This window comes from Nocardioides sp. Root151 (assembly GCF_001427925.1).
In the GTDB taxonomy this organism is placed as follows: domain Bacteria; phylum Actinomycetota; class Actinomycetes; order Propionibacteriales; family Nocardioidaceae; genus Nocardioides.
On sequence record NZ_LMGG01000004.1, the window covers coordinates 1,281,290 to 1,338,960 of the forward strand.

General features: G+C 69.5%; 49 protein-coding genes, 2 tRNA genes and 1 pseudogene (2 of these 52 running past the window's edge). 30 read left to right on the forward strand and 22 right to left on the reverse strand.

The window, feature by feature from the left end; translation table 11 throughout:
- Window positions 1-1,366 carry the 5' portion of an RNB domain-containing ribonuclease gene (locus ASD66_RS14760; RefSeq protein ID WP_056891360.1) on the reverse strand. It extends 83 nt beyond the left edge of the window, so only the first 1,366 of its 1,449 coding nucleotides appear in the window; its start codon is at window positions 1,364-1,366; its stop codon lies beyond the left edge, outside the window.
- 109 nt (window positions 1,367-1,475) lie between these two features.
- On the opposite strand from ASD66_RS14760, the gene yaaA reads away from it, so the two are divergent.
- Window positions 1,476-2,291, forward strand: coding sequence for a peroxide stress protein YaaA (gene yaaA, locus ASD66_RS14765; protein ID WP_056891487.1), 816 nt, complete (start codon window positions 1,476-1,478; stop codon window positions 2,289-2,291).
- Between the two features lie 20 nt (window positions 2,292-2,311).
- Here yaaA and ASD66_RS14770 read toward each other — a convergent pair whose 3' ends face one another.
- The 5 genes from ASD66_RS14770 to ASD66_RS14790 all read right to left on the reverse strand — a co-directional run bounded on the left by ASD66_RS14770 (window position 2,312) and on the right by ASD66_RS14790 (window position 7,572).
- A complete protein-coding gene (locus ASD66_RS14770) occupies window positions 2,312-3,097 on the reverse strand; it encodes a histidine phosphatase family protein (protein ID WP_056891361.1) in 786 nt (261 codons plus the stop codon).
- Window positions 3,098-3,122: 25 nt separating this feature from the next.
- A complete protein-coding gene (locus tag ASD66_RS14775) occupies window positions 3,123-3,773 on the reverse strand; it encodes a zinc ribbon domain-containing protein (protein ID WP_082564118.1) in 651 nt (216 codons plus the stop codon).
- A 168-nt stretch (window positions 3,774-3,941) separates the two neighbouring features.
- Window positions 3,942-5,060 (reverse strand): Nif3-like dinuclear metal center hexameric protein, encoded by a 1,119-nt coding sequence (locus ASD66_RS14780; protein WP_056891363.1) that lies wholly within the window; start codon window positions 5,058-5,060, stop codon window positions 3,942-3,944.
- A 23-nt stretch (window positions 5,061-5,083) separates the two neighbouring features.
- Window positions 5,084-6,664: an ABC transporter permease gene (locus ASD66_RS14785; RefSeq protein ID WP_056687677.1), complete on the reverse strand. Its 1,581-nt coding sequence runs from the start codon at window positions 6,662-6,664 to the stop codon at window positions 5,084-5,086.
- Window positions 6,661-7,572, reverse strand: coding sequence for an ATP-binding cassette domain-containing protein (locus tag ASD66_RS14790; RefSeq protein ID WP_056687679.1), 912 nt, complete (start codon window positions 7,570-7,572; stop codon window positions 6,661-6,663). The genes ASD66_RS14785 and ASD66_RS14790 overlap by 4 nt, the downstream gene beginning before the upstream one ends.
- Before the next feature lie 73 nt (window positions 7,573-7,645).
- Between ASD66_RS14790 and ASD66_RS14795 the strand changes: the two genes are divergently transcribed.
- From ASD66_RS14795 to ASD66_RS14810, 4 genes are read left to right on the forward strand one after another with little or no spacing between them, the layout of a single operon-like run.
- The gene (locus tag ASD66_RS14795) at window positions 7,646-8,128 is read left to right on the forward strand and encodes a GbsR/MarR family transcriptional regulator (protein ID WP_056891364.1); all 483 of its coding nucleotides are present in this window, start codon (window positions 7,646-7,648) and stop codon (window positions 8,126-8,128) included.
- Between the two features lie 57 nt (window positions 8,129-8,185).
- The gene (locus ASD66_RS14800) at window positions 8,186-8,509 is read left to right on the forward strand and encodes a hypothetical protein (RefSeq protein ID WP_056687683.1); all 324 of its coding nucleotides are present in this window, start codon (window positions 8,186-8,188) and stop codon (window positions 8,507-8,509) included.
- Window positions 8,510-8,527: 18 nt separating this feature from the next.
- The gene (locus ASD66_RS14805) at window positions 8,528-10,075 is read left to right on the forward strand and encodes a sensor histidine kinase (protein ID WP_082599509.1); all 1,548 of its coding nucleotides are present in this window, start codon (window positions 8,528-8,530) and stop codon (window positions 10,073-10,075) included.
- The gene (locus ASD66_RS14810; protein WP_056687685.1) at window positions 10,060-10,728 is read left to right on the forward strand and encodes a response regulator transcription factor; all 669 of its coding nucleotides are present in this window, start codon (window positions 10,060-10,062) and stop codon (window positions 10,726-10,728) included. Before ASD66_RS14805 ends, ASD66_RS14810 begins: the two co-directional genes overlap by 16 nt.
- A 249-nt stretch (window positions 10,729-10,977) precedes the next feature.
- On the opposite strand, the gene ASD66_RS14815 is transcribed toward ASD66_RS14810, so the two are convergent.
- The 3 genes from ASD66_RS14815 to ASD66_RS14825 all read right to left on the reverse strand — a co-directional run bounded on the left by ASD66_RS14815 (window position 10,978) and on the right by ASD66_RS14825 (window position 13,444).
- A complete protein-coding gene (locus tag ASD66_RS14815) occupies window positions 10,978-12,510 on the reverse strand; it encodes an AMP-binding protein (RefSeq protein WP_056891365.1) in 1,533 nt (510 codons plus the stop codon).
- Between the two features lie 168 nt (window positions 12,511-12,678).
- A tRNA-Val gene (locus ASD66_RS14820) sits at window positions 12,679-12,750 on the reverse strand.
- A 229-nt stretch (window positions 12,751-12,979) separates the two neighbouring features.
- On the reverse strand, window positions 12,980-13,444 hold the full coding sequence (locus ASD66_RS14825) for a peroxiredoxin (RefSeq protein ID WP_056687696.1): 465 nt from the start codon (window positions 13,442-13,444) through the stop codon (window positions 12,980-12,982).
- Between the two features lie 48 nt (window positions 13,445-13,492).
- On the opposite strand from ASD66_RS14825, the gene ASD66_RS14830 reads away from it, so the two are divergent.
- A complete protein-coding gene (locus ASD66_RS14830) occupies window positions 13,493-14,323 on the forward strand; it encodes a septum formation family protein (RefSeq protein WP_056687699.1) in 831 nt (276 codons plus the stop codon).
- 15 nt (window positions 14,324-14,338) lie between these two features.
- Here ASD66_RS14830 and ASD66_RS14835 read toward each other — a convergent pair whose 3' ends face one another.
- Both ASD66_RS14835 and ASD66_RS14840 read right to left on the reverse strand, forming a co-directional pair.
- Complete coding sequence (locus tag ASD66_RS14835) at window positions 14,339-15,943, reverse strand: AMP-binding protein (protein WP_056891366.1); 1,605 nt, start codon at window positions 15,941-15,943, stop codon at window positions 14,339-14,341.
- Window positions 15,944-16,027: 84 nt separating this feature from the next.
- Window positions 16,028-16,459, reverse strand: a complete 432-nt coding sequence (locus ASD66_RS14840; protein WP_056687704.1) for a DUF3052 domain-containing protein — start codon at window positions 16,457-16,459, stop codon at window positions 16,028-16,030.
- A gap of 127 nt (window positions 16,460-16,586) precedes the next feature.
- On the opposite strand from ASD66_RS14840, the gene aceE reads away from it, so the two are divergent.
- Window positions 16,587-19,382 (forward strand): pyruvate dehydrogenase (acetyl-transferring), homodimeric type, encoded by a 2,796-nt coding sequence (aceE, locus tag ASD66_RS14845; RefSeq protein ID WP_414858576.1) that lies wholly within the window; start codon window positions 16,587-16,589, stop codon window positions 19,380-19,382.
- Window positions 19,383-19,406: 24 nt separating this feature from the next.
- Here the strand turns inward: aceE and ASD66_RS14850 are convergent, their stop codons facing one another.
- The gene (locus tag ASD66_RS14850) at window positions 19,407-20,405 is read right to left on the reverse strand and encodes an alpha/beta fold hydrolase (RefSeq protein ID WP_056687710.1); all 999 of its coding nucleotides are present in this window, start codon (window positions 20,403-20,405) and stop codon (window positions 19,407-19,409) included.
- Between the two features lie 269 nt (window positions 20,406-20,674).
- On the opposite strand from ASD66_RS14850, the gene ASD66_RS14855 reads away from it, so the two are divergent.
- The 7 genes from ASD66_RS14855 (at window position 20,675) to ASD66_RS14885 (ending at window position 28,213) form a co-directional block, all read left to right on the forward strand.
- Window positions 20,675-21,859 carry a PucR family transcriptional regulator gene (locus ASD66_RS14855; RefSeq protein ID WP_056687713.1) on the forward strand — a complete coding sequence of 395 codons (1,185 nt, stop codon included), beginning with the start codon at window positions 20,675-20,677 and terminating at the stop codon, window positions 21,857-21,859.
- A gap of 127 nt (window positions 21,860-21,986) precedes the next feature.
- Window positions 21,987-23,174: an acyltransferase domain-containing protein gene (locus tag ASD66_RS14860; protein WP_056687716.1), complete on the forward strand. Its 1,188-nt coding sequence runs from the start codon at window positions 21,987-21,989 to the stop codon at window positions 23,172-23,174.
- Window positions 23,171-24,172, forward strand: coding sequence for a beta-ketoacyl-ACP synthase III (locus ASD66_RS14865; protein WP_056687719.1), 1,002 nt, complete (start codon window positions 23,171-23,173; stop codon window positions 24,170-24,172). Before ASD66_RS14860 ends, ASD66_RS14865 begins: the two co-directional genes overlap by 4 nt.
- 66 nt (window positions 24,173-24,238) lie before the next feature.
- Window positions 24,239-24,484 (forward strand): acyl carrier protein, encoded by a 246-nt coding sequence (locus tag ASD66_RS14870; RefSeq protein ID WP_056687722.1) that lies wholly within the window; start codon window positions 24,239-24,241, stop codon window positions 24,482-24,484.
- A 75-nt stretch (window positions 24,485-24,559) separates the two neighbouring features.
- Window positions 24,560-25,810 carry a beta-ketoacyl-[acyl-carrier-protein] synthase family protein gene (locus ASD66_RS14875; protein ID WP_056687724.1) on the forward strand — a complete coding sequence of 417 codons (1,251 nt, stop codon included), beginning with the start codon at window positions 24,560-24,562 and terminating at the stop codon, window positions 25,808-25,810.
- Window positions 25,810-27,228: a carboxyl transferase domain-containing protein gene (locus ASD66_RS14880; RefSeq protein WP_056891368.1), complete on the forward strand. Its 1,419-nt coding sequence runs from the start codon at window positions 25,810-25,812 to the stop codon at window positions 27,226-27,228. The genes ASD66_RS14875 and ASD66_RS14880 overlap by 1 nt, the downstream gene beginning before the upstream one ends.
- Window positions 27,229-27,343: 115 nt before the next feature.
- Window positions 27,344-28,213 carry a crotonase/enoyl-CoA hydratase family protein gene (locus ASD66_RS14885; RefSeq protein ID WP_056891369.1) on the forward strand — a complete coding sequence of 290 codons (870 nt, stop codon included), beginning with the start codon at window positions 27,344-27,346 and terminating at the stop codon, window positions 28,211-28,213.
- 33 nt (window positions 28,214-28,246) lie between these two features.
- Here the strand turns inward: ASD66_RS14885 and ASD66_RS14890 are convergent, their stop codons facing one another.
- The 3 genes from ASD66_RS14890 to ASD66_RS14900 form a co-directional block, all read right to left on the reverse strand.
- The gene (locus ASD66_RS14890) at window positions 28,247-29,317 is read right to left on the reverse strand and encodes an alpha/beta hydrolase family protein (protein ID WP_235530105.1); all 1,071 of its coding nucleotides are present in this window, start codon (window positions 29,315-29,317) and stop codon (window positions 28,247-28,249) included.
- A gap of 14 nt (window positions 29,318-29,331) precedes the next feature.
- Entirely contained in the window at window positions 29,332-29,871 is a 540-nt protein-coding gene (locus ASD66_RS14895; protein WP_056680868.1) for a DUF3145 domain-containing protein, read from the reverse strand.
- A 143-nt stretch (window positions 29,872-30,014) separates the two neighbouring features.
- The gene (locus ASD66_RS14900) at window positions 30,015-30,824 is read right to left on the reverse strand and encodes a PP2C family protein-serine/threonine phosphatase (protein ID WP_056680872.1); all 810 of its coding nucleotides are present in this window, start codon (window positions 30,822-30,824) and stop codon (window positions 30,015-30,017) included.
- 140 nt (window positions 30,825-30,964) lie between these two features.
- Here ASD66_RS14900 and ASD66_RS14905 point away from each other — a divergent pair, with 140 nt between their 5' ends.
- The 9 genes from ASD66_RS14905 to ASD66_RS14945 all read left to right on the forward strand — a co-directional run bounded on the left by ASD66_RS14905 (window position 30,965) and on the right by ASD66_RS14945 (window position 40,346).
- Window positions 30,965-31,507 (forward strand): hypothetical protein, encoded by a 543-nt coding sequence (locus ASD66_RS14905; protein ID WP_056680875.1) that lies wholly within the window; start codon window positions 30,965-30,967, stop codon window positions 31,505-31,507.
- Window positions 31,508-31,562: 55 nt separating this feature from the next.
- Complete coding sequence (locus ASD66_RS14910; protein ID WP_156388692.1) at window positions 31,563-32,969, forward strand: serine/threonine-protein kinase; 1,407 nt, start codon at window positions 31,563-31,565, stop codon at window positions 32,967-32,969.
- Window positions 32,970-33,079: 110 nt separating this feature from the next.
- Window positions 33,080-34,162 (forward strand): glycosyltransferase family 2 protein, encoded by a 1,083-nt coding sequence (locus tag ASD66_RS14915; protein ID WP_200950047.1) that lies wholly within the window; start codon window positions 33,080-33,082, stop codon window positions 34,160-34,162.
- A 21-nt stretch (window positions 34,163-34,183) separates the two neighbouring features.
- Window positions 34,184-34,591, forward strand: a complete 408-nt coding sequence (locus ASD66_RS14920) for an LPXTG cell wall anchor domain-containing protein (protein ID WP_056680882.1) — start codon at window positions 34,184-34,186, stop codon at window positions 34,589-34,591.
- The gene (locus tag ASD66_RS14925; RefSeq protein WP_056680885.1) at window positions 34,588-35,280 is read left to right on the forward strand and encodes a hypothetical protein; all 693 of its coding nucleotides are present in this window, start codon (window positions 34,588-34,590) and stop codon (window positions 35,278-35,280) included. Before ASD66_RS14920 ends, ASD66_RS14925 begins: the two co-directional genes overlap by 4 nt.
- A 4-nt stretch (window positions 35,281-35,284) precedes the next feature.
- Complete coding sequence (locus ASD66_RS14930; protein WP_056891372.1) at window positions 35,285-36,943, forward strand: sigma-70 family RNA polymerase sigma factor; 1,659 nt, start codon at window positions 35,285-35,287, stop codon at window positions 36,941-36,943.
- 164 nt (window positions 36,944-37,107) lie between these two features.
- Window positions 37,108-37,803, forward strand: coding sequence for a thermonuclease family protein (locus tag ASD66_RS14935; protein ID WP_156388693.1), 696 nt, complete (start codon window positions 37,108-37,110; stop codon window positions 37,801-37,803).
- Window positions 37,804-37,847: 44 nt separating this feature from the next.
- Window positions 37,848-39,215: an FAD-binding oxidoreductase gene (locus ASD66_RS14940; RefSeq protein ID WP_056680895.1), complete on the forward strand. Its 1,368-nt coding sequence runs from the start codon at window positions 37,848-37,850 to the stop codon at window positions 39,213-39,215.
- A 24-nt stretch (window positions 39,216-39,239) separates the two neighbouring features.
- On the forward strand, window positions 39,240-40,346 hold the full coding sequence (locus ASD66_RS14945; RefSeq protein ID WP_056891373.1) for a pyridoxal-phosphate-dependent aminotransferase family protein: 1,107 nt from the start codon (window positions 39,240-39,242) through the stop codon (window positions 40,344-40,346).
- Window positions 40,347-40,436: 90 nt separating this feature from the next.
- Here ASD66_RS14945 and ASD66_RS14950 read toward each other — a convergent pair.
- The 6 genes from ASD66_RS14950 to ASD66_RS14975 form a co-directional block, all read right to left on the reverse strand.
- A tRNA-Ile gene (locus ASD66_RS14950) sits at window positions 40,437-40,510 on the reverse strand.
- Window positions 40,511-40,810: 300 nt separating this feature from the next.
- Window positions 40,811-43,348, reverse strand: a complete 2,538-nt coding sequence (gene hrpB, locus ASD66_RS14955) for an ATP-dependent helicase HrpB (protein WP_235530107.1) — start codon at window positions 43,346-43,348, stop codon at window positions 40,811-40,813.
- An 88-nt stretch (window positions 43,349-43,436) separates the two neighbouring features.
- Window positions 43,437-48,071, reverse strand: coding sequence for a family 78 glycoside hydrolase catalytic domain (locus ASD66_RS14960; protein WP_162254281.1), 4,635 nt, complete (start codon window positions 48,069-48,071; stop codon window positions 43,437-43,439).
- A 292-nt stretch (window positions 48,072-48,363) separates the two neighbouring features.
- The gene (locus ASD66_RS14965; protein WP_056891375.1) at window positions 48,364-49,038 is read right to left on the reverse strand and encodes a M15 family metallopeptidase; all 675 of its coding nucleotides are present in this window, start codon (window positions 49,036-49,038) and stop codon (window positions 48,364-48,366) included.
- A gap of 187 nt (window positions 49,039-49,225) precedes the next feature.
- Complete coding sequence (locus ASD66_RS14970) at window positions 49,226-50,302, reverse strand: FUSC family protein (RefSeq protein WP_056891376.1); 1,077 nt, start codon at window positions 50,300-50,302, stop codon at window positions 49,226-49,228.
- Window positions 50,303-50,362: 60 nt separating this feature from the next.
- Complete coding sequence (locus ASD66_RS14975; protein WP_056680919.1) at window positions 50,363-50,833, reverse strand: hypothetical protein; 471 nt, start codon at window positions 50,831-50,833, stop codon at window positions 50,363-50,365.
- A 150-nt stretch (window positions 50,834-50,983) separates the two neighbouring features.
- Between ASD66_RS14975 and ASD66_RS25550 the strand changes: the two are divergent.
- Window positions 50,984-51,604: pseudogene (locus ASD66_RS25550) on the forward strand (DUF1345 domain-containing protein); the annotation flags it as partial.
- Window positions 51,605-51,940: 336 nt separating this feature from the next.
- On the forward strand, window positions 51,941-52,252 hold the full coding sequence (locus tag ASD66_RS14985; RefSeq protein WP_056891377.1) for a PepSY domain-containing protein: 312 nt from the start codon (window positions 51,941-51,943) through the stop codon (window positions 52,250-52,252).
- Window positions 52,253-52,267: 15 nt separating this feature from the next.
- Here ASD66_RS14985 and ASD66_RS14990 read toward each other — a convergent pair whose 3' ends face one another.
- Window positions 52,268-53,209, reverse strand: a complete 942-nt coding sequence (locus ASD66_RS14990) for an alkaline phosphatase family protein (protein ID WP_235530108.1) — start codon at window positions 53,207-53,209, stop codon at window positions 52,268-52,270.
- A 153-nt stretch (window positions 53,210-53,362) separates the two neighbouring features.
- Here ASD66_RS14990 and ASD66_RS14995 point away from each other — a divergent pair, with 153 nt between their 5' ends.
- The 5 genes from ASD66_RS14995 to ASD66_RS15015 all read left to right on the forward strand — a co-directional run.
- Window positions 53,363-54,058: a response regulator transcription factor gene (locus ASD66_RS14995; protein ID WP_056891379.1), complete on the forward strand. Its 696-nt coding sequence runs from the start codon at window positions 53,363-53,365 to the stop codon at window positions 54,056-54,058.
- On the forward strand, window positions 54,055-55,377 hold the full coding sequence (locus ASD66_RS15000) for a sensor histidine kinase (protein WP_056891380.1): 1,323 nt from the start codon (window positions 54,055-54,057) through the stop codon (window positions 55,375-55,377). Before ASD66_RS14995 ends, ASD66_RS15000 begins: the two co-directional genes overlap by 4 nt.
- 67 nt (window positions 55,378-55,444) lie before the next feature.
- On the forward strand, window positions 55,445-56,728 hold the full coding sequence (locus ASD66_RS15005; protein ID WP_056891381.1) for a hypothetical protein: 1,284 nt from the start codon (window positions 55,445-55,447) through the stop codon (window positions 56,726-56,728).
- A 120-nt stretch (window positions 56,729-56,848) separates the two neighbouring features.
- On the forward strand, window positions 56,849-57,535 hold the full coding sequence (locus ASD66_RS15010) for a response regulator transcription factor (protein ID WP_056891382.1): 687 nt from the start codon (window positions 56,849-56,851) through the stop codon (window positions 57,533-57,535).
- Window positions 57,532-57,671, forward strand: the beginning of a protein-coding gene (locus ASD66_RS15015) for a sensor histidine kinase (RefSeq protein ID WP_056891383.1). 1,258 nt of this gene lie beyond the right edge of the window; the window shows 140 of its 1,398 coding nt (coding positions 1-140); it begins with the start codon at window positions 57,532-57,534; its stop codon lies beyond the right edge, outside the window. The genes ASD66_RS15010 and ASD66_RS15015 overlap by 4 nt, the downstream gene beginning before the upstream one ends.

Below are 57,671 nucleotides of genomic sequence, written 5' to 3' on the forward strand. Positions count from 1 at the left end.
CGCCGGACGCCGAGGTGACGCTCGCCTCGATCGCCGGATCCTGCACGGTGATGTCGCCCTTGTGGTCGTCCTTGTCGTCGATCTCGACCACCACGGCGTCGAAGGACTCCCCCACGCGTGGCTGGAGTACGGCGGCCTCCACGAGGTTCAACACGGCATTCTCGTACTGGTTGGCGATCCGGCCCGAGTCACGCATCGTCTCGGGCACCTCGGTCAGCTTCTCGATCACCCAGGCCGGCACCTCCTCGTCGGCGCACAGCGCGACACAGATCTCGCCGGCGTACCGGTCGACGAGCCGGCGCAGCGGCGCGGTGACGTGGGCGTACTCCGACGCGATCGCCGAGTGCCGCGGCTGGGCGGGCAGCTCGCCGTTGAAGCCGACGTACCCGCTGCCGCGCAGCAGGGAGGTGCAGGCCACCACCATGGCCGCGTGGTTGGGCTTGGTCGGGTCGAGGCTGCGGATGAACTCGGGGTACTCGAGCTCGGCGGGCCACTCGATCTTGAGGGCCTTGGCGGTGCGGTGCAGCCGCTTGACGTCGCGCGGGTCAGCGGGAGGCAGCGTGCGCAGCAGGCCGACCCGGGCGTAGACCATCAACGACGCGGCGGCCATGCCGGTGAGCAGCGAGATCTGCGCGTTCCACTGCTCGACCGGGTGCTGGGCGCGGAACTCGAGCCGCCACTGGTCGCCGTCGATGTCGATCTCCTGCTCAGGCAGGGGAAGGGACACGCCGCCACGCGCGGCTTCACGCTCGAGCCGGAGCTCGCCCACCTCCTTGAGCAGGCCGAAGACCTCGTCGGCGCTCCCGTCGTCGATCGACTTCTGGACGTCGGCGTAGTTGAGCTTCGCGCGCGACTTCACCGTGGCCCGGACCACCTCGACCTTGGTGCCCTCGCCGGTCTTGTCGACGTCGATCCTCCAGAGCAGGGCGGGCCGCACCTGGTCGGGCAGCAGGGACCCGGCGTCCTCGGAGATCACCTTCGGGTGCAACGGGATCTTGGAGTCCGCGCCGTACAACGTCTCGCCGCGTCGGTTGGCCTCGACGTCGACCGGGTCGCCGGGCGTGATGAACGCGGCCAGGTCGGCGATCGCGTAGAACACGCGGTAGCCGTCGCCGTCACGCTCGATGTGGAGGGCCTGGTCGAGGTCCATCGCGCTCTCGGGGTCGATGGTGATGAACGGGATCGCCGTCTTGTCCAGCTCGGGCAGGCGCGGGTTGGCCGCGGCCTCGGCCGCCGCCTTCTCGACCTCGGGCGGGAACTCCGCAGAGACATGCATCTCCGCCTGGATCGCCGCGATGCCCTCACGGAGGCTCTGGGCGGCGACGCCGTCGTGGGTGGACCGGACTCTCACAACTCTGCTCGGCATGTGGCCACCCTAGCCATCCGAAGAGTCTGGAAAGGGACGTGACGCGGTCGCGAGAGCCCCGGTGACCGGCGTTACGGCGCAATCGGGCGTGATTCCCTACGCTGTGCGGGTGCTGATCCTGCTTCCGCCCAGTGAGGGCAAGACCGCGCCGCGACGCGGCAAGGCCCTCGACCTCGCCTCCCTCGGCTCCCCGTCGCTCACCTCCGCACGCGAGCAGGTCCTCGACGCCCTGGTCTCCCTGTGTGCCGACGGACAGGATCCGGCCACCCCGGTGCAGAACGGCCTGCTCGTCGAGCGGGCCGCCGCCACCCTCGGCCTCGGCGCCACGCAGCTCGACCTGGTCGCGCTCAACGCCGGCCTGCGTACGGCGCACACTGCCCGCGCCGACCGCATCTACACCGGCGTGCTCTACGACGCCCTCGACTTCGCCAGCCTCTCGACCGCGGCCAGGCGTCGCGCAACGTCACGGGTGGGCATCATGTCGTCCCTCTTCGGACTGGTCCGGCCGGGCGACACGATCCCGGCGTACCGCCTCTCGGGCGACGCCGTACTCCCCCAACTTGGCTCTGTGGCAGGGTTCTGGCGCGAGAACCTCGAGCCGACGGTGCTCGACGCCCTCGGGTCAGGCCTGCTGGTCGACCTGCGGTCCGGCATGTACGCCGCGTTCTGGAGGCCGTCCCGCGACCTCGCGAAGCGCGTGGCGACCGTCCGCGTGCTCCACGAGCACAACGGCACCCGCAAGGTGGTCAGCCACTTCAACAAGGCGACCAAGGGCCGCATCGTCCGCGCGGTGCTGGAGGACGGCGGCAACCCGCGGACTCCGGGGGCCTTCGCCGATCTGCTGCGTGACCTCGGCTGGAAGGTCGAGGAGTCCGCACCCGGCGCCAAGGGTGTGCAGCTCGACGTGGTCGTCGACGAGATCTGACGCGCTCGTCCGAGCGCCGGTCAGAGGCGTGAGGGCGGGAGCACCTCGGCGCCGGGACGCGCGTTGTAGAGCCGCATGGATGCCATCCGCTCGGCGCCGTCGGGGCCGCCGTCGAAGAACGACAGCACCGTCACCGAGGCCGGGGTCAGCTCCATGCGGTAGACCGCCTCGAGAGGCGCGCCGACCACGTGGGCGACCAGGGTCTTGATCGGCGTCACGTGGCTGACCACGACGACGGTCTTGCCTCCGTGGTTCGCGATCAGCCGGTCGAGGGCGGCGAGCACCCGCTCCTCCACCTGGCGGAACGACTCCCCGCCACCGGGGGCGACGTCGAGCGAACCCAGCCAGGCGTCCATCTCGTCCTTGTGCCTCTCGGCCACCTCGGCGAAGGTCAGGCCGTCCCAGGTGCCGAACTCCATCTCGGCAAAACCGTGCTCCTCCTCGATGTCACGCCCCAGCACCTCGGCGACGATCTCCGCCGACTCACGCGTGCGTCGTACCGGCGAGGCGACCACGGCGGCGATGTCACCGGCCAGCGGTTCCAGCCACTCGGCCGTCGCCCGGACCTGCTCGCGGCCCAGGTCGCTGAGGCCCGGGTTGGAGCTGGCCAGGCCGCCGGAGAAGCGCTTGTCGACCGTGTGCGGGGTGACGCCGTGGCGCACCAGGATCACCGTCGTCGGCGGACCACCCGGGTGCGACCAGCCGCGGTGTCCGGCATCGTCGGAGGCGGGCGCATCGGAGGCCGGGTCCTCGATCTCCTCGATCAGGGAGTCGGCAGGCCCGGTCCCCGGAAGCTGGTCACTCACCGGCCAGACCCCACGGACCGGCGCCTCACAGACCGGACTCGGCGGTGCGCACCAGGATCCGCGAGCACTCCTCGCAGCGCACGACCTCGTCGGCGGGGGCCTTGGCGATCACGCCGAGGTCCGCGGCATTGAGCTTCATGTTGCAGCCGCCGCACTGGCGGGCACGGAGCTCAGCGGCACCGACGCCCTGCTTCTCGCGGATCCGCTCGTAGAGGGCGAGCAGGTCGTCGGGGAGCCCGTCGATGGCTGCGGCACGGTCGGCCACGAGCACCTCGAGCGATGCGTTGACCTCGGTGGACTTGGTGTCGCGAGCCTCGGACAGGGTGACCAGCTTGGCCACCACGTCGGTCTCCTCGCGCTCGGCCCGGACCAGCTCGGCCTGCGCCTCCTCGAGCTTCTCCATCACCTCGAGCTCTTCGTCCTCCAGGGTGGAGATGCGGCGTTCGAGGGACTCGAGCTCGTGGTTCATCCGCTGCAGGTCCTTGGGGTTGGTGATCAACCCCTGCTCCACACGGGAGCGGTCGCGCTCGCGCCGGGTCTTGACCTGCTCGACGTCGAGGTCGGCCTTCTTCTGCTCACGGGTGAGGTCGTCGACCAGGATGCGGGCGTCGCGGACCCGGTTGTTGAGCGCACGCTGGGTGGACTCGATGGCCGCGATCTCCTTGATCTCCGGCATGGAGGACACCTGGTGGCGCAGCTGGGCCACCCGCGCATCGAGTGCGGCTACGTCGAGCAGCTTCAGTTGGGAGGACGGATCGGCTTTCAGCGGAGGCTCCTAGGTGCGGGCGGTACGACGTCGTCGGCGCCTGGCGTGTGAAATGCGTGCGTATCAGAGGGCGTTGGTTCAGATGCGGAAGGTCCAGGGGTCCGTGCGGACCTCGCTCACCCGGGAGTCCACCGTATCCCCCAGCGCCTCGGCCAGCCGCGCCCGGACCACCGGCAGCCACGTGGACTCCGCGGCCCAGTGCGCCACGTCGATCAGCGCCGGCCCGTCCTTCTCGAGGAACTCGGCGGCGGGGTGGTGCCTCAGGTCGCTTGTCACGTAGACGTCGACGTCGCTCCCGGCCAGTCGATCGAGCAGGAAGTCGCCGGCCCCGCCGCACACCGCCACCCGTCGTACGACGCGCTCGGGGTCACCGCCGACGCGCACGCCCTGCTCGGTCTCGGGGAGGGCCTCGGCGACCACCTGGGCGAAGTCGCGCAGCGTGGTCTCCTCGATGACGCCGACCCGCCCGGTGCCGGTCGTGGCCAGGCCGGGGTCGGCGAGCTCGGTGACGTCGTACGCCGGTGACTCGTAGGGGTGGTTGGCCAGCATCGCGTTGACGACCTCACCGCGTCGGCGGCGTGGCAGCACTGCCTCGATGCGGTGCTCGTCGACGACCGCGATGTCCCCGATGGTGCCGACGGTCGGGTCGGAGCCCTCGAGCGGGCGGAACCTGCCCTGGCCCTCGGTGGTGAAGGAGCAGTGGTCGTAGTTGCCGATGAACCCGGCACCGGCGTCGGCGATCGCGGCCCGCACCGGTGCTGCGGCGTCGTGCGGCACATAGACCACGAGCTTGTCGAGCGACTCCCCCTCGGCGCCGAGGATCGGGGCGAGTTCCTTCAGGCCCAGTGCGGTGGCCAGCGCCTCCGAGACTCCCGAGTCGGCCTGGTCTGCGTTCGTGTGGGCGGTCAGCAGCGCGCAGCCGCCGGCCGCCAGCGTGGCCAGGGTGCGGCCCTTCGCGGTGGTCGCCGCGAAGCCGTGCACCGGCTTGAGGAACAGAGGGTGGTGTACGACGAGCAGGTCGGCGCCCCACGCCACGGCCTCCTTCGCGACCTCGGGCGTCGGGTCGACCGCGAACATGACCTTCTTGACGGTCGCCGCCGGATCGCCGTACACGAGACCGACGGCGTCCCAGTCCTCGGCGGTCCCGGGTGGGTACCAACCGTGCAGGAGCTCAACCACGTCACCAAGGGTCGTCATGGCGACAGGTTAATGGGCAGGTCTCAGTGCATGTCACGCCGCCGCAGGCCGAGTACGCCGACCGCCCCGAGCGCGACACTGACCGCGAGCACCACGAGGTAGGGGCCGGCGGCGAAGGACTCGGCCGGCACCAGGGCGAGATGGCTGAACGGTGAGACGTCGATCAGCCAGTCGGGGAACTTCAGCAGTGGCCCGAACATCATCACGACCACGCAGAACGCGAGTCCGAGCCAGGCCGCGGAAGCGAGACGCGGCACGAAGCCGGTGAGCAGCACGGCGAGTCCGACCAGCACCATCACCCCGGCACCGGCCGAGACGGGAGCCATCATCAACCGACCGAAGGAGTCCCACTCCCCGGTGGTCATGGCGTAGCCGGTGCCGAGCCCGACCGCGGAGGCGAGCAGCACGGCGACGGAGCCGAGCACGGCGATCAGCGTGTGGCCCAGGAACCAACGCACCCGGGGCAGGGCGGTCGAGAGCAACGGCTCGACACGGCCGGAGTCCTCCTCGCCGCGGGCGCGGAGCGAGGCGGAGACGGCGTACCCTCCGGCGAGCAGGGCCAGCATCAGCCCGGCGGCGCCGTAGAACCCGTCGACGAGGTCGGCGCTGCCCGCCGCCAACACCTCACGGGTGGCCTCGGAGTCGCCGATCAGGTCACCGATGTCGTTGCCCATGGTGCCGTAGGCCAGGCCGGTCACGAACAGGCCGAGGGTCCAGCCGATGAGGCTGCCGCGGTGCAGCCGCCAGGCCAGGCCGAGGTCACTGTGCAGTCCGGCGCCGGCCCGCGCCGGACCCGGCCGAGCTGCCCAGACACCGGACCCGATGTCACGCCGACCGAAGACGGCGTAGGCCGCGGCCAGGGTCACCAGTGCGACACCGAGGAGGAGGACGAGGGGCCACCAGCGTTCGTCGGCGTACGCCCGCAGGCCCTGGTACCACCCGATCGGCGAGAGCCACGACAGTCCGTTGTCGCCGACGTCACCGATCGCGCGCAGGCCGTAGGCGGCACCGAGCGCGGCTCCGACGATGCCGTACATGGCGCGGGCGCCCTGGGTCAGCTGCGCGGCGACCAGGGAGATGCCGGTGAAGCAGAGACCGGTGAGGATCAGCCCGATCCCGAGCGCCCAAGACCCGGCCGCGGGCAGTCCGTAGGCCAGCAGGCTGGCCGAGACCGCCAGGCCGACCACGGCGTTGGCCAGGGCGGTGACCATGAGGGCAGCGGTCATCGGAGCATGTCGGCCGATCGCCCCCGAGCGGACGAGCTCGTCGCGCCCGGTCTCCTCCTCGACGCGGGTGTGCCGGCCGACGAGGAACATGCTCATCAGCCCGACCATGACCGCGCCGAAGGCGGTGGCCTGCCAGGCGACCTGGCCACCGACGGTGTTCAGGGCCCGCGCCGGTCCGGCCATCGCGATGAACGCGGCATTGTTCTCCATGCTGGCCGCGGCCTTGTCGAACTCGGCCTGGGTGGAGTAGAGCCCGTCGACGCTGACCGCCTGCGACCAGTAGAGGATCGTGATGCCGATCGTCCACCAGAAGATCGCGAGCAGGTCGCGTCGTACGAAGGTGCGGAACAGGATGCCGGCTCCGGTGACGGCCCTCATCGTTCGGCCTCCGGCTGGGGCTCGACCTCGTCGCCGTAGTGGCGCAGGAACAGCTCTTCGAGGGTGGGCGGCTGGCTGGTCAGGGTGAGGATCCCGAAGTCTCCGAGCCTGGCCACCGCGGCGCCGAGCTGCGCCGTGTCGATCTCGAACTCCACGCGCTTGCCCTCGACGACCAGGCCGTGCAGGCCGGTGAGCTGGTCGAGTCCGATCGGGTCGGAGGCCAGCTGGGCGGAGACCGCCGTGCGCGTGAGGTGGCGAAGGTCGGCGAGGGTTCCAGTCTCGACGGTGCGGCCGGAGCGGATGATGCTGACCCGGTCGCACAGCCGCTCGACCTCCGCCAGGATGTGGCTGGAGAGCAGGACGCTGCGCCCGTCGGTGCGGAACTCGTCGATGCACGACTGGAAGACCGACTCCATGATCGGGTCTAGGCCCGACGTCGGCTCGTCGAGCACCAGCAGCTCCACGTCGGAGGACAGTGCGGCGACCAGGGCCACCTTCTGCCGGTTGCCCTTGGAGTAGGTGCGGCCCTTCTTGGTCGGGTCGAGCTCGAACCGGTCGAGCAGGTCGGCGCGACGCTTCTCGTCGAGGCCGCCGCGCAGCCGGCCGAGCAGGTCGATGACCTCACCGCCGGACAGGTTCGGCCACAGGTTCACGTCGCCCGGCACGTAGGCCAGGCGGCGGTGCAGCTGGGCCGCGTCGCGCCACGGGTCGCCGCCCAGGAGCCGGGTGGTGCCCTCGTCGGGCCGCAGCAGGCCGAGCAGCACGCGGATGGTCGTGGACTTGCCGGCGCCGTTGGGACCCAGGAAGCCGTGGACCTCGCCGGTCGCGACGGACAGGTCGAGGTGGTCGAGAGCCGTGGTGGCGCCGAACTTCTTGACCAGCCCCGAGATCTCGATGACATCACTCATGCCCGTCACGCTACTCCTAATTCACGAATTTGTGAAACTTCCGAACTACTTGAATTTCGGATAGTCTGAGGCCATGGCCGACGCCCCTGATCCCGCGAGTGATACGCATCCGCGACAGTTCGTGGAGGACCTCGCCTCCATGCTCAGCGGCATGGGCTTCCCCCGCATGCCTTCACGCGTCTTCGCTGCCCTCCTCGGTGCGCCGGGCGCGGGCATGACCTCGCGTGAGCTCGCCGAGTCCCTTCAGGTCAGCCCCGCCGCGATCAGCGGCGCGGTCAACTACCTGCTGCGCGTCCATCTCGTGCGCCGGCGCCGCGATCCCGGCGAGCGCGCCGACCGGTTCTCCACCGAGGCGGACCTCTGGGCCGACGCCATGATGCTCGAGATCAAGGCGTACGACGCCCTGGTCAAGCTGATGGACACCGCCCTGTCCTCGGGCGACCTCTCCCCCGACGCCGAGACCCGCATCACCGACACCCGTGACTTCTTCGTCTTCATCGGCAACGAGCTGCCGAGTCTCTACGCGCGCTGGCAGGACGAGCAGAAGTCTCGATGAGGGTCTTCTCATCCGGGTCTCACGAGGACCCCACGATGAGGCAGGATCATCCAGGTCATGGGCAAGTGGAAACTGATCCTCGCGGCAGCGCTGGTGCTGCCGATGCTGGCCTACGTCGCCGGCTCTCTCGCTGCCGCCGGTGACGCGCCCGGCGACCGCAGCCCGATCCGGATCGACGAGCCGACCGGAACGAGCGGTACGCCGACCGACCTGCCCAGCCGCACGCCGAAGCCGCCGAAGAAGTCCGACGGCCCGCGGACCGTGACCGCCGTGCCCGATGACCTTGACGACGCCACCGACGACGACGGTCGTGACGACGACCGGCACGACGGTCGCGACGACGACGGGCCGGATGACGACGACGGTGGCGATGACGACTGACTCCCGTGGCGGACGTCGATGACTGCCGCCGACCCCACCACCCGAGATGCCCGGCGACGCCCGGGCATCTCCGTGCGCGTGCGGATCACCGCCACGGTCGCCGTACTCGTCGCCCTCGCCCTGGCCGGCGCCGGTGCGATCATCTACGCCCTGGAGTCGGCCCGGCTCGAGAACGCAGCGTCGGCCCAGGCCGACCAGGAGATCGCCGAGTTCCGCCAGCTCCAGGAGAAGGGCAAGGACCCCAACACCGCGAGGCCCTTCGCCAGCGTCGAAGACCTCCTGGTCGTGTTCCTGCAGCGCAACGTGCCCAGCGACAACGAGCTGTTCTCCGCGTGGATCGACGACGAGTCCAAGTTCGAGTCGACCTCCGACCACTCCGGGTTCAGCAGGTCCCCCGAGTTCGAGTCGGTCGTCCGCCAGCACCTGCGCAAGGGCGGGGAGGAGCTCTTCGACTCCGAGGTCGGTGAGGTGCTGGTGACCGTGCAGCCGGTGCAGGGAACCCGCACCGGGGGCGCCCTGGTGGTGATCACCTTCCTCGACGACTCCCGGGGCGAGCTCAAGGAGCTCATCGAGACCTACACGATCGTCTCCCTGCTCTCGCTCGGCCTGATCACCGCACTGGCCGCGTGGCAGGCCGGCCGGCTCCTCTCTCCCCTGCGCGAGATGAGCGAGACCGCCCGCGAGATCAGCGAGACCGACCTCTCGTTGCGGCTCACCGAGACCGGCAACGACGACATCACCTCACTGACCCGCACGGTCAACGACATGCTGGCCCGGCTCGAGGCGTCGTTCACCAACCAGCGCGAGTTCCTCGACGCGGCCGGCCACGAGCTCAGGACTCCGCTGACTGTGCTGCGCGGACACCTCGAGCTGCTGGACGCTCACAATCCTGAGGAGGTCGGCGAGACCCGGGCGCTGCTGCTCGACGAGATCGACCGCATGTCGCGACTGGTCAACGACCTGATCCTCCTCACCAAGAGCGCCCGGCCCGACTTCGTCACGACAGGACCGGTCGACCTCGGCGCGCTCACCGACCTGGTGCTGACCAAGGCCCGCGCACTGGGCGATCGCGCGTGGGTCGACGACGGTACGGCGACCCGCACCGTGCACCTCGACGAGCAACGCATCACGCAGGTGCTGCTGCAGCTGGCCGACAACGCGGTCAAGCACACCGTGCCCGGCGACACGATCGCCATCGGTTCGGCCGACAAGGGCGAGCGGGTGCTGCTGTGGGTGCGCGACACCGGGCACGGCGTACGACCCGAGGACCGGGAGCGGATCTTCGAGCGGTTCACCCGCAGCACCGTGCTCCGGGGCGACGACGGCTTCGGACTCGGACTGTCCATCGTGCGTGCGTTGGTCGAAGCGCACGGTGGCACGGTCCACGTCGAGGACGCCGATCCGCCGGGCGCCCGGTTCGTCGTCGCGCTGCCCGCGGCGACGACGGGCCCGGCGTCCGGCAGCGGCTCCTCGACGGACCTGCCTCCCGACACCGGCCATGCCGACACGATCAGGTTCGAAGCAGTCCGACCCGACGTCGAGGAGCGCCCATGGCCAGCATCCTGATCATCGAGGACGAGGCCCGCATCGCCTCGTTCGTCGCCAAGGGGCTCACCGCGGAGGGCCACCAGACCACCATCGCCGACGACGGGCCGACCGGCCTCGACCTGGCACTGGGCAACGGCTTCGACCTCGTCGTCCTCGACATCGGCCTGCCCGGTATCGACGGCTTCGAGGTGCTCGACCAGCTGCGCTCGCAGGGCTCCCGTGTCCCGGTCATCGTGCTGACCGCGCGCGACTCGGTGACCGACACGGTCAACGCCCTCGAGGGCGGTGCCGACGACTACATGCCCAAGCCGTTCCGGTTCGCCGAGCTGCTGGCCCGGGTCCGGCTCCGCCTGCGGCAGTACGACGACCAGGGCGCGGCGCGTGACGACGTACTCCGGGCCGGCGCGGTCAGCCTCGACGTCCGCACCCGGCGGGCCACCGTCGACGGGACCGAGGTGGACCTCTCCGCGCGCGAGTTCACCCTGCTCGAGATCTTCCTGCTCAACCCCGGACAGGTGCTGTCGCGGGAGCAGCTGCTCGACCACGTGTGGGGCTTCGACTTCGACCCGGGATCCAACGTGGTGGACGTCTACGTCGGCTACCTGCGCAGGAAGCTCGGCGCCGACCGGATCGCCACCGTGCGCGGTATGGGCTACCGCCTCGTCCCCTGATCGTCCCACCATCGACCTGTCGCCAGTTCCTGCCGACCCGTCGCGAATACCGGTTGACCCGTCGCCAGTTCTCGAACTCACGACGGGTCGATCCGAACTAGCGACGGGTCGATCCGAACTAGCGACGGGTCAGCGGCGGACCTTGAAGCCGGCAAGGTGACCGCGGGGCTGCCGCTCGAGGACGGGCTGCAGCGCCTCGGCGATCTCGGGCGGCACCCGCTCGGGCAACGCGCCGGGATCCGTCACCAGCTAGTTGACCTGTTTGGCCTGGTCTGCCCAGTAGGGCTCACGCAGCTTGAACTTCTGCAGCTTGCCGGTCGCCGTACGCGCCAGCTCCTCGCGGAACTCGATCGAGGTCGGCGCCTTGTAACCGGCCGCCTTGTCCTTGCACCACGCGATCAGCTCGGCCTCGGTGACCTCGGCGTCCGGCGCCAGCACCACCAACGCCTTGATCGTCTCGCCCCACTTCTCACTCGGCACGCCGATCACCGCAACCTCAGCCACCGCCGGATGCGAGAACAACACGTCCTCCACCTCGATGCTCGAGACGTTCTCACCACCAGTGATGATGACGTCCTTCTTGCGGTCACTGATCGTGAGATACCCGTCCTCACCGATCACCCCACCGTCACCGGTGTGGAACCACCCACCAGCCAGGCACCGCTGCGTCTCCTCCGGGTTCTGCCAGTACCCCTCCAACACCACGTTCGACCGGGCCAACACCTCACCCTCCGCATCAGTGGACAGGCGTACGCCGATCGCCGGCGCCCCCGCACGCACCAGGTTCGACGCCCGCTCCAACGGGTCCAGGTCATCCCACTCCGCACGCGACCGGTTGATGGTCAGCAGCGGCGACGTCTCGGTCAACCCGTAGATCTGGATGAACTCCCACCCCAGCTCGGCCTCCACCCGCGCCACCGTCTTGGTCGGCGGCGGCGCACCAGCCACGATGATCCGCACCCGGTCACGACCCGGGATCTCCCCCTCCCACTCGGCCGCAGCCTCCAGCACCGCGGCCACCACCGCCGGCGCCGCACACATCACCGTCACCCCATGCTGCTCGACACGGCGCAGGATCTCCGCACCATCGATCTTGCGGATCACCACCTGCGGCACCCCCATCCCCGCCATCGCGAACGGCATCCCCCATCCATTCGCATGGAACATCGGCAACGTGTGCAAGTACACGTCCCGATCCGAGACCCCGGCATGCAACCCGAACGTCACCGCATTCACCCAGATGTTGCGGTGCGTGATCTGCACACCCTTCGGACGCGCCGTCGTACCCGAGGTGTAGTTGATGCACGCCGTGGCAGCCTCATCCGGCTCCCACACCACCGGCTCCACACCCTCAGCTGCATAGATCTCGTCATCGTCGCCGATCACGAACTTGAACTCCGCCTCCACCCCGGCCAGCGACTCCTCCAGCTCCGGGTCGACCAACAACACCCGGGCCCCCGAATGCTCCACGATGTAGGACACCTCATCAGGGCGCAGCCGGAAGTTCACCGGCACCAACACCCGCCCGAACCCCGCCACCCCGAAGAACGACGTCAACAACCGCGCACTGTTGTGCGAGACCACCGCCACCCGGTCACCGAAGCCGACACCCAGCTCATCGAGCTTCGCCGCCTGACGACGCGCGTTCGCCGCGATCTGCGCATAGGTCAACGAACCCAGCGACGGCGCCGGCTGATCAGGCTCATCGACCACCCCCACCCGATCGCCGTACACGACAGCGGCACGATCGATGAAGTCTGCAACCTGGAAATTGACGTGCATGAATGCTCCCTCACTGGTGACGGTGATCTCACCCTAGCCAGCAACGGTTGGCCCGCGGGAGTGCCCGACCCTCGACTTGAGACGGACGGCAGCGGTGCTGCGACGAAAGGCGATCGCACGCCGACGGGCGGCCAAAGCGGCCGCCGGGGAGCAGGCGGACAGGCTGGGTGCGTCGGGACGGTTTCGAACCGCCGACCGCTCGGGTGTAAACCGAGTGCTCTACCGCTGAGCTACCGACGCATTGAGGCGCGGGAAAGACTACGCGATCGCGCAGTCGGCCCCTAACTCGCGGACACCAGGAGGACTCCCCGAAATGAGCTGCGACCGCCGGCGTCTCGGGTCACCAGCGGTCGCAACAAGGACAATTCTGCGGCGTCTCCGGACTGAGCGTCAGCGGTTTGAGAAATATCCACAAAATTGGAGACGGCGGTCCAGACCAGCCCCTGCGGAACAGGTCCGGGCAGTGCGTTCAGACCAGCGCGTGCAGCTCGCGCAGGTGTTCGTCGAGGTCGCGCCCCTCGGGCATGGCGTTGTGCACCGCCCACGAGATGCGGCCCTCCTTGTCGATGATGTACGACGACCGCCGGGGGCATCCCTTCACGTCGTCGAACACGTCGTACCGGCGCGTCACCTCGCCGTGCGGCCAGAAGTCGGCCAGCAGCGGGAAGTTGAGCCCGTCGCGATCGGCGAAGGCCCGGATCGAGTAGATCGGGTCGCACGAGACCGCCAGCACCTCGGTGTCGAAGGTCAGGAACTCGTCGAGCCGGTCCCGGATGCCGGTCAGTTCTCCGGTGCAGATTCCCGAGAACGCAAATGGGTAGAAGAAGAGCGCAACTGCCTTGCGGCCACGGAAGTCGGAGAGGGACACGTCCTGACCGAACTGGTCCCGAAGGGTGAAGTCAGGTGCCGTGTCGCCGAGCTGGAGGGGTGTCACCGAGTGCCTGTCCTAGGATTCATCGTGTTAGCGACCAAGGGGTGTTTCATGTCTGACCGTCATCTTCGCACCAGCGCCCTGGCGCTGGCAGCCGGCCTGCTGCTGCTTGCCCAGGCATGCGGCACCAACACGGGGACGACCGAGCTGAATGCGGCGATGGGAGAGCCCGCCGAGTCCCCCGAACCCGAGCTCGACCCGATGGCCGGAGCCCCCGTGGTCGGCTCCTGCTACAGCATGAGCCGCACCCAGTCCGTGTCGACCACCAACACCAAGAAGCCGGTCTCCGACTGCTACGAGAAGCACAACACGCTGACCTACCACGTCGGCCTCTTCAAGGCCGGCACCACGAGCTCGGACTACGCCGTGGTCACCAAGCAGTGCAAGAAGCACCTCCCGGAGGCGACCGGTCTGAGCAAGGGCAGGCTGCTCGGCTCGGTGCTGGACTGGATCTGGTTCGAGCCGACCACCGCCCAGTGGTCGGCCGGCGCCCGCTGGTTCCGCTGCGACCTGGTCGCCGAGTCGGGAGACAAGCTCAAGCTGCTCCCGGAGACCTCGAGGACGACCGACCTCTTCGCCGACGGGCTCGAGGACCCCTACGCCCGCTGCATCCGGCGCGGCTCCGACACCAACGACGACGGGGAGGACGACGCGATCTACGTGACCTGCGACAAGCCGCACGGCTACCGCTGGGCCGGGTGGTTCGAGGCACCGGTCGGCAAGAGCGCGAAGTACCCCACCGACGCACAGTTCGAGAAGTTCGCGAACGCCAACTGCGGCCGCATCGCCGGCACCGACAGCTGGTGGGTGACCTGGCCCCTCGAGGCCTGGTGGCGCGACGGCGAGCGCCGGCTGTCCTGCTACAAGTTCACGTCGTCCTGACGGGGGCGCCCGCGCTCAGGGCTGCCAGTCGAACAGCTCGCGCTTGAGCACCTTGCCGGTGGCGTTGCGTGGCAGCTCGTCGAGGACGTGGATCTCGCGAGGCACCTTGAAGCGCGCGAGGTTCGCCTTGACCCAGTCCTTGAGCTGGTCCTCGTCGACGTCACCCGTGATCACGACGAACGCGCGCAGCCGCTTGCCGAAGTCGGGGTCGTCGATGCCGATCGCGGCGGCCTCGACGACGGCCTCGTGGCGACAGAGGCAGTCCTCGACCTCCTTCGGGAAGACGTTCTCGCCTCCCGACACGATCATCTCGTCGTCGCGGCCCTCGACGTACAGGCGGCCGTTGGCGTCGTACCGCCCGACGTCACCGCTCGACATCAGCCCGTCGATGACCTCCTTGCCGCCACCGCCGGTGTAGCCCTCGAAGAGCAGCCCGTTGCCGACGAAGATGCGGCCGGACTGCCCCTGCGGGACCTCCTTGCCCTCCGGGTCGAGGATGCGTACGACGGTCGCGTGCGGCGGCTTGCCGGCACTGTCGGGAGCAGCGCGCAGGTCTTCGGGTGTGGCGATCGAGGCATAGGCGATCTCGGTCGAGCCGTAGATGTTGTAGAGGGTGTCGCCGAAGGTGTCCATCCAGTTGAGGGCCAGGTCGCCCGGCAGTGCGGAGCCGGAGGCGGCGACCACCTTGACGGTGGAGAAGTCGTAGCGCGACCGGGTCTCCTCGGGCAGCTGGAGGATGCGCTGCAGCATCACCGGGATCACCACGAACGAGTCGCACTTGTTCTCGGAGACCACCTTGAGCGCGGTCTCCGGGTCGAAGCGCCGGGTGAGTACGGCGGTCGAGCCCAGCAGCATGCCGAGCGCCAGGTGTGCGAAGCCCCACGTGTGGAACAGGGGTGCGGCGATGTGCGAGCGCCACTGGGCCCGCAACGGCATCCGCGAGAGCAGGGAGACCGCCGCGTCGATACCGGCCTCGTTGCGGGGGGCGCCCTTCGGCGTACCGGTGGTGCCGGAGGTCAGGATGATCGTGCGCGAGTGGCGGTCCGGCGGCTGGAGGTCTGCGGAGGAACCCGCGGCGATCAGCTTCTCGACGGTGTCGAGGTCGGTGTCGGCGTCTGTCCACGCCAGGATGCGGTTCTCGACGTGGGCGCCGTCGAGGAGCCCGGTGAACTCCTCGTCGTGGATCACCGCGATCGGCTTCTCACGGGCCAGGACGTCCACCAGCTGGGGGCCGGCGAAGGCGGTGTTGAGGTAGAGCACGTCGGCACCGAGCTTGGCCACGGCCAGGCTGGCGTCGACGAAGCCGCGGTGGTTGCGGCACATGATGGCGACGCCGTCACCCTCCTTGACGCCGCGGGCGCGCAGGCTCGACGCGAGGGCGTTGCTGCGGCGGTGGATGTCGCCGAAGGTGAGCGTGCCGAGCTCGTCGATCAGCCCCGGGCGGTCGGGATGGCGCACGGCCAGTGACGCGAACCCGCCGGCCACGCCGGTCCCCCAGGTGACCACGGTGCGGGCCAGCCGGGCCAGCTTCAGTGGCGAGTAGGGGCGAACGACCCCGGATCCGGCAAGCACCTTGACGGAGGTTGCGCCCGACTTGAGGCGTTCACGACCCTGTCCCATGGATGTTCCTTTCGGCCGCCCGCACGGCAGCAGCTGGTCTGAGGGACCCAGCCTGCCAACTCGCCGGTAACAATGGGAAGGTGCTCAGTGGGCGGACTTCGGCGCCACCAGCCGCGTCGCGGCCCAGTCCTTGCTCACGGTCGCGGTCGTGGTCTGCGACAGTCCGGCGATCGGGGCCGCCTCTGCGATGTCGGACGGGTCCACGGCACCGGGGCGTCCCACCTTCGGGGTGAGCAGCCAGATGACACCGCCTCCGACGAGGTCGGTCAGTGAGTCGACGAGCGCATCGACCAGGTCGCCGTCGTCGTCACGCCACCACAGGAGGACCGAGTCCACGACGTTGCCGTAGTCCCCATCGACCATGTCCGCGTCGATGCAGTCCTCGATCTGAACACGCAGGTCGTCGTCGGTGTCGTTGTCCCAGCCGAGTTCCTGGATCACGAGCCCGGGCTTGAGCCCAAGGCGTTCGGCAAGTACGGCATTCTGGGCGGCCGGGCCACCCGCGGTCGAGCTCAAGAGACTCCTCCAGTCACGCGTCACGGAAAACAGGTGCCCGTAGTCCACCGGACATCGCCCCGCTGCGCAACCCTGCGCCCCCGGAGGTGGGCACCCGGGGTCTACCCCTCGGTAGATTTCCTCCCCTGTGGGCGCGTGCCAAGATGGCGGAGTGACCGACACCACCAAGCCCTTGAATCCACCCGTAATTCATGAGGGCCTCCCGACACAGCTGCCTGACATCGACCCCGAGGAAACAGGCGACTGGCTCGCGTCCTTCGACGCCATGATCGATGAGCGAGGCCGGGAACGCGCCCGTTACCTGATGCTCCGCCTCCTCGAACGTGCCCGCGAGAAGCAGGTCGGCGTACCTGCCCTGCGCAGCACCGACTACATCAACACCATCCCGCCGGAGCGTGAACCGTGGTTCCCCGGCGACGAGGAGGTCGAACGCAGGATCCGTGCGTTCATCCGCTGGAACGCCGCGGTCATGGTCTCCAGCGCCAACCGCAAGGGGCTCGAGGTCGGCGGCCACATCGCGACCTACCAGTCCAGCGCGAGCCTCTACGAGGTCGGCTTCAACCACTTCTTCCGCGGCAAGGACCACCCCGGCGGCGGTGACCAGCTCTTCATCCAGGGCCACGCCTCCCCCGGCATCTACGCCCGCGCGTTCCTCGAGGGCCGGCTGACCGAGCAGCAGCTGTTCCGGTTCCGTCAGGAGGTGCAGCACGGCAAGGGCGCTGGGCTGCCTTCCTACCCGCACCCCCGGCTGATGCCCGACTTCTGGGAGTTCCCCACGGTGTCGATGGGCCTGACCGGCATCGGCTCCATCTACCAGGCACGGTTCAACCGCTACCTCGCCAACCGCGGCATCAAGGACACCAGCGAGCAGCACGTCTGGGCCTTCCTCGGCGACGGCGAGATGGCCGAGCCCGAGTCCCTGGGCGCGATCCGCATCGCGGCCCGCGAAGAGCTCGACAACCTGACCTGGGTGATCAACTGCAACCTGCAGCAGCTCGACGGCCCGGTCACCGGCAACGGCAAGATCATCCAGGAGCTCGAGGCCAACTTCCGCGGTGCCGGCTGGAACGTCATCAAGGTGGTCTGGGGCCGCGAGTGGGACGACCTGCTGGCCCGCGACGTCGACGGCGTCCTGGTCAACCAGATGAACACCACCCCGGACGGCGCGTTCCAGACCTTCTCCGTCGAGAGCGGCGCCTACAACCGCGAGCACTTCTTCGGACCCGACCCCCGGTTGCGGACGATGGTCGAGCACATGACAGACCGGCAGATCGAGAAGCTGCCGCGCGGTGGCCACGACTACCGCAAGGTCTACGCCGCCTTCGACGCCGCGACGAAGCACGTCGGCCAGCCGACGGTGATCCTCGCCCACACCGTCAAGGGCTGGACGATCGACGCACTGGAGGGCAAGAACGCCACCCACCAGATGAAGAAGCTCACCCAGGAGGACCTGAAGAAGTTCCGCGACCGGCTCTACCTGCCGATCAGCGACCGCGACCTCGAGTCGGCGTACGAAGCCACCGGCACCGCGCCGTTCTTCCACCCGGGCGAGAACTCCCCCGAGATCGAGTACATGATGGAGCGGCGCAACCAGCTGGGTGGCTCCATCCCGCAGCGGGTCAACCGCGCCAAGATGCTGACCCTCCCCGGCGACGGCACGTACGCCGAGCTCAAGAAGGGCGCCGGCAAGAACAAGGTCGCCACCACGATGGCCGCGGTCCGGTTGCTCAAGGACTGGATGCGCGACCCGGGCATCGGCGACCGGATCGTGCCGATCGCACCCGACGAGTACCGCACGTTCGGCATGGACGCGATGTTCCCGTCGGCGAAGGTCTACGACCCGGCCGGCCAGACCTACGAGTCGGTCGACCGCAACATGCTGCTCCAGTACAAGATGTCGACGACGGGCCAGATGCTGCACGAGGGCATCTCCGAGGCCGGCGCAATGGCGTCGGCCACGGCCGCCGGGTCGTCGTACACGACGCACGGCGAGCCGATGATCCCGTTCTACATCTTCTACTCGATGTTCGGGTTCCAGCGCACCGGCGACTCGATCTGGGCGATGGCCGACCAGATGGCGCGTGGGTTCCTGATCGGCGCCACCGCGGGGCGTACGACGCTCACCGGCGAGGGCCTCCAGCACGCCGACGGACACTCACCACTGCTCGCCGCGACCAACCCGGCCGTGGTGCACTACGACCCCGCGTTCGCCTACGAGGTCGGCCACATCATGCGCTCCGGCCTGGAACGCATGTACGGCACCAGCGAGCAGCACCCGCAGGGCGAGAACGTCATCTTCTACATGACCGTCTACAACGAGCCGGTCGCCCAGCCGGCGGAGCCCGAGGGACTCGACGTCGCCGGCCTGCTCAAGGGCATGTACCAGGTCTCGACCACGGACGCCGAGGGCCCGCGCGTGCGTCTGCTCGCCTCCGGCGTCGGCTTCCCCTGGATCGTGGACGCCCAGCGGATGCTCGCCGAGGACTGGGGTGTGCAGGCAGAGACGTGGTCGGTCACGTCGTGGAACGAGCTGGCCCGTGAGGCCATCGAGGTCGACAAGTGGAACCTGCGGCACCCGCAGGAGAAGCACCGGTCGGCGTACGTCACCGAGGTGCTGGCCGACGGCCAGGGTCCGGTCGTCGCGGTGTCCGACTACATGACGGCCGTGCCGCTGCAGATCGCCCGCTGGGTGCCCGAGGACTACCGGGTGCTGGGCGCCGACGGCTTCGGCTTCGCCGACACCCGGCCCGCGGCACGACGGTTCTTCCACATCGACGCGGAGTCGGTGGTCGTCCAGGCCCTCGGCGCGCTGGCCGATGCCGGGGAGATCGATCCGGCGCGGGTCACCGAGGCGCTCGATCGCTACCGCATCGACGACCCGACGGCCGTGGCCGGCGTGCTCCAGGAGGGCGGCGACGCCTGACCTGCTTCGTCCGCGCGGGGTCGGTCAGGCGAGGGCCTGGCCGACCTGCGGGTCGGTCTCGAGCGCGCGGAGCGGGGCGATCGGTGCCTTGCCGGCCAGCGAGCTCTGCACGTCGATCTCGCCACCGCGGGCGAGCAGGTCCCGGAAGACGGCCCGGTCGTAGACGGCCGGCTGGGTGCTGCCCATGAAGCCCTGCACGATCCTGACGAACCGTTCGGGGTGGTCCTTGTGCGGGAAGTGCCCGCAGTTGGCCAGAACCTCGACACGGGACCCGGGCGCCAGGGCGGCGGCGGTGTTGGCGTGCCGCACCGGGATCACCATGTCGTTGCGTCCCCAGATCACGCAGACCGGGACGGCCTCGGTGAGGTAGGCGCGGTCGCTCATCGTGACGACCTGACCGCGCCAGTCGACCACGGCGCGGGTGACGTGCCTGATTGCGGCCCGGGCTGCCGGATCCTTGAACGTGTCGACGATGTCGGCGACCTCGTCGAGGTCCCGGGCCCAGGTCTGGCCGGTCCCGGCGAGTGCGCGCAGGGCCGCGGTGGCCAGGTGGCGTACGCCGGGCAGGGTCAGCACGCCCAGGGCCGGGTCGGCGCCGGGCGTCGTCAGCGCGCGGATCGCCGGGGTGACCTCGGGGCCGAAGCCGCCCGAGGCGACCAGGATCATCCGCTCGGTCCGCTCAGGGAACTGGTAGGCGAACTGCATGGCCACCCCGCCACCGAAGCTGTGGCCGACCACGGTGGCCCGGTCGATGCCGAGCAGGGTCAGCAGGTCGCGCATGCCGTTGGCGTAGCCGCCCAGCGAGTAGTCGGCCCGGGGCTTGGCCGAGCGTCCGTGGCCGAGCAGGTCGGGGGCGATCACGGTGTGGTTGCGGGCCAGCTGCCGGATCACCGGCTCCCACGTGGTGTGGTCGCAGCCCAGGCCGTGGAGGAGCAGCAGCGCCGGACCGGACCCCGTGCGGACGAACGCCCGCCGGTGGCCGTGCAGGGTGACGTACTGGACGTCGAGCTTCTGCGCCGTCATCACCGCTCCTGTCTGGTCACGCCCGTCTGGCCACGCCGTCTGGTCACGGCGCCCTTCGTCTTGACAGTCGTCAAGTGAACCAGACGACCGGCCGATTTCGGAGACCACCCGCCCGACCTCTTGCCCACTGGACCGGGTCTTGACAGAACTCTCCCTCCTGTCCATTGCAGTCATGTGACGCCGTGGTCACGATCGGCACACGCAGTGGCCGTCGCCGAGGTTCGTCGGGCCACCCGGCGAACTTCGACGTCGTCCACTAGCCTGCGAGCGTGACCCGGCCGACCACTCCACGCGAGGACGCCTCCGCACTGCTGCAGCGTGCGGTGGGTCCGCTGAGCACGGCAGCGATGGCCGGCATGGACACCGAGAAGGCCTGGTTCCGCGACCTCTCCGCGGAGAATCGGTCCTGGGTCGGCATGATCGTGCAGGCCGGTATCCGTGGCTTCATCTCCTGGTTCCGCGACCACGCCGATTCGTGGGATCTCTCCACCGAGGCCGACTCCCCCATCGCCGCGCAGGTCTTCGGGGCTGCTCCCCGTGCCCTGGCCGGTGTGATCACCCTGCAGCAGACCGTCGACCTGGTCCGCCTCACGATCGACGTCGTGGAGGCCAACCTCGACGACCTGCTCGGCGCCGAGCTGGCACCCGTCGTCCACGAGGGCCTGCTGCGCTACGGCCGGGAGCTCGCCTTCGCCACCGCCGAGGTCTACGCCAGGGCCGCCGAGTCGCGCGGCGCGTGGGACGCCCGGCTCGAGGCGCTGGTGGTCGACTCGGTGCTGCGCTCCGAGAGCGACGAGACCGTGCTCTCCCGCGCCAGCGCGCTGGGCTGGGGCGGCTCGGGCGAGGTGGTCGTGGTGCTGGGGCGAGCCGCACCCGGCTCGACGGTCAACATCTTCGACGACGTACGCCGGTCCGCCCGGGCGCACCACATGGACGCCCTGTGCGCCGTACAGGGCGATCGCATGGTGGTGATCCTCGGCGGCGTCGAGGAGCCGGAGTCCGCGGTGCGAGCGCTCAGCAAGCACTTCGCCGAAGGGCCGATCGTGTTCGGACCGGTGGCACCCGACCTGGGCAGTGCCCACCACTCGGCGACGGCGGCCCTGGCCGGCTTCCGGGTGGCTGCGGCGTGGCCGCAGGCACCACGTCCGGTCGCCGCGCGCGACCTGCTCCCCGAACGCGTCCTGGCCGGCCACGAAGACGCCAGGCGCCAGCTGATCGAGGAGGTGTACCTGCCGCTGAAGGAGGGCCGCGGCACCCTGATCGAGACCCTCGACGCCTACTTCGGGCACGGTGGCTCGGTGGAGGGCACGGCCCGGTCGCTGTTCGTCCACCCGAACACGATTCGCTATCGCCTGCGCCAGGCCGCGGAGCTCACCGGGCTCACCGCCAGCCAGCCGCGCGACGGCTACACCCTGGCCGTCGCGTTGACGTGCGGACGTCTCTCCGAAACATGACGTTAACCTGGCGCCGACAACTCACTGGCGGGTAACAGGAAATTGTGGGAACCCGACAAGGAACCGCCCATGTATTTCGTGCGTGGCACCCCTCGGTCCACGGCCCGGACACGGCACAGTTGACGACGTGCTCGTCATTGTCGCTCCAGGCCAAGGTGCCCAGTCCCCCGGATTCCTCTCCCCCTGGCTCGAGGACCCCGTGTTCAGGGGTCGCTTCGAGTGGCTGTCGACAGTCGCCGGCCTCGACCTGGTGCACTACGGCACCGAGGCCGACGCGGAGACGATCCGCGAGACACAGATCGCGCAGCCGCTGCTCGTGGCCGCCGGCCTGGTCGCTGCCCTCGAGCTCTTCCCGAGCCCGGCCGACGCGTTCGGCAAGATCGGTGCCGTCGCCGGCCACAGTGTCGGCGAGCTGACCGCCGCCGCCGGTGCCCGTGCGATCACCGCCGAGCAGGCCATGGTGCTGGTCCGCGAACGCGGCCGTCTGATGGCCGACGCCGCCGCGCAGCGCCCGACCAGCATGACCGCTGTCCTCGGTGGCGACCGTGAGGAGGTCCTCGCATCGCTCGCCAAGCACGGCCTGACCCCCGCCAACGACAACGGCCCCGGCCAGATCGTCGCCGCCGGCACCGTCGAGCAGCTCGCCGCGCTGGCCGAGGACCCGCCCGCCAAGGCCCGCCTGATCCCGCTCTCGGTGGCCGGCGCGTTCCACACCGACCACATGGCACCGGCCGTCGAGCGCATGGGCAGCCTGGCCCGCTCGGTCTCCACCCACGACCCACGCACGGTGATCATCTCGAACGCCGACGGCCAGGTCGTCCACGACGGCCGCGAGGTGCTGGCCCGCATCGTCAAGCAGATCAGCCAGCCGGTGCGCTGGGACCTCTGCATGGACACGATGCTCGACCTCGGCGTCACCGGGATCCTGGAGATGCCGCCGGCCGGCACTCTCACCGGTATCGCCAGGCGGGCGATGAAGGGCGTCGAGACGTTCGCGCTCAAGACCCCCGACCAGCTCGACGACGCCCGCGCCTTCTGCGAGAAGCACGGCGAGGCCTCCCAGATCGACACCAACCCGACCTGGCGGATGGTGGTCAGCCCCGCGAAGGGCACGTTCCACCGCGACGCCGCAGCGGCCGACGCCGTCGAGCTCGGCGAGCGCGCCCTGATCGGTGCCGTCGCCAGTCTGCGTGACCGCATAGACGTCACCGCCGCCCACGGCGGTACGGTCGTGGAATGGCTCGTCGAGGACGGCGACATCGTCTCTCCCGGCCAACCTCTCCTCCGACTCCACCCGACGGGCGCCGCCTCATGACCGCACTCCGCAGTTCCACCGGCTCAGCCGAGGCGACGATCCTGGGCGTGGGCGCCTACCGCCCGCGCCGCGTCGTCCCCAACTCCGAGGTGGTCGAGGCGATCGACTCCAGTGACGAGTGGATCCAGCAGCGCTCCGGCATCAAGACGCGTGGCTTCGCCGAGGACGACGAGACCGTGCCGATGATGTCGGTTGCCGCCTCGAAGCAGGCCCTCGAGCAGGCCGGCGTCGCCGCGGAGCAGATCGACTGCGTCATCGTCGCCACGGTCAGCCACCTGATGCAGACGCCGTCCGCGGCGTCGCTGATCGCCCACGAGCTCGGCACCAACGGCGCCGCGGCCTTCGACATCTCCGCCGCCTGCGCCGGCTTCTGCCACGGCGTCTCGCTGGCCGCCGACATGGTGCGCGGCGGCTCGGCCGGCCACGTGCTGGTCGTCGGCGTCGAGCGCCTCTCCGACATCACCAGCCCGACCGACCGCGGCACGGCGTTCATCTTCGCCGACGGCGCCGGTGCGGTCGTGGTGGGCCCGTCCGAGGTGGCCGGCATCGGCCCGGTGGTGTGGGGCTCCGACGGCGAGCACTACGACTACATCCGGCAGAACGTCGACTGGCGCGACGTGATCGCCTCCGACGACCCGCAGATGCCGCACCTGATCATGGAGGGACGCTCGGTGTTCCGCTGGGCCGCCTTCGAGATGGCCAAGGTCGCCCAGGAGGCGCTCGACCGGGCCGGGGTCACCGCCGCCGAGCTCGACGTCTTCGTGCCGCACCAGGCCAACATGCGCATCACCGACGCGATGGCACGGGCGATGAAGCTGCCCGACACGGTGCGCATCGCCCGTGACATCGCCGAGCAGGGCAACACCTCTGCCGCCTCGGTCCCCCTTGCCCTCGAACGCATGATCACCGAGGGAGAGGCGCGCAGTGGCGACACCGCACTGCTGATCGCCTTCGGTGCCGGCCTGGCGTACGCCGCCCAGGTCGTCACCGTTCCCTGACCTGCACGTCAGACTGCACAATCAGACTGCACCACCAGAAATAACCCAACCCAAGGAGAACCCGGCATGGCCACCACTGAAGAGATCCGCTCCGACCTCGCCGAGATCGTCAACGAGGTTGCCGGCATCCCCGCCGACGACGTACAGCTCGACAAGTCCTTCGTGGACGACCTCGACGTCGACTCGCTGTCCATGGTCGAGGTCGTCGTGGCCTGCGAGGAGAAGTTCGGCGTCTCGATCCCGGACGACCAGGTCAAGAACCTCAAGACGGTCGGCGACGCGGTCTCGTTCATCGAGAACGCCGCCAGCTGACCCTCCCCCGTTCATCCCGGCCCCTCTGGGGCCAGCCCCCTCGAGGGCCCGCTTCCCAAACCGCGAAGGAACCGCATGTCTCTCAAGCGCGTGGTCGTCACCGGACTCGGCACCACCAACCCTGTCGGCGGCGACGTCGCCAGCACCTGGTCGGCGCTCCTGGCCGGCACCTCCGGCGTTCGCCACCTCGATGACGAGTGGGCACAGGACATCCCGGTGAAGATTGCCGGCCGGATTGCCGTGGAGCCCGGCGAAGTGCTCGACCGGGTCAAGGCACGTCGCCTCGACCGGTCGGCGCAGTTCGCCATGATCGCTGCCATGGAAGCCTGGCGGGACGCGGGCCTCGAGGGTGTCGAACTGGACGGCACCCGCACCGGTGTGGCCGTCGCGTCCGGCATCGGCGGGGTCACCACCCTGCTGGCCAACTACGACACACTCAAGGAGAAGGGCGCCCGCCGGGTCTCCCCCCTCTCCGTCCCGATGCTGATGCCCAACGCACCGGCCGCCAACGTCGGCCTGTACGTCGGTGCACGCGGCGCGGTCAACGCACCGACCTCGGCCTGCGCCTCCGGCAACGAGGCCATCTCGATGGCCCTCGACCAGATCCGGCTCGGCCGGGCCGACGTCGTGGTCGCCGGTGGCACCGAGGCCGCGATCCACCCGCTGCCGATGGCCGCGTTCGCCCAGATGATGGCGCTGTCGAAGACCGGCAGCGAAGAGGGCGGCGACCCCACCACGGTCTCCCGCCCCTGGGACACCGCCCGCGACGGGTTCGTCCTCGGTGAGGGCGCCGGCATCCTGGTGCTCGAGTCCGAGGAGCACGCCCTGGCCCGCGGCGCCCGCATCTACGCCCAGGTGATGGGCTCGGGCATCAGCAACGACGCCCACGACATCGCCCAGCCCGACCCCGAGGGCCGTGGTGGCACCCGCGCCATCCAGCTCGCGATCGACTCCGGCGACTTCAGCCCGCGCGACGTCGTACACGTCAACGCCCACGCGACCTCGACGCCGCAGGGCGACGTGGCCGAGGGCCTGATGCTGCACGCCACGCTGGGCGACCAGGTCGACAACTGCGTGGTCACCTCGACGAAGTCGATGACCGGCCACCTGCTCGGTGGCGCAGGCGCCCTCGAGGCCGTCGCCTGCGTCCTGGCCATCCGCGACCGGGTGAGCCCGCCGACGATCAACCTGGACAACAAGGACCCACGGGTCGACCTCGACATCCCGACCAAGGCCCGCGACCTGCCCCAGGGCGACATCGTGGCGCTGAACAACTCCTTCGGGTTCGGTGGCGCCAACGTGGCCGTCGCCTTCGGCAGCATCTGATGACCGCGGTCGCCACCACGGGGACCAAGCCGAGCCGGGTCGACGACTCGCGTCACCCGCTCAACCGGATGGGCGCGTTCTTCGACGAGGGCACGCTCGAGACGCTGACCGAGGACGACGGGTCCGGCATGCTGGCCGCCCGCGGCCTGGTCAACGGCTCCCCCGTGGTCGCGTTCTGCTCCGACCCCACGGTCATGGGCGGCGCGATGGGCGACGAGGGCTGCAAGGCCGTGCTGGTCGCCTACCGTCGGGCCCTCCAGGACGATGTGCCCGTGGTCGGCCTGTGGCACTCCGGTGGCGCCCGACTCGCCGAGGGCGTGCTCTCGCTGCACGCGGTCGGCGAGATCTTCCACATCATGACCCAGGCCTCCGGCAGGATCCCCCAGATCTCGATCGTGCTCGGCGCCGCCGCCGGTGGCGCCGCCTACGGCCCCGCGCTGACCGACGTCGTGATCCTCGGCCCCGACGGCCGGATCTTCGTGACCGGGCCCGACGTGGTGCGCTCGGTGACCGGCGAGGACGTCGACATGGCGCGCCTGGGCGGTCCCGAGCCGCACGGACGACGTTCCGGTGTCGTCCACATCCTCACCGAGACCGAGGCCGAGGCGCTCGACCGCGGACGACGCGTGGCCACCCTGCTCGGCGCACAGGGGTCGATGGACCTCGACACGATCGAGGACCGCGACCTCGCCGCCTGCCTTCCCGAGTCGAAGAAGCGCGCCTACGACGTGCACCCGCTGGTCGAGGAGGTCCTCGACACTGGCACGATCCAGGAGCTGCACGCCCGCTGGGCACCCAACATCGTCACCGCACTCGGCCGCATGGGCGGTCGCACGGTCGGTGTCGTCGCCAACAACCCGATGCGCCTGGGTGGCTGCCTCGACTCGGCCTCTGCAGAGAAGGCCGCCCGGTTCGTGCGCATGTGCGACGCGTTCGGCGTGCCGCTCGTGGTGCTGGTCGACGTACCCGGCTACCTGCCCGGCGTCGGCCAGGAGTGGGACGGCGTCGTACGCCGCGGCGCGAAGCTGCTGCACGCGTTCGGCGAGGCCGTCGTGCCGCGCGTGACGCTGGTGACCCGCAAGACGTACGGCGGCGCCTACATCGCGATGAACTCCCGCTCCCTGGGCGCCACCCGCGTCTTCGCGTGGCCCGGCGCCGAGGTGGCCGTGATGGGCGCCGTCGCCGCGGTCCGCATCCTCCACCGCCGCAAGCTGGCCGAGGTCGCCCCCGACATCCGAACGCAGGTCGAGGCCGAGCTGGCCGTCGAGCACGAGCGCATCTCCGGTGGCGTGCAGAAGGCCGTCGAGATCGGCGTGGTCGACGAGATCATCGAACCCGACGTGACCCGCAGTGCCCTGGCCCGGGCGATCGCCGGTGCCGCCGAGATCCGCGGCGACCACGGCAACATCCCCCTCTGACCCTCCCCCTTCCCCGTGTAACGCCCTGTCCACGACACTTTGCACCCCCTGCAGGGTGCAAAGTGTCAACATGGGCGCACAAGAGCCGTCGTACGGCAGCGGATAGCCTGCGGGCATGACCTACGAAACGCTGCGCTATGACGTCGCCGACGGCATCCTGACGCTGACCCTGGACCGGCCCGAGCAGATGAACTCGTTCACGGTGACGATGGCCGACGAGCTCGAGGCGGCGTTCAACCGGGCCAGCCAGGACGACGATGTCCGCGCGATCGTGGTGACCGGCGCGGGCAAGGCCTTCTGTGCCGGGATGGACCTCTCGGTCGAGGGCAACGTGTTCGGACTCGACGAGAGCCAGACGCCCACCATGGCGGACATGCAGGACCGGCTCGGGGACCCCGAGATCGCCACCGGTGTGCGCGACACCGGTGGCCGGGTCACGCTGGCGATCTTCAACTGCACAAAGCCGGTCATCGGCGCGATCAACGGTGCGGCGGTCGGCATCGGTGCGACCATGCTGTGCGCGATGGACGTGCGCCTGGCCTCGGAGAAGGCGCGCATCGGCTTCGTCTTCGGCCGGATCGGGATCACGCCCGAAGCCGCATCCACCTGGTTCCTGCCCCGCATCGTCGGCATCTCCCAGGCCCTGGAGTGGGTCTACTCCGCCGACATCCTGACCGCCGAAGAGGCCCGCGAGGGACGCTTCGTGAAGTCGGTGCACCCGGCCGACGAGCTGCACGAGGCGGCGTACGCCCTGGCCCGCAAGTTCACGACGAACCGCTCGCCGGTGGGCACCGCGCTGGCCCGGCAGATGATGTACCGCAACAGCGCGGCTGCGCACCCGCTCGAGGCGCACCGGGTCGACTCGCTGTCGATGTTCTACACGAGCATCGGCGACGGCAAGGAGGGCGTCGCGGCGTTCCTCGACAAGCGCGACCCCGAGTTCACCGGCAAGGCCTCGGAGATGCCGCCGTTCCACCCCTGGTGACAGCGCCGGTCTCGGGACGGACCTCAGGCCCTCTCAGCTGAGGGTGCGGCGCAGGAACCTGACGGTGCGCTCCATCGAGAGCGTCCACTGGGGGCCGAAGGCGTGCTCCTCGCCGGGATAGACGTGGAAGGTCACCCGCTTGCCGTAGGCCTGCAACGCCCGCACCGTACGACGACTCCACGGCAGCGGGCACGAGTCGTCCGACGTGCCGTGGTGGATCATCAGGGGTTCGGTGACCCGGCCGAAGAACGTGCGCGGACTGACGTTGCGCCAGAACCTGCGATGGGTCCGCGGCTCGCCATACCTCGCCAGGATGCGGGTCGCCACGTCGCCGCGCTCCGGACGGGTCCAGCGCTCGAAGTTGTCGACCGTGTCGGAGCTGACCGGTGCGAAGACGACGGCCGCGTCGACCAGACCGGGCTGCACCGTCAACGCGTTGTAGATGACGCCGCCGCCCATCGAACGACCGACCAGCCCGATCCGGTCGTCGTCGACGGGTCCGCGCCACCTGCGCAGGGCGAGCACCGCGTTGATGACGTCCTCGGTGTAGCCGAGCCGGAGCGACTCCTCCGCGCGCGGCGCCGGGTCGGAGAACGCGTGGCCGCGGTAGTCCACGTGCAGGGTGACGTAGCCGGCCCGGGCCAGGTAGTCCTGCTCGCGCCGCATCCCTTGGCCGTTGTCGTAGTAGGCCGGGTCGATGTAGCCATGGGCCAGCACCAGCGCCGGGAACGGGCCCTTGCCGGTCGGCACGTTCATCAGCCCGGACACCTTCATCGTGCCGCTGAGGTAGCTCACGGTGTGCTGGGTGTACGCCGAGGTGCTGGCCCCCTCGGCGCCCAACGTGAGGGCGCGCCCGTCGTACGACTTCTGCATGAGGGCCGGCAACGAGACCGGATGCGGAGGCCTGGCCGGAATCGTCGGAGCGGCGCCGGGTTCGGGAACCGGGGACGTCGACGAGCTCGAGGTCGGCCCGTCGTCAGCCGAGTCGTCGGAATCCTTCGAACCTGACGTGTCGGAGCACGCCGTGAGCAGCCCGGCGCAGAGCACCGACGCCAGCCAACCGGCCGACGTGGTTCTCGAACCCTGTGCGGGAGCGACGCTCACATCTCCAGTGTGCGCTAGACGACCTGGTGCAGCCAGCGGACCGGAGCACCGTCACCGGCGTGCCGGAACGTCTCGAGCTCGTCGTCCCACGGCTTGCCGAGCAGCTTGTCGATCTCGTTGAGCACCGTCGTGTCGCCCAGCGCGGCCTTGACCACGGCGGCCTTGAGCCGGTCCTCGGGGATCATGATGTCGCCGTGCAGGCCGGTGACGGCGTGGAAGACACCCAGCTCGGGCGTGAACGAGTAGCGGCCACCCTCGGTGCTCGAGGTCGGCTCCTCGGTGATCTCGAAGCGGAGGTGGTTCCAGCCGCGCAGGGCGGAGGCGACGGCAGCAGCCGAGCCGGCGTCTCCGGTCCAGGAGAGCTCGGCCCGGTAGGTCCCGGCCTGGGCAGGTTGCGGGGTCCACTCCAGGCTCACGGCAACACCGAGTACGCCGCCCACGGCCCACTCGATGTGCGGGCACAGTGCGGACGGCGCGGAATGGACGAAGAGGATTCCCCTCGTCGTCTTGGTGTTGGTGCGCGTTGCAGTCGTGGTCACTGTGACCTCCTCCATCTCAGGCGTCGAGATACGCCTTCCCCAGCGGTCTACGACAAATCGAGATGAAGTCACACAAGTGACACATGTGTAGTTATGGAGCCATTGTGACCCATGTTGCCGCTGAATACCAGCGGATCAGCAGATCACGTGAAGATTGTTCAGGAGGTGCGGACCGCAGCCGGGTCGACGACGTTCGCGAGGTCGCGCACGGCCCCCAGCAACACCCCGTCGCCCACGACGCGCGGACCGTCGATGACGTCGAGCACCACGCAGGTGATGTTGTCGACGCCGCCGGCCTCGAGGGCACGCTCGACGAGGGTGGCCGCGGCGGACTGGGGATCGGCGACCCTGAGCCCTTCGGCGATCTCGTCGTCGGTGACCAGGTCGCTCAGGCCGTCACTGCACAGCAGCAGCCGGTCACCCAGCTCGACCTCCAGCTCGAGCACGTCGGCGTCCTCGACCTGGCCGATCTCAGCGCCGGGCAGCGCGCGCAGCACGACGTTCTTCCACGGGTGGATCCGCGCCTGCGCCGCAGTCAGGTGGCCCTGCATCACCAGCTGATGGACGTAGGTGTGGTCGGTCGAGAGCTGCGCCAACCGGCCCTGGTGCAGCAGGTAGGCCCGCGAGTCCCCGACGTGCGCCATCACCACGCGGGTGCCGTCGGTGGCGACCGCGGTGAGCGTGGTGGCCATGCCGGTGCGGCGTACGTCGTGGGCGACGCCCTGGAGCAGCTGGTTCCGGGCGAACGTGACCGCCTCGCCGAGCACCTCGACCGGATCGTCGTCGGGGCGTGCGATCGCCTGCGCAGACACGGCGTACGTCGTGGTGGCCGAGGCGATTTCGCCCGCGGCAGCACCACCGACACCGTCAGCGACGAGGGCGACATAGGGACCGACGAAGGCGGAATCCTCGTTGTGGTCGCGCACGAGACCCACGTCTGTCACACCGGCACCCGAGAATCGCAACATGGGAGGCACCCCTCTCCTTGGCTAGGAGGAAGTAGAGCGGGTGACGAGTGAAGTCGTCAAGACCGACATTCGCCGTGACAATCTTCTCCCCGTGTGCCAAACCGGGTGTTTTCCGACTGCGTCCGCTTACCCTGAGCCCCATGCAATCCGTCCCGGAGACCGGCTCCGGCCTCGAGGTCTCACGCCGCCGGTGGCTCCCCTGGCTCTGGCTGCCGGCCGTGGTCGCACTGGTCGCCGTCGCTGTCTGGTGGGCCCGACACCCGGCACCGCTCCCGCTGACCGACTCCACGGTGACCGCCTCGCCGAAGGTCGGGCAGCGCGTCTACCTCGGTGCCACTCCGAGCGACCTCGAGGCACGCGACCTCGCCATCAGCAGTACGTCGTTCCGCACCGCGGACAGCTCGACCGACGGGCTCGACGTCGACGGGCTCGAGGTGGAGGCGTGGATCTGTCGCGACGGGGCGATCTCGCAGACCACGGACCCGAGCCGGTTCTGCGCCGACGTGCTGCCCGCGGAGGGCAACACGCTGCACCTCGGCGGCGGGGACCAGCTGATGCTCAGCGTCGAGTCGCCCACCCCCGTGGCACTGGTCCTCGACCCTGTCGAAGTGGCCTACCGCGACGGCCTGCAGTGGGGCACGGACCGGATCGGCTCGGAGTTCGAGGTCGTCGTCATCGGCTGAGGACCGACTTTCCCCACCCGGCGTCTAGGATTCGCGGAGTCGAGGAAGGGGTTTCGTGAGCACATTGATCGCAGGGCGCTACCAGCTCGATCGGGAGATCGGACGCGGTGGCATGGGCGCGGTCTGGCTCGCGCGCGACGTCGTGCTCGGTCGAGACGTGGCGCTGAAACGTGTGGGGCTGCTGCCCGGCACCGACAGCGCCGACGTCGAACGGGTCCGCCGTGAGGCCCGCGTCTCGGCGATGCTCAACCATGCGCACGTGGTGGCGGTCTACGACCTGGTCACCGAAGGACACGACCACTGGCTGGTCATGGAGCACGTCCCCTCACGTGATCTCGGCGAGATCATCAGGCAACGCGGCCCGCTCTCCCCTGACGAGACGGCGCACCTCATCGGCCAGGCGGCCAAGGCCCTCGCCGCCGCCCACCGGGCCGGCATCGTGCACCGCGACATCAAGCCGGGCAACATGCTGGTCACCGACGACGGCAGGCTCAAGCTCGGTGACTTCGGCATCGCCCGCACGAAGAACGACCCGACCCTGACCCAGACCGGCATGGTCACAGGCTCCCCCGCCTACCTCTCCCCCGAGGTCGCGTCGGGGTCGAGCGCCAGCCCGGCCAGTGACATGTGGTCCCTGGGCGCCACCGTCTTCCATGCGGTGACCGGTTCCCCGCCGTACGACGCGAGCGAGAACCTGATCGGGGCCCTCTACCGCCTGGTGCACGACGAGCCGCCGCGCACCGACCGCGCCGGGTGGTTGGCGCCACTGCTGCTGGCCACGATGCACACCGATCCGGCGGGCCGATGGAACGCCCAGCAGGTGGCGCAGTTCCTCAGCGCGGGGCCGTCGGTGTCCGCACCGCCGATCCCGGTCGCCGCACCGGCCCGCCCCTCTCCCGCGAGTCCGCAGACGGCCGTCATCCCGGCCGCACCGGCGCCGGCCAACCAGCATGCCGCGCCGCCGCCCAGCGCGCTCCCGCCGACTCCACACCGCCGCAAGCGCTCGTGGGGTGCGATCGTCGCCGTGGTGGCCATCGTGCTGGCACTGGCCGGTGTCGGCGGCTGGCTGGCGACCCGCGACAACGACTCTCCGTCGGGCAACGCCTCCGACGGCAGTACGTCGACCGACACCGGATCCGAGTCGCCGGCCGACGAACCGACCGCCGACGGGATGTCGCAGTTCATCACCACGTATCTCGACACGGTCACCTCCGACCCGGCCAGCAGCTGGGAGATGCTCACCCCGAGGTTCCAGGACGCCAGCAACGGCTTCGACTCCTACACCGGCTTCTGGGGGACGGTCGCGAAGGCAAGCGTCTCCGACATCGTCGCGGACCCCGACTCCCTGGTGATCAGCTATCACGTCGACTACACGATGAAGGCCGGCAAGAACCGCAGCGACGACGTGCAACTGCAGCTTGCCTACCAGGACGGCACCTACCTCATCGACGACGAGTTCTGAGCCACGTGACCCACCTCACACTCATCCCCGCGTAACAGGTCCGCCCTTCCGGTGCTCTCTCCATGTGCCGGGCCCGATCGGGTCCGGCCAGGGGGGAAGGACACCGGGGGGTGTGGGAACAGTTGGTCGAGCACAGCCGAGGAAGCCAGCGCGTGGTCGCGCTGGTCCCCGCGCACAACGAGGGCGACCGCATCGCGGCAACACTGTCGTCGTTGTCGGAGCAGTCCCGTCGGCCCAACCGCATCCTCGTCGTGGCCGACAACTGCACGGACGACACCGTCCAGGTCGCGCGCAACCAAGGGGCAGAGGTCGTCGAGTCGACGGGCAACACGCACAAGAAGGCGGGCGCACTGAACCAGGCGCTGCACCGCCTGCTCCCCACTCTCGACGACCGCGACCTGGTCCTGGTCGCTGACGCGGACTCCACCCTCGCGCCTGACTTCCTGGAGGTCGCGGTAGGCACGCTCGCAGGACGACCCGAGGTCGGCGCGGTCGGCGGGATCTTCCTCGGCGAGCCAGGGGCCGGTCTCCTGGGGGCACTGCAACGCAACGAGTACGCGCGCTACCAGCGCCAGATCCGTCGCCGTCACGACGACGCCCTCGTGCTCACCGGCACCGCGACGCTGCACCGGGTCGACGTGCTGCGCGGTCTTGAGCGCGACCGTGGGCAGGTCTATGACACCTCTGCCCTCACCGAGGACAACGAGATCACGTTGGCCATCAAGCACCTCGGCCTGCGGTGTGTGTCACCGCGAGAGTGCATCGTGGAGACGGAGGTGATGCCCACCTGGGGCGACCTCTGGCGGCAGCGACTGCGGTGGCAGCGCGGTGCCCTCGAGAACCTGTCCGCCTACGGCCTGACCCGGGTCACGTTTCCCTATGTCCTGCAACAGGCCGGGATGACCCTGGGCTTCGTCGCCATGTGGCTCTACATCGTCTACACCGGCTACCTGGTCGTCTCGGGAGAGTTCGGGTGGCACCCCTGGTGGACCCCTCTCGGCCTCCTCTTCGTGCTCGAGCGCATCGTCACCGTGTGGCATGCCGGCCCCCGGGCCAGGCTCCTTGCCGCCGCGTTCCTCGTGGAATGGGTGTACGACCTCTTCCTCCAGGCCGTCCTCGTGCGGTCGGCAGCCGACGTTCTCCTGCGCCGTCCGGCGCACTGGCACCACCTCTCGGGCGCACCACAGACCTGACCGAATCCACAGAAGGAAATCATGTACGGCACAACGCACATCGCCATGCCCGGAGCCGTTGGCGCCGGTGTCCTCTCCGGCACCCTCGAAGGTGGTGCCGCACCGACCTCCGGCGTCCTGCCCAACACCGGCGCACCCACCACCACCCTGTTGGCGCTCCTTGCGGCAGTCACCCTCATCACCGTCGGTGTCACGCTGATGCGCCGGAAGCACGAACCGCGCCACCGCCGCCGCCGCCCCGTCGGGGCCCTGGTCCTCGCCGGCGCCACCCTCGCGGTCATGGGTCTCCTGGTCACCTCGGCCGTGGTCGACGGACGGACCGGCAGTGGGTGGGGCGCTACCGGCCTGGCCGTCGCGCTGTTCACCATCGGCTACCTCGGGCTGGCGGTGCGGAACCTGCTGCCGGCGGGTGTGGCCCCGCGATCATGACCACGCTCCCCGAACACTCCCGCCTCGACGAGCTGACGACCGCGCTGGCCAGTGGCCGTCGAAGCCAGGGGGTGATAGCCGAGATCGCGCGGGAGTACGCCGTCCAGGGCGAGCCCTTCGCGGTCTTCCTCGAGGACCTGGATCTGGCCTGCACCCAGGCAAACCGACGGCGGGCCGGAGTCGCGGTTCTCCGAGCCGCGGCACTGGCCTGGTCCGACTCGGTGCTCGAGCGCACCCACGCCTCACGCTGCGAGGACCCTGCCACCGGCCTGGCGACGCTCCAGCACGCCCAGACCCAACTCTCGGCGTTGTACCAGGCGTCGGCCCGCACCGCCGCGACCGGAGTGCCGGTGAAGCAGTCGCACGAGCTGGTTGTCGTCGAGCTCCGGCGTCCTGCGCCGGCCACGGCGTGCGTTGCTGGTCTGCAGCTGGCCGCGGTCGGGGAGTCGCTGCGCATGGTCTTCGACGGCGACGAGGTCATTGCCGGCATCGGCCCGCACCGGGCTGTCGTCATCGCCGAACGGACCGCGAGGCTCGCCCGCGCCTGTGTCCAGGTCGCCGAACTGCTGGCCGCACCCCGCCAGCGACTGAGAGTCGGCCTGTGCCGGGTCTGGCTCGAACCACTTCCGGCTCGACACGAGGCAGCCCAGTCCCTGCTGGGCTGCCTGGCCGCCTCGAGCACGGAATGACGTCATGAAGCATCGTCCCGACCGTCCCAAGGACGTCATGACAGTCGCCACGAGGCCCAGCGCCGCAGTCCTCAGCGACCAGGAACTCATCACGCTGGTGCGGGGCGGCAAGCTGGAACACTTCGGTGAGCTGTTCGCCAGGCACGGTGAGGCGGCCCGCCGGGTCGCGTCGTACGTCGGCGGCAGGTCCCACGCCGACGACCTGGTGTCGGAGGCCTTCGCGCAGATCCTGCGCGCCCTGCAGAACGGCAAGGGGCCCGACATGGCCTTCCGGCCCTACCTCTACACCACGATCCGCCGCCTGCACTCCCGTCGCAGCCAACAGGACGCCCGACAACTCCTCACCGACGACTTCGAGGTGTTCGGCGAGCACACCGTGATCCCCGATGACCTGAGCAGTCGGCTCGAGAACGCGGCCGTCGAGCGCGCCTTCCGCTCGCTCCCCCAACGCTGGCAGGCGGTCCTCTGGTACACGGTCGTCGAGGGGCTCCCCCTGGCCGAGGCAGGTCGCCACCTGGGGCTGACGCAGAACGGGGTGGCCGCGCTCAGCTTCCGCGCTCGCGAAGGCCTGCGACAGTCCTACCTCGCCGATCACGCGGCAGACACTGCCGATGCACACTGCCATGACGTCGTCTCCGTTCTCCCGGCGTACGTCCGAGGCGTCGCGCGCGGCACCAGGGCCGGCCTCGTCGAGCGACACCTCCCCGGATGCCGGGCATGCACTGCCGTCTTCCTGGAGCTGCAGCAGATCAACGACAACCTCGCGGCCCTGCTGGCACCGATGGTGCTGGGCGGCGCGGCCGTCGCCGTGTCCCCGCGGGCGTGGGACTCGACAGGTGGGTTCACCGCCACGGTTGCCCGCGTCGTACCGTTGGTCGGCATCGTGGCGGCCGGCCTGATGATCGGGACCACCGGGGTGCTCACCGTCGTCGATTCCGTCGTGGACGAGGCGGGAGCCTCCACCGAGCGGTGGCTGTCGAATCGGCCCGATGCGCCACTTCCTCGGGCAGAGGCCGGCCCGAGGACGGCGCCGCCCACCTTCCTACGCCCCGAGCGACCCGACGAACGGCCTCCGTGGACGAGGATCCCCGCCGCGCCCGCACAGGAGGCGCGCACTGAAGCAGGCTCTGGGGAGACCGGCACCTCCAGTGCGCGCCGGCGTCCGCCGCGTGCCCCGGTGACGCCGAGCAGCCGGGCCGACAAAGTCCCGGCAGCCGAGCAACTGCTCACGGCACTCCCTTCAGCGCCCGCCCTGCCCTCCGAACCGACCGCGCCACTCGGCCCTCCCACGACCACCGTCGATGTGGCTGTGCAGCCGCTGAGGAGCAGCACGTTCGTCCAGGACGGCCAGTCCTGGTACCACGTCGAGCTCGACGTGGTGGCCGCACCGACAACCGAGGTCACCGTCCACGTCGACACGTCGGCGAACGTCGAGGTGCATGCCGCCGGCAGGTACGCCGTGTGGGCGTGCAACCCGCCGACCCGTGGGTCCGAGGTCGTGATGTCGTGCCGCACCAGCAGCACTCCCGGCACGCAGAGCACGCTCGCGTTCGACCTGCTTCTCGCGGGGCAGGCGACCGTCACGGTCACCTCGAGCAGTCCCGGCAACGACGACCCCAACCCCGCGAACGACGGCTGGGCGCAACAGCTCCCCGCGCCGTGAGCGTTGACGCCTCGAGCGTTCGACGGGCTGCTGACAGGACATCAACTTCCTGAGCGGACCATGCCGGATAGTCCCCTCGGGCCATTTGGCGTCATTGCGCTGCGGACGAGTAGCACCGCTGCCTAACCTCGGGACTTCATTCCGTTCTTTCCTGGGGGATCCTCGTGCAACGCTCCGTCCTTGTTCCATGCCTTCTCGCGCTCGCCCTGGTCAGCGGCGTGATGGCCCTCTCCGCGCCGGCGTATGCGTTCGTCGACCGCGACTGCTCCGACTTCTCGACCCAGCAGGCCGCGCAGACGTTCTTCGAGAACAACGACCCCGCCTCGGACCCGCACCGTCTCGACGGCTCCGACAACGACGGCCGGGCCTGCGAGTCGCTCCCCTGTCCCTGCGGCAGCACCGGCTCCGGCCAGACCGGGACGACGGAGCCCAAGCCCAAGGCCACGTTGCGCCAGCTCGCCCGGATCACCAAGGTGGTCGACGGTGACACCGTGAACGTGCGCCTCGGCAACGGCCGTCGGCGTACGGTCCGGATGATCGGGATCAACACCCCCGAGGTCTACGGCACCGTCCAGTGCGGCGGCCCCGCGGCGTCACGGGCACTCAAGCGCATCCTGCCGGTCGGCACCCGGGTGCTGCTGCGTTCGGACCCGACCCAGGCGTACGCCGACCGCTACGGCCGCGACCTGCGGTACGTCGTGAAGCGGTCGACCGGCAAGGACGTCAACCGCATGCAGGTGCGACGGGGACTGGCCCGGGTCTACGTCTACAACAACAAGCCGTTCCAGCTGACCCGCAACTACCGACTGGCCCAGGCGGCCGCGAAGAACGCCCGGCTGGGCAACTGGCGCACCTGCTGAGACCAGATCCCCTGGCCCGCTGAATCGCTGGCACACTCGGCTACATGGAGATCGACGCCGTCGCCGAGCTGGTGGCCGAGCTGCCCGAAGGGGTGGTGGTGACCGGCGCGGCCGAGGTCGAGAAGTACCGCGAGGACTTCGCGCGCGACGGCTCGGCCGGGCTGCCCGCCGCCGTGGTCCGCGCCGAGACGGCCGCTCAGGTGCAGCAGGCGGTCCGGTGGGCGGCCGCCCATCGGATACCCGTGGTGCCCCGCGGTGCCGGGACGGGACTGTCGGGCGGCTCCTCCGCCGTCGACGGGGGGATCACGATCTCGCTGGACCGGATGCGCGCGATCGAGATCGACTCTGCCTGCCAGGTCGCCGTGGTCGAGCCGGGCGCGCTGAACGTCGAGGTGAAGCGGGCCGCGGCCGAGCACGGCCTCTGGTACCCGCCCGACCCGTCGTCGTACGAGATCTGCTCGATCGGCGGCAACCTCGCCACCAACGCCGGCGGCCTGTGCTGCGTGAAGTACGGCGTCACGACCGACTACGTCCTCGGGATGGATGTGGTGCTCGCCGACGGCACCCTCGTGACCTTGGGCGGCAAGCAGATCAAGGACGTCGCCGGGCTGTCCCTGCTCAAGCTCTTCGTGGGCAGTGAAGGCACTCTCGGGATCATCACTCGCGCGATCCTGCGGCTGATCCCCGCACAACGGGCGGGGGCCACCCTGGTCAGCTCCTTCCCCACGATGACGGACGCGTCGCGGGCCGTGGTCGCGATCCGCAACCGCGTGCGGTCCTCGATGCTGGAGCTGATGGACAACGCGACGATCAACGCCGTCGAGGACTGGCGCTCCCACGGACTTGACCGGTCGACTGGCGCGCTGCTGATCGCCCAGTCCGACGCCCACGGTGCGTCCTGCGAGGCCGAGATCGACGTGATCCGCCAGTGCTGCGAGGAGGAGGCTGCGACCGAGGTCTTCACCACCACCGACGCGGACGAGGCCGACCTGTTCGTCTCGGCCCGACGCAACGCCTTCCTGGCCCTCGAGCACCGCGGAAGCGTGCTCTTCGAGGACGTCGGCGTCCCGGTCCCGTTGCTGCCCGACCTGATCGACGGCATGGCCGTCATCGCCGAGCAGTGCGGTGTCGAGATCGCCGTGGTCGCGCACGCCGGCGACGGCAACACCCACCCGATCGTCGTGTACGACGCCGCCGACCCTGCCGCCGTGGCAGGGGCGCGCAAGGCCTTCGACCAGGTCATGGCGCTCGCCATCGCGCTCGGCGGCACCATCACCGGCGAGCACGGAGTGGGGCGCGCGAAGAAGGGCGCGCTCCCCGACCAGCTCGGCGCCGACGTGATGGCCCTGACCAGGCGCGTGAAGGATGCCCTCGACCCCGATGGCATCCTGAACCCGGGCGCCGTGCTGTAGCCGCAGTCCCACAGAGGAGAACACATGACATCGATCGTCCAACGCCACCTGTTCGGCCCCGGCCCGAGCAACCCCTACCCCGAGGCCACCGAGGGCCTGGCTCGACCGCTGCTCGGCCACCTCGACCCGGCGTTCCTCACGATCATGGACGAGACCTGCGACCGGCTGCGCGTGGCGTGGGGCACCGACAACGCGCGGACCCTCCCCCTGTCCGCGACCGGTTCGGCCGGCATGGAGGCCGCCTTCGTCAACACGGTGCACCCCGGCGACGTCGTCGTGGTCGCCGTCAACGGGCTGTTCGGCCAGCGGATGTGCGAGGTGGCCAGCCGCTGTGGCGCGGAGGTGGTCCCGGTCGAGCACACGTGGGGCACGGCGATCGACCCCGAGCGGGTGCTGGCCGCCCACCCCTCCCCGAAGATCGTGGCTGCCGTTCACGCGGAGACGTCAACCGGCGTCCGCTCCGACATCGCCGCGCTGGGCGACGCGGTCCATGCCTCCACCGACGCCCTCCTCGTCGTCGACGCGGTCACCTCGATCGGAGGCATCGAGCTGCGGGCCGACGACTGGGGCATCGACGTCGGCTACGCCGGCACCCAGAAGTGCCTGGGCGTCGCACCCGGCCTGGCCCCCTTCACCATCAACGACCGCGCGTTCGCCCGGCGGGTCGAACGGCCACAGTCGTGGTACCTCGACCTGGGCCTGCTCGGTGGGTACGTCGGCGAGGCCGGCGCCAAGGGTGGCGGCCGCACGTACCACCACACCGCGCCCGTGGCGATGATCAGCTCCCTGCACGCCGGACTGGGCCGGATCCTCGACGAGGGCCTGGAGAACGTGTGGGCGCGCCACGCGGCCGCAGGCCAGGCACTCCAGGACGGGCTCGAGACGATGGGCCTCGAACTGTTCGCGGAGAAGGGCTCTCGGCTTCCCGACCTGACCACGGTGCGCGTCCCGGACGGCGTCGACTCCGCCGCCGTACGACGCACCCTGCTCGAGCGCTACGACATCGAGATCGGCGGCGGGGCGGGCGAGTTCGCCGCGTCGGTGTGGCGGATCGGCCTGATGGGCCCCAACGCCCGGCCAGACGCAGTCGCGCTGCTGCTCGCGGCACTGGCCGAGACGCTGGGGCGGTAGGCCTCGACCCTGACCCAGAGAGAGACGACGTGATGGATCGCACGCACCCGGTGCCGGCGATCCACCACGTGGTCTTCAGTCGTGCTCGAGTAGGGCGGGTGGGGCTCGAACCCACGACCCAAGGATTATGAGTCCTCTGCTCTAACCGACTGAGCTACCGCCCCTCGGCGGGTGAGCCTACTGGGTGCGCGGCCGGACCGTGGTCGTCGGTACCGAGTGGTCCCACCTACTTGTGCTTGTCATAGGTGTGGACGGCGACCAGCATGCCGAGAGCGAGCAGCAACATGACGCCAATGGTCGTGCTGAGGAACCAGATCATCGTGGTGGACGTGGACATGGATGGACCTTTCCGGCGATCAGGCCAGTGCGACGTACGTGGCCGCTGATTCCGGCCCCCGATGACGTCGAGCAGCCACCCTTCGAACATACGCCTGCCTGGTCGGCTCACCACGGGACCAAGGTCCTCAGCTGCCGGCCTTCTTGGTGCGTCGGGTGGCCTGTGCCGCGCGCGGGTCGTCGGGCCACGGGTGCTTCGGATAGCGGCCACGCAGCTCGGCCCGCACCTGCGGGTAGCCGTTGTCCCAGAAGGAGTCGAGGTCGGCGGTCACCGCGGCCGGGCGGCGGGCAGGCGAGAGAAGGTGCAGGAGGATCGGCACGCGGCCGTCGGCCAGTGCCGGAGCCGAGGTCCAGCCGAACACCTCCTGCAGCTTCACGGCGAGCACCGGCTGCTCGCCTTCGTAGTCGATCCGCACGTTCGATCCGCTGGGTACGGCGACCCGCTCGGGTGCGAGCTCGTCGAGTCTCCCGGCCTCGGGCCAGGGCAGCATGCGTCGCAGCGCGCTCGTCACGTCGATGCGGCGCAGGTCCTTCGCGCCGCGGACGCGGGCAAGGTCAGATCCCAACCAGGACTGGAGATTCTCCGTCAGTGCGCCGTCACTGACGTCTGGCCACGGCTCGCCCAACGATCTGTGCAGGAAGGCGAGACGCGCACGCAGCGAGACCGCCGAGTCCGACCAGCGAAGGACGCCGAGTCCGTCCGTGGCCAGGCCGTCGCGGACTGCCGCCGTCACGAGTTCGACGGGCGGGTCGCTGATCGGCACGGAGCTCAACTCGATGGCGCCCAGGCTCGTGCGTCCACGGGCGACCACACGGCCGTCGGTCCAGAAGACCTCGTCGTCCTCGGTCCACAACGACGCTGCCGCCTCGAGGGCGAGGTCCTCGGTCAACGGCGCAGCCGAACGGATCGTGGCCTCACGCCTTCCGGGCCGCCGGTCGGCATCGGCGATCGCCAGCCACTCGAGCCCGGCAAGGGGTCCGGGACTCCGCGGGTCGAGTTCCGCGCCGGTGCCGGACGCCATCAGGTAGCCGGCCGATCCCTTGCGCTTGCGGGCGATCCGGTCGGGGTGAGCGAGGGCCACGACGAGCCCCACGGCGACGTCGTCGGTGAGCTGCGCAGCGGGCGTCTGGAGAACTCGACCCGGCTCGTCCGGACCGGCGAGCCCCTGGAGTCGTCTGACCTGTGTCTTCCAGGCGCCGGCATGGTGCCCACCGCGTAGGCCGCGGAGGGCTGCGACCAGGTCGCCTCCGGGGGCGCGGACGTCCTCCGCGAGCATGGCGACGATCTCGGCACTCCGGCGTGCGCCGACCAACGGTGCACCGTCGATCAGGGCTCGTGCCAGTCTGGGGTCGGCCGGGACGTCCGCGATCCGTTGGCCACGCACCGTGACGCGGCCCGCGTCATCGACGGCGCCCAGCTCGAGCAGCGTGGCCCTGGCCGAGGCCATGGCGTGCACCGGCGGCGGGTCGAGCAGGGCGAGCCCCGAGGCGTCGGCACTCCCCCACCGCGCCACCTCGAGGGCGAACGCGGTGAGGTCGGCGGTGGCGATCTCGGGCTCGGGATGCGCCGCCAGATGGGCGTGGTCTGCCTCCGACCAGCACCGCAGCACGGCACCAGGCCCCAGGCGACCGGCTCGCCCCGCCCGCTGTTCGGCGGACGCCCGACTCACCGCCACCGTGACCAGTCCGGCCAGCCCGCGCCGGTGATCGGTCCGTGGCTCGCGGGAGAACCCGGCGTCCACGACGACCCGCACACCAGGGACGGTCAGCGACGACTCCGCGACCGCGGTCGAGACCACCACCCTTCGTCCGGGCCCCTCGGTGAGCGCGCGGTCCTGCTGCGCCGTGGGCAGCCGACCGTGCAGGGAATGTACGTCGACACCGGTGCCGGCGAGTCGGCGTACGGTCTGGTCGACCTCGGCGACACCGGGCACGAAGACGAGCACGTCACCGTGGTGCTCGGCCAGCGCCCGCCGTACGGTGGCGGCCACGTGGTCGTGGAAGGCCGGGGTGATGCCGCGGTCGTCGGTGCGCCGCTGGCCGGGCGGCAGCGGGCACCAGACCTGCTCCACGGGGTGCAGCGCGCCCGGCACGCTCACCACCGGCGCAGGTGCATCACCGCCGAGCAGGGTCGCCGTGCGCTCTGCCTCGATCGTCGCCGACATCGCCACCAGACGGAGGTCCTCGCGCAGGTTCTGCCGGAGGTCGATGAGCAGGGCGAGCGCGAGGTCGGCGTCCAGGTGACGCTCGTGCACCTCGTCGAGGATCACCGCATCGACGCCCGGGAGGGCCGGGTCGTGCTGGATGCGCCGCAACAGCAGCCCGGTGGTGACGACCTCGATCCGCGTGGACGGACCGACCCGGCGGTCACCGCGGACGGCGTACCCGACGGTCTCGCCCACCCGCTCTCCGAGCAGCCCGGCCCGGCGCCGCGCCGCGGCACGTGCCGCGATCCGACTGGGCTGGGTGACCACCACGCGTCCACCGACGGCTGCGGCGACGCACGGCGGGACGAGAGTGGTCTTGCCGGTGCCCGGTGGGGCGTGGACGACCACCAGCCCGCGCGCCCTCAGTGCCTCGGTGATCGCGGGCAGCCCAGCCACGACCGGCAAGTCGGGCGGGTCGGCAAGCAGTCGCACGATCGACGGAGTGGACGGAGACGGCACGCCTGCAGTGTGCCCGACCCGTGTCCAGACGTCGGAGGTGCCGTGGGCGCCGGCGACCGATCCTTGATCGCCCCGCCGACCCCTGTCCTCAGGGGCCGTAGACCTCCAGCTCGGCCAACTGCAGCCGGTAGAAGCCTTGCGATGACTCGTCCGGGGCGCTCCGCCCGAGCTTGGTCACGTGTATGCGCACGAAGCGGCCCTCACCCTCGACGTCATAGCCCATCCCCCGGCTGCCGTCCGAGGTCTCTCCAGTGAGGCTGCGTAGCGTCGACCAGGTGACCCCGTCGTCGGAGACCTCCACCGCGAAGGTGTCGGGATAGCCGGCACCACCGTTGCCGACCGGCTCACCGGCCGTCGCGGTCCGCGGCCAGAGCCACACGCTGCTCAGCTGCCGTACCTGCCCGAGGTCGACCTGCACCCACTCCACGTTGTCCGGATCACTGCGCGGCGGGTCACTGGTGTAGCCGCGGCTCGACGGGGTGCTGGCGCGGACACCGTCGACGAGGTTCGCGTTCCCCCACGCGCAGCAGTTGAGCGTGGCGCGCGCCACGACCGGCCGTCCAGCTGCCAGGTTCAGCGACTGGCTGGGCGGCGGCTCTGCGGCATCGAGGCCCACCTGGTCGATCTGGAAGTTGCCCGGCCACACACGGTCACCGGCAGCCCGGAAGGACACCTCGATCGACACCAGGTCCACACCGGCCCAGTCCCCGAAGGGCACGCGGACCTCGGTCCAGGCATCAGGGCTGATGGCCTGGGTCTTCTCGAGGGTCGACCCGGTGCTGTCCCGGAGCACCACGCGGGCCTGGTACGGCCCGCTGGGTGCACCTCCGTACGCATTGACGTGGACCACGAGCGCGTTCGCCCCGCCCAGCGGAACCCTCTCCGGCTCGCGCACCGAGACCGTGCGCCACGCGTCGGCCGGGGTGTTGGCGGCGGCGGTCGCCTCGAGCAGTCGCCTGCCGAGCCGGGCAGTACCGGGGCTGTTCGCCATGCTCGGCACCGAGCTTGCCGAGGTGACGTACTCCCCCGCGATCCACCCCTCAGTACCCTCCTCGAAGTTGTGGAGGAGGGTGAAGTCCGTTGTCAGACAGGCCTCACCGCGGGGGTCGAGGTCGCAGCCCGCGCCGCGAACGAAGGCTGACGTACGCGCCTGCGCCCACTCCTGCCCGCTGGAAGAGGCGGACACCACGATGTCGCCACCAGACGCGGACTCCGCGGTGCGCTGGAGGGTCAGCGACGCGCTACGAGTCGCCCCGGCCGGGATCTCCACCGCCGTCGTTCCTGGCGCCGTCCACCCCTCGGGCGCGTTCTCGACGGCCAAGGTGACCTGGACCGACTGCTGCGACCGGTTGGACATCGTTGCGCTCACCACGGTGTCGGTGTCCTCGGTCTCGAGCACGCGCGGCAGGGCACGGACAGTGTCGATCGACACCGGACTCCGCACCGATACCGGGAGCCTGACGGGCACCCGCAGCCGAGTGCCGTTGCGGGCCGCGGAGAAACTGCCCTCCAGCACCACCTCTCCGAGCGGCTGCGCGAGCGGCACCGTCACCCTGAAGACAGCCGTGGCGGACTGACCTGGAGAGATCGCGCTGGGCAGCGTTGAGTCCGTCCGCACGGCCCAGCCGTCAGGGGCCAACAGCAGCGCTGCGGCCCGGGTGAGCGGCTTGGTCGAACCGTTCGTCACCACCAGGCGAGCGTCGAAGGCGCTCCCGGTGACCGCGTCGTCGACCGGTTCCAACTCGACGGTGATGCCGTCGGAGCGGGTGACGAGCGTGGACAACTCGCCGCGAGCCTGCTCGAGGTGCCGGCGTACCTCCGCCGCGGCCGCGCCAGTGAGCTGGCCGTCCGCCTCGAGGTCGTCGACATGGACCGCCAGCACGTGCAAGCGACCGAGCGCCTCGGCGGCGAGCTCTCGCACCCGGTCGAGGGACGCACCGCCCATCCGGGCATCGATGGCGCCCTGGACGTCCCGGCGTGCCAGGCCCACGTCGCGAGAGAGCTTGCGGGTTGCCGCAGCTGTCACGCCCGGCCCGTCCAGCCGAGTGTCGAGCGCTCTCAGGGCGTCGTCGGCGCTGCCGAGCATCCCGAGCACGGCGTCCGACCTGAACTCGTAGGTGCCCGATCCGACGGTGACCACGACCCCGTCAGAGGTCTCACGCAGGCTGTGCACGCCGACGGCGTCCTGGGCGTACCCCGTTCCTTCGAGCACCGACCGCGCCGAGTCGGCCGGGACGGTCACCTCCGAAGTGGTGTTGACCGGCACGGTGACGGTCTGGACCAGACGCCCGCCGACGTGCTTCCAGGCGCTCGAGAGGGTGCCGTACGGCGTGGTGACACTGCCGTTGCCCTGGCCGAGCCGGTCCGTGACCTGGGGAGCCACGACGGAGTGCTGGTAGCCCGTCGACCCCGGCGCCTGGTCGATCCCGGCGACCGAGTCGTAGAGCCAGTTGTCGATCGAGGTGAACATCGGGTGGTTGAGGGACGAGGCCCCGCCCCAGTCCTCCCAGATGGTCCCCGGTCCGTTCTCCAGCATGTAGCCCCAGCCGGGATACGCGGTGTTCGTGACCACGTCGAGGACCACGTCGGAGTGGCCGTGCAGGGCCAGCGCCTCCGGGATGTACTTGATCCCGGGCAGGCCGCCGGTGAAGTGACCGCCACGTTCGTCGACGACGTCCCGAACGAGATTGTCGACCACCCCCTCCACGTGCCCGTCGGGCACGATGTCGAGGACCAGGGGAAAGGCGTTGGCGAACTGGCTCGAGCCGTAGGACTCTGCCTCCTCGTCGAAGTACCGCTCGTTGATCGCGGACGCGACTCGATCGGCTCGGTCGTCCATCTGCTCCGCGTCGTCGCCCTTGTCCAGCTGACGTGCCGCGTCGGCGCCCTCACGCAGGGCCCAGAGGTAGAAGCCGCTGCGGAACAGCACCGAGTCAGTGTTCTCCAGCGCCAGCCAGTCGTTGCCCCAGGTGTTGACGGGCGAGGTCAGCAGATCGCCGCTGGTGGTGGTCTCGAGGTAGGCGAGGTAGTCGCGCAGTGAGTCGTAGTGCTCGGCCAGGACCCGCGTGTCGGCGTACCGCTCGTTCACGTAGGCGGGGATCAGCACGTGGGCAACCGCCCAGGCGGGGTCGGACCGGGTCTCCCACGCGCCGGCGGGCTCGGTCGGGACGATGTCCGGCACGCGGCCGTCCCCCTGTTGTGCGGAGCGCATCTCCTCGACCCAGTTGGAGTAGAAGGCAGCCACACCGAAGTTGTTGATGACCGCTTCGGCGGCGATGTGGGCGTCGGCCATCCAGCCCCGCTTCTCACGGGTGGGGGTGTCCTCGGGCACTGCGTGCAGGCCGTTCGACTCTGTTTGGACGTTGGCCTTGTGCAGGCGGTTGAGCAGGTCGTTGCTCGAGGAGAACGTGCCGGTGGGCTCAACGTCGTTGTGGACCTCGCGGGCCACGATCGTCCCGGGTGCCGGGGCACCGGGCAGCCCGGTCACCTCAACCCAACGGAAGCCGGCGTACACGAACGACGGTTCCCAGGTCACCTGGCCGCCGGCAGCGGTGTAACGGCTGGTCTGCTGGGCACCGATGATGCTGTTGTCGACGCGGCCGTTGGAGAGTCGCTCGCCATGCTTGAGTGTCACCGTCGCGCCCGCCGGCAGATCCAGGGACATCTGGGTCCAGCCGGTCAGGTTGGTCCCGAAGTCGAGGACGTGGACACCGGGGGCCGGCGACGTGACGGCGACCGGCTCATGGGTGCGGACCACTCGCATCGGTTCGAACGTCGCGGCATCGAGCCTTCCCGTGACCGTGCTGCTCACGCGCACCGGCTGCCACGTCGTTGACGGCGCCATGTCGACGGTCGACCAGCCGGTGATCTCCTTGCGGGCGTCGTAGGTCTCGCCGTGGTAGCGGTGCGCGCGGATCACCGGACCGGGGGCGGACGTCCATGACCCGTCGGTGCCGAAGTCGAGCACCTCACCGTCAGTCGTGGTCACCCGCAGTTGGGCCAGCACATCGGAGTCCTCGCCGATCAGGATGCCGAGAACGTTGTCGCCGGCCGTGAGTAGGTCGGTGACGTCGTAGGTGCGGTAGAGCGCGCGCACCCGGGTGTCGACCATGGTCGACTCCACCTGCGAGTCGGAGACCCGCTGGCCGTTGATGTGGGCCTCGTAGACGCCGCGGGCCAGGCCGAACTGCTGCTCGCAGCAGATCCCCTGCCCGTCCGGCCCCCGCTCGTAGTTGCCTCGGCCAGAGACGTAGAGCCGGACCTGCTCCACATCGGTTGGGAGGTTGATCTCCGAGCGCAGGTAGGAGCCACCTTCGCGGGAGATCGCCGGCGCGACCCACTGGGCGACCCAGTCCTCAGCCTCGAACAACCCCGTCTCGAACGTGCTGATCTCGCTCCAGGCAGATGGACCAGTGTCCTCCGCCGACCAAGCACGGACACGCCAGTAGTACCGCGTCGCGCTGGTCAGTGCTTCCCCGCCGTACTGGACGTTGACCGAGTCGTTCGTCGGCACCCGGCCGGTGTCCCACACAAGGGCCTCACCGGCCTCCAGGTTCCCCTCGCCGGTGGCCACCTGCACTTGGTACGCCGCCTGCGTGGCGTCTCGCCGGTCCGCCTCGAGCGTCCAGCTGAACCGCGGGCGGCGAGCGTCGAGCCCGAGGGGCTCGTCGAGGTACTCGACGCTCGTTCCGGCCACGACCAGGTGGTCGTTTTCGCCAGTCACGCTCGGGGACAGAGCCGCCGCCGTGGCAGGCCTGGAGATGGCTGGCCCGGACATGCCTGCCAGGACCCCGCCGGTCAGGAGTACGAACGCGCAACCCGTGACGACGAGTTGTCGTCGCCGCGAGCGTCGGCTGACACCGGAGGTGATGCTGCGGACGTGGGAGCGTGACACAAGCAAGGGAGTCTCCTGAATTGCAACGTTTCAGGCGACTCTAGGCGTGGGGTGTGACCGACGCCACAAATGTGACAGGATCCGGTCAGGAACACCTGAGGGAAGACCCTCGGGCGCGTGCTCAGGACTTCTTGGCCTCGAAGTGCTGGTAGTCCTTGAGCGAGTGCCAGTCGCCGCCCCAGTCGAACCCGCGCTTCTTGAACGCCTTCACGACCGGGTCGTTCTTGGTGATCATGCCGGGGCGTACGTCGTCGCGGTCGAGGAACTCCTCACCGGCAGGCGGCAGCACCAGGTCACCCTTCACATAAGGGTTCTCGATGGTGTTGATGTCGATCGCCTTGCCGTAGGAGTGGATCGAGAACCTGCCCGGGCTGCCGGTGATCGGACGGCAGTTGAACGACGACGTGTTGTCGGCGGCCATGGACGCGTCGTCGGAGCCGTCGTACTCCTCGATGAGCTCCATCCGCCTGATCGGGAACTGCGCGTCGTACATCTCGCCGAACGCCTCCACGACGTCGGCGGCCACGTCCTTGTGCACCATCAGCTGGCCACCGTCATGGACCGTGCCGTCGAAGCCCCGGTAGTTCATCTCGATGATCCGCAGGTCGTCGATCGGCACAGGGCAGCCCTCCTCCCAGGAGACACCGATCATCCGGTCGCGGTACTCCTCGGAGATCGTGTGCACCGACGCCGAGAACTCCGGGTCGGCGGACGACATCTGCTGGACTGGTACGGCACTGGCCGGCGCGGTCACGGCGAGGCTGACGAGCGAGGCCAGGGCGAGTCTGACGAGCATGGGGGTCCTCCCGAGAGGTGCGGCTGCTGGACCTTCAACCTGTCACGGATGGACCGCACGCTCAACGCCTCCAACACCCTTCGAGGGTTGCAGCTCGTACGACTTCACCCAGGCGGCACGTACGAACTGCAACTCTCGCGTGCTCCGGCAGGAAACTGCAGCACGCGCCGCCGTACGGCCACTCGGCTCATCGTCGACTCCTCCCCTGCTGGTCCGCCGCCTGGTTCCCGCGGATCAGGGCAGCGGCGGCCACTCCGGCAGCAACCCCGATCACGGTGTCCACCCCTCGCGCCACGATCATCGTGGCCGGTTCGCTGGGGGCCGCCAGCTCGGTCATGATCATGATCAGTGGCGTGAAGAACCCGAGCGCAACCCCGTAGTGGCGGCTCATGAACAGCTCGGTGGGGAACAGCAGCACCATCACGGCCGAGGCCAGCACCACCGGTCCCGGCTCCGGGAGCAGGACCAGTGCGGTGACGGCGAGGCCGACCAGTGTGCCTGTCACCCGCTGCACGGCGCGGTGCACCACCGCGTCGAGGTCGAGAACCTCTCCGATGGCGACGACGGCCAACGGAACGGCCGCCGCGGTCATCGCCCAGTTGGCATGGTCGACGCCCAGCATCACCCCGCTCAGTCCGGCGACTGCGGTCGCCAACGCATGGCGCAAGGCGTGCACGCCTGTCCCTGCAGGCAAGGTGGTCTTGCGGACACGCGACCACTGCACGGTCGGGATCTCCTGCAGGAGTCCCGTTCCTCCCGTGGTCAGCCTGGCCAGTCCGAGGGCAATGGACCAGGCTGCGGTCGCTGCACAGAGGGTCACGGCGCCCCAAGGACTGACCAGTCCGGGGCTGATCGTGGCCGTGGCGCCGAACGCGAAGATCCCGAAGAAGGGCCCACCCGGGCGGAGCCGGAGCCAGTCGGTCAGCAGCGAGCCGACCGCGGCGAACGTGGTGATGCCGAGCACGAGCACGACAGCGGGAACACGCGCCTCCGAGAACGCCACCCCCAGTGCGACCCCGGTAACCAGCATCCCGGCGCCATGGAACTGGTGACGCAGTCGGCTCCGTGGGGCCTCGAGCCTGCCGTACATCCCGGTGAAGGAGCCGAAGACGGCGTACAGGATGAGTTCTGGCCTGCCCACCGCGAGGAGCACCACTCCGGGGACCATGAGGCCGAGGACCACGCGCGCGGCGTGCCCGTGGTCACTGCGCCGGTCGGCCTGCAACGTGCCTGCCGTCGGCCGCCCGGCTCCGTGCGGGGTCATCTCAGGACGCGACCGGCACGCCGGCGGCGCAGGGCTCCGGCGGAGCGATTCTCGGCGCGTTCACGACACGAGGTCGATGCGGTGCTCGCGGCCGCCGAAGTTGAAGGTGTCACCCACCCGCAGACCCTCGACCGACGCGTAGATCGGGGAGTCCGTCGAGATTCCCTCGTAGGTCACTCCGTCGCACTCGAAGGCGCTCGCGACGACACCGACCACGTAGCGGTCGCCTCCGAAACCGACGATCGCGCCCGGTCCGACAGTGTCCTTGGGGCCGAAGTCGAGGTCGTCGATCCGGGCCAGTCCCGCCTGCTGATGGTCTTCCGCAGCGCCGAGGAGCCCTGAGAGCTCCCCCTGTTCGTCCGACTGCGACAGGTCGTCGACCGAGTGCGTCGCCTCCTGGTCCAGCTCGGCTGCGGACCGCTCCTGCCTGACGGTGTTCTCGAAGGACCGCAGGTGATCCGCAGCCCTGGCCTCGAGAGCTTGTCTGACTCGCTGCTTGGCAGCCTGGTCGAAGCTCGCCGACTCATTCATGGGGATCGCCTCTCTCGGAACACACGTCGAATGCACGGCTCATTGACCTGCACTGTTCTTGGACATTGTGCCCCGATGCGCTCCGCAGCCACCCCATCCGAACCTCTCCCCACTTGCGGGCAATGAAGCGCTGGCGCATATTGAACCGTCATGAGCGGGGACGAACGGCACAGCGGGTCCAGCAGTGGCGGCAGGCTGCCCGTGGCGGCGATCCCGCGGGTCATCGGGTCGGTGCTGCTGGGTGCCGTCGCGGGCGTGGCCTGCGTGCTCGCACTCAACATCCCGCTCAGCATCCTGATCGGAGTCACGGTCACGCACGTCGCGTTCGCCGTGGGCGGGTGGATGGTGCTGTGGCCGCTCGACGCGCATGTCACGGCTGCCAATGCTCGACGTGAGGACTTCCGCCCGGTGCTCGAGGAGCTGCTCGTCCTGCTGATCTCGCTGGGCGGGCTGTTCGGCATCGTGGCCGTGCTCGTCCTAGGACGCTCCGACACTGGCGACGCGGCCGCTGCGACGGCCCTGTGCGGGGTCTTCATGGCCTGGGCCGACCTGCACCTGATGTACGCCACTCGCTACGCACACCTCTACTACGGGGCCGCGGGAGCCAAGGACGGTGGGATCGACTTCAACTCCGACGAGTCACCGGCCTATCGCGACTTCTTCTACTTCAGCTACAACCTCGGGATGACCTACCAGGTCTCCGACACGGACGTGTCGAGCTCGACGATCCGGTCGGTGGTGTTGCGACACTCGCTCCTCTCCTACCTGTTCGGAGCCGTCGTCACACCCAGCGCCTGGTGCGCGTCTCGGCTCTGCATCCTTTGCGCATCCTTGCGGCGACCGAAGGGATCAATGGGACGCCTTGAGCACCTCGGCGGCTCAGCCCTGGGCTTCCGCAAGCTGACCGACTACATCGCCCAGTCCCTACTGGAACCCGGAAACTTCAGGCCACAACTACACCCTGAATTGTGAAGAGCCAGTTCCACACCAGTCCGCTGAAGCCACACTGAACAAACACATCCGATGCGGCGGCATTCAGGCTGGATTCAGCATCTATCCGGAACAGTGGGTACCTGTTCCACCACGTCGCATCAAAGGAGAAGGATCATGCGCAAGCGCACCATGAGTGTGGCGGCCGCAGCCGTTGCGGTCGCCGCGGGCAGCACCGGGGTCGCAGTAGCCGGCAACGGCGACGACGACGGGCCGGGCAGCCACGACTACACCCAGGAGCAGGCCGACGCCGCGACCGAAGCGGCGCTCCAAGCCACCGGCGGGGGAAAGGCGAACAGTGTCGAGACCGACGACGAGAACGGCGCGACCTACGAGGTCGAGGTCACCAAGCCGGACGGCACTACAGTCGACGTCCGCCTCGACGAGAACTACCGGGTCGTGGTGATCGAGGGCGACTCCGAGGAGTAGGACCCGGGTCTGGCCTCACAAACCGAAGGCGGCGCGCAGGTCAGCGGCGTCGCGCGCTTCCCGCGGGGGCGTGGCGCCGACCACCTCTGCCAGGAACCGGGTCAGCGAGTAGTGCGTGAGCGGGGCGGCGACCACCTCGTGTCTGACGTCGACCTGCAGCACCGCAGTGAGCACCGTGTTGCCGTGCTTGCGGTCATCTTCGTCAGCAGTCACCACCACGGCGAGCCGACCGCTCCTGAAGTCAGCGCTCCGCAGCACCGGGCCCAACTGCTTCTCCAGCCACGCGTCTGCCTCAGAAAGGGAGGCGTCGTGGGCATCGTGGGTCAGGTCGGGGATCAGGAAGCCGACGTTGGGCAGGTCATCAGCGGCAACGTCGGCTGCGAAGGAGGTCAGGTCCACGTCATTCCTCAGGCACTGCTCCCGCTCAGCGGTGAAGTAGACCCATGGGTTGTGCCGCGCCGCATAGATCGGCTTCCCGACGGTCTTCTCCGGATGATCTTCCCCGTGACAGTTCTCGGGCATCGACTCCGCGTAGGTCCGGGCGGTCTTGCCAGCGTCGAGGGCCAGCCCGAAGATCGACTGCGCCTCACCGACCTTGTGGGCGTTCACGGACGGCGGCGCGTCGTCCTTCACACCAAAGGTCGACCCGCCCACGATGGCGAGGTAGTTGGGCTCACTCGGATGCGTCAACGCCGTCCACCGCGTCGCATAGCCGTATCGCCCGACCAATGAGGCCAGATACGGCATACCGCCTCGCATCTCGTCCAGCGAGTGGTTTTCCTCGATCACCACCAGGACCTTGGTCACCGGTGCCCTGGTCTCCCCCTTGACATGCGGCACCACTCGCGGCGGTTTACGATCGTGAGTGGTCTCCGTCGTGTTCTGGCACCCGGCCAGGGCGATCGCGGTCAGGCAGGCGAGCAACGCCGAGGCGAGCCGATCTGAGCGCAGCCTCACGGCGTCACCCCTTTCGCGTCCGGGGATGGAGTCATTCGGCAACCTACGCCCGCCCACCTGAACGCGACCTGAACAAGAACAGGTCCCATGGGCGATGCCGGTCGCTACGCTCGACTCGACCCAGTTTCCATCGTCGAGCTAAGGGGGACGAGCATGCGCTTGAGCGTTGGCGTGTGCGAGGACGACCCCGCCGTGCGGAAGGTCCTGCGTGCCGCTCTCGCGCGTGATGGTCACGACGTCGTGGTCGCGCACACGGGTGGCGAGGCGATCAGGATTCTCGGACCCGGCACCCGGCTCGATGTCATCGTCGTCGACATCGGCCTGCCCGATGCTGACGGCCGCGACGTGTGCCAGGCACTCAAGGCGGCTGGTCAGGGTGCGCCGGTGCTGTTCCTGACCGCACTGGGTGCGACCCACGAACGTCTCGCGGGATTCGGGGCGGGCGGTGACGACTACGTGGCGAAGCCCTTCGAGATCAAGGAGTTGCTTGCCCGGATCACCGTTCTCGGACGACGCGGGCGACAGCTCACCAACAGGGACGAGACCAGCGGGCTTGTGCTGGACCCGGCAGGGCATGGTCTGCGGGGCAAGGACCGTGCCGTGCTCCTGTCCCCCACCGAGTTCCGCATGCTGGCCGCGATCGCCGCATGCCCCGGCGAGGTCGTCCGCCGACGCAGTGTCATTGCCGCAGCATGGCCAGACGGTGCCATCGTCAGCGACAACACCGTCGACGCCCTGATGCGCCGGGTGCGCGCGAAGATGACTGAGGCAGGTGCCACGGCCATCATCGAGACGGTCCGCGGCGTCGGCTACCGGCTCATTGCTCACGACGACGTGCACGCACCATGAGGCACAGAGAGGTCCCTGCCCTGGGTCGCGGCGGATCGTTTCGTACCCAGCTCCTGGCGCTGACCGTTTCGGTCACGGCGCTCGGCGTGCTGGCGCTGACCGTCCTGGTCCAGGTCGTCCTCGCCCGATCGACGAACCACAACCTCGACACTGTCCTCGCCGATCGCGCCGAGGCGGTGATCAGCTCCGCACGAACAGACACCGATGGCAGGCTGGATGTCCCGGACGCTCGCCTTGATGCCGGTGTGGCCGTCTACGACGGCAGCGGCCGGCTGATCGCCGGCAACGCTCCGAGTTCCGAGCAGGGGACGTACGACGCTCTCTCCCGAGCCGACAGGCCCCGCACGGTCAATGGATCCAGCACCGACGAGACCCGGGTCCGCGCTGAGCCCTTCACCGTGCCGGGTGGCGCATCGGGTGTGGTGGTCGTGACGGAGAGGTTGGCTCCCTATGAGCGCAGCGAGCGCCAGGCGCTGTTCGTGTCCATCGGCGCAGGACTGCTGATGATCGGATTCGCCGCGGCTCTGACTCACTGGGTGACGCGCCGGGCCCTAGCTCCGGTGACGGCGATGGCGAAGGCAGCCGACGACTGGAGCGAGCACGACCTGACCCACAGGTTCCACCCCGGGGACGGGCGGAACGAGATCGCGTCCCTCGGCCGCACCTTCGACGGCCTCCTTGAGCGCGTTGCCGCGACCATCCGCTCGGAACAGCGGCTCACCTCCGAGTTGGCGCACGAGCTCCGGACGCCACTCACGGTGATCCAGGCCAACGCCGATCTGGCACTCATGGAGGACCCACCTCCACACCTGCGGGAGCTCCTGGACGAGATCACCTCTGCCTGCGCACGCATGGGTTCGGTGATCGAGAGCCTGCTCGAACTGGCACGAACCGACAACGCGCGAGGAGTGGCCGCAACCTGCAGCCTTCGTGACGCCGTGCTGGAGGCGATCAGCACGGTCGGCAGTGCCGACGTCCGGGTGGAGATCAGCCCGATGCAGCGGGTCCGGCTGCCCACGCACCTCGTGGTCAGGGCGACGGCCCCGGTGCTGGAGAACGCTGTCCGACTTGCCAACCGGGTGGAGGTGTCGTCCGCACCCGGTCTGCCGGGGTTCATCGAGCTGTGCTTCGACGACGACGGTCCGGGCATCGCCGAGGCTGACCGGGATCGCGTGTTCGAACCCGGACACTCCACCGGAAGCGGGGCCGGGCTCGGCTTGTCGCTGTCCCGCCGGATCGCACGCAGCATGGGCGGAGACGTGACCATAGGTGACCCGAGCCTGTCGACTCGTCTGGTCGTCACACTGCCTTCGGCCTGAAACGCCCACGGATTGCTGTCAGGGACGTTCAGGTCCGTGTCAGGTGCGCCCGACAATCCTCCTGTGCATGACCACCACTGCCAACACGCGCGGTCGTTCCGCACCGCGGCTCCTGCTCAACAAGGTTCCCGAAGTCACCCTCTGGTTCTGGGTCATCAAGATCCTCTGCACCACCGTCGGTGAGAGTTTCGCGGACTACATCAACATGACCCTCGGCGTCGGGCTGGTCCCAACCGCTGTCATCTTCACGATCGCCTTCGTGGCCGTCCTCGGGCTGCAGATGAGGTTGCGGACCTACGTTCCAGCGGCGTACTGGCTGACCGTGGTGGTGGTGAGCGTGACCGGCACGCTCTACACCGACATCCTGACCGACCAGGTGGGCGTTCCACTGTGGATCAGCACCACCGTCTTCGCCAGCATGCTCGCCGGCGTGTTCGGCCTCTGGTACGCCCGCGAGCGCACCTTGTCGATCCACAGCATCGTCACCACCCCACGCGAGGCCTTCTACTGGCTCGCCGTCCTGGTGACGTTCGCACTCGGTACGGCGACCGGCGACTGGACGCTTGAGCTCACAGGTTGGGGCCCCGGCCAATCGGTCCTGCTTCCGCTCGGCCTCATCGTCCTGCTCATCGGACTGTGGCGCTTCGGAGCGAACCCGGTGCTCACTTTTTGGTTGGTCTACATCCTGACCCGCCCGCTCGGCGCCAACATCGGTGACTGGTTGGCGACGCCGGCGGACGAGCAAGGTCTTGGGCTCGGCACCTTCGGGACCAGTGTCGTGTTCCTGCTGGCGATCCTGGTGGCCGTGGCCTACCTCTCGATCACGAAGGCCGATGTCATCGATGGCGCGACTCGCCCGGAGATCCCTGACCATGCGACGCCTTCGGGTGACCTCACTCGTGAACGCGCATCCCTGGTCGCCATCGCAGGCCTGGCCGTCGGCACCGGACTGCTGCTCACCTACGCCAACAACCAACCCCACATCAGCGCACTCGACGAGGAGGCGACGACCCCCTCCTGCTCGGGCGACCCGGCGTCCCTCAGCGCGACCGAAGCACACGACCATGTGCAAGCCGCGTTCTCCGGCGACGACGTGGACCAGTTCCGCACGCTCGCGCAGGACACCCTGGGCATGGTTGAGACCGGACAAGTGGCCGAGGCCAAGTCGCGGGTGACCGACCTCGAGAGTGCCTGGGACGACGCCCAATCGCGTCTCGTCTCCAAAGACTGCGTGACCTGGGCCTACGTCGACGGTGAAGTCGACAGCGCCCTCACCGCGGTCCGTGCACCCCACCCCGACCCCTCGACCGAGTCCGGCACACTCACCACCCTCATCACCACCCTGCGCTGAGTTCATCCACGCGCCGGCCGCGGGCAAAGAAGAGTAGCGAGCGTCGAGCGTCCACGAGGAATACCGTGAACTGCTGGGCCACCCTCGTGCCCACCAGTCGACGGAGGAGGTCAGCCGACAATGAGGATCCTGGTTGCCGAGGACGACGTACGACTGGCGGCGGTGCTTGAGGAGTCACTGGTGGAGGCCGGCTGGACGGTCGACGTCGTGCACGACGGCCGGTCCGCCTATGACCGCCTGCTGCGAGACGGGGCGTACGACGTGGCCCTGCTCGACTGGATGCTCCCCCGACTGGACGGCGTCAGCGTCGCCCGCAGGCTGCGCGACCTGGGTGTGGCGTCGACGCCGATCATGATGCTCACCGCACGCGGAGACGTCCGCGACCGGATCGAGGGGCTGGACGCCGGTGCCGACGACTACCTTCCCAAGCCCTTCGACCTCGACGAACTGCTCGCCCGTCTGCGTGCCCTGCGCCGTCGGGGCAGCCTGGCCAACCGGGCCCCCGTGCAGGTGGGGAACCTGGTGGTGGACCCTGTGGCGCGCCGAGTTGCCCGCGGCGGCGTTGACCTTGCCCTGTCGGCACGTGAGTTCGACATCCTCTACCTGCTCGCCACCCATGCCGGTCAGGTGGTGACCCGCCTCATGATCCTCGACGAGGTGTGGGACGGGGAGACCGATCTGCGGAGCAACGTCATCGACGTGCACCTGGCCGCGATCCGGGCCAAGGTCGACAAGCCCTTCGACACCGACACGATCTCCACGCTTCGCGGCGTGGGCTATCGGCTCGAGCCGGCAGCGCCGCGATGAGGCGGCTGCCGCTGCGGGTCCGACTCGTCGCCGGGTTCTCGGCGGCCATGTTCGTCGTCTTGCTCGCGGCCGGCGCGTTCGTCTACTCGCGGGTGCACTACGCCCTCGACCGAGGACTCGACAGTGACCTGGCCAG

Excerpts from the sequence above, each read along its gene's own strand:
- ASD66_RS14775 (WP_082564118.1), bottom strand. The coding sequence starts at position 3,773 with ATGCCGGAGATCAAGGAGATCGCGGCCATCGAGTCCACCCAGCGTGCG.
- ASD66_RS14780 (WP_056891363.1), bottom strand. The coding sequence starts at position 5,060 with ATGACGACCCTTGGTGACGTGGTTGAGCTCCTGCACGGTTGGTACCCA.
- ASD66_RS14785 (WP_056687677.1), bottom strand. The coding sequence starts at position 6,664 with ATGAGGGCCGTCACCGGAGCCGGCATCCTGTTCCGCACCTTCGTACGA.
- ASD66_RS14790 (WP_056687679.1), bottom strand. The coding sequence starts at position 7,572 with ATGAGTGATGTCATCGAGATCTCGGGGCTGGTCAAGAAGTTCGGCGCC.
- ASD66_RS14795 (WP_056891364.1), top strand. The coding sequence starts at position 7,646 with ATGGCCGACGCCCCTGATCCCGCGAGTGATACGCATCCGCGACAGTTC.
- ASD66_RS14800 (WP_056687683.1), top strand. The coding sequence starts at position 8,186 with ATGGGCAAGTGGAAACTGATCCTCGCGGCAGCGCTGGTGCTGCCGATG.
- ASD66_RS14805 (WP_082599509.1), top strand. The coding sequence starts at position 8,528 with ATGACTGCCGCCGACCCCACCACCCGAGATGCCCGGCGACGCCCGGGC.
- ASD66_RS14810 (WP_056687685.1), top strand. The coding sequence starts at position 10,060 with ATGGCCAGCATCCTGATCATCGAGGACGAGGCCCGCATCGCCTCGTTC.
- ASD66_RS14815 (WP_056891365.1), bottom strand. The coding sequence starts at position 12,510 with ATGCACGTCAATTTCCAGGTTGCAGACTTCATCGATCGTGCCGCTGTC.
- ASD66_RS14830 (WP_056687699.1), top strand. The coding sequence starts at position 13,493 with ATGTCTGACCGTCATCTTCGCACCAGCGCCCTGGCGCTGGCAGCCGGC.
- ASD66_RS14835 (WP_056891366.1), bottom strand. The coding sequence starts at position 15,943 with ATGGGACAGGGTCGTGAACGCCTCAAGTCGGGCGCAACCTCCGTCAAG.
- ASD66_RS14850 (WP_056687710.1), bottom strand. The coding sequence starts at position 20,405 with ATGACGGCGCAGAAGCTCGACGTCCAGTACGTCACCCTGCACGGCCAC.
- ASD66_RS14865 (WP_056687719.1), top strand. The coding sequence starts at position 23,171 with ATGACCGCACTCCGCAGTTCCACCGGCTCAGCCGAGGCGACGATCCTG.
- ASD66_RS14870 (WP_056687722.1), top strand. The coding sequence starts at position 24,239 with ATGGCCACCACTGAAGAGATCCGCTCCGACCTCGCCGAGATCGTCAAC.
- ASD66_RS14875 (WP_056687724.1), top strand. The coding sequence starts at position 24,560 with ATGTCTCTCAAGCGCGTGGTCGTCACCGGACTCGGCACCACCAACCCT.
- ASD66_RS14880 (WP_056891368.1), top strand. The coding sequence starts at position 25,810 with ATGACCGCGGTCGCCACCACGGGGACCAAGCCGAGCCGGGTCGACGAC.
- ASD66_RS14885 (WP_056891369.1), top strand. The coding sequence starts at position 27,344 with ATGACCTACGAAACGCTGCGCTATGACGTCGCCGACGGCATCCTGACG.
- ASD66_RS14895 (WP_056680868.1), bottom strand. The coding sequence starts at position 29,871 with ATGGAGGAGGTCACAGTGACCACGACTGCAACGCGCACCAACACCAAG.
- ASD66_RS14900 (WP_056680872.1), bottom strand. The coding sequence starts at position 30,824 with ATGTTGCGATTCTCGGGTGCCGGTGTGACAGACGTGGGTCTCGTGCGC.
- ASD66_RS14905 (WP_056680875.1), top strand. The coding sequence starts at position 30,965 with ATGCAATCCGTCCCGGAGACCGGCTCCGGCCTCGAGGTCTCACGCCGC.
- ASD66_RS14920 (WP_056680882.1), top strand. The coding sequence starts at position 34,184 with ATGTACGGCACAACGCACATCGCCATGCCCGGAGCCGTTGGCGCCGGT.
- ASD66_RS14925 (WP_056680885.1), top strand. The coding sequence starts at position 34,588 with ATGACCACGCTCCCCGAACACTCCCGCCTCGACGAGCTGACGACCGCG.
- ASD66_RS14930 (WP_056891372.1), top strand. The coding sequence starts at position 35,285 with ATGAAGCATCGTCCCGACCGTCCCAAGGACGTCATGACAGTCGCCACG.
- ASD66_RS14940 (WP_056680895.1), top strand. The coding sequence starts at position 37,848 with ATGGAGATCGACGCCGTCGCCGAGCTGGTGGCCGAGCTGCCCGAAGGG.
- ASD66_RS14945 (WP_056891373.1), top strand. The coding sequence starts at position 39,240 with ATGACATCGATCGTCCAACGCCACCTGTTCGGCCCCGGCCCGAGCAAC.
- ASD66_RS14965 (WP_056891375.1), bottom strand. The coding sequence starts at position 49,038 with ATGCTCGTCAGACTCGCCCTGGCCTCGCTCGTCAGCCTCGCCGTGACC.
- ASD66_RS14970 (WP_056891376.1), bottom strand. The coding sequence starts at position 50,302 with ATGACCCCGCACGGAGCCGGGCGGCCGACGGCAGGCACGTTGCAGGCC.
- ASD66_RS14975 (WP_056680919.1), bottom strand. The coding sequence starts at position 50,833 with ATGAATGAGTCGGCGAGCTTCGACCAGGCTGCCAAGCAGCGAGTCAGA.
- ASD66_RS14985 (WP_056891377.1), top strand. The coding sequence starts at position 51,941 with ATGCGCAAGCGCACCATGAGTGTGGCGGCCGCAGCCGTTGCGGTCGCC.
- ASD66_RS14995 (WP_056891379.1), top strand. The coding sequence starts at position 53,363 with ATGCGCTTGAGCGTTGGCGTGTGCGAGGACGACCCCGCCGTGCGGAAG.
- ASD66_RS15000 (WP_056891380.1), top strand. The coding sequence starts at position 54,055 with ATGAGGCACAGAGAGGTCCCTGCCCTGGGTCGCGGCGGATCGTTTCGT.
- ASD66_RS15005 (WP_056891381.1), top strand. The coding sequence starts at position 55,445 with ATGACCACCACTGCCAACACGCGCGGTCGTTCCGCACCGCGGCTCCTG.
- ASD66_RS15010 (WP_056891382.1), top strand. The coding sequence starts at position 56,849 with ATGAGGATCCTGGTTGCCGAGGACGACGTACGACTGGCGGCGGTGCTT.